Here is a 53,707-nt window from a genome sequence, read left to right as displayed (position 1 = left end):
GTTGTCCAGGAGGAAGATCCTCAGGAAGTTCTTGTAATCTTAGTATTTGAAAGTCGATGAATTTGCTTGCTTCAGGTTTTAGATCAAATTCCCGATGTTTACAATTTGGATTATCACATACAACTGGAACTTTAACATCCATTCCCTTAATCTGAACAACTTTAGTGTGATGTTCATCAGGACAAACAAAGATCAATTCTTTTGCAAGTGGTTTTACTTCAGAAGCTCTAACCACCATACCTGAAACACTAGTAATAGAACCAATAGTTTCAGCATTAATTTGTCTGAGACTACGTTCAGAAGGATAATTGATTAATCTAACACGAACTTCATCTTTAATTTTTTCAGCATAATCAGGAAATCTTGTTTGCAATGCTTCTTTGATTGCTCTAGAAAATGCATCAAATATTCTATCAGGGTTTTCTGAAAAAATCGATATGATTTCGGGTTCAATAATCAAATCATTATAATCAACAATAATGAATTTAGAATTCTTAGGCATCATCTCATCAATTGCCTGTACATATTTGTATTCTCCAGTATTATCTTTGAATCGAGTTAAGAATTCTTTTACTTTATCAGATAATGCAGAGTCAGTAAAGGTACTAGTTTGTGCACTACTCATCTTTTTCACCTTTTATTTGATTTTCAAATTCTATACTATTTTCATAGATAGTTTTGTAGAAAATTACTTCTTCAACAGTTAGTTTGTTGTACAAGTCTGAATTCAGTTTTATAGAATCAGCTAATTTTACTAGTTTTCCTCTCCTCATCCTAAACAATTCCAACATCATACTTTCGACCTTATCAAAATCATCTCGATTCAGTTCTTTCATTGATTCCTTTAGTTTGATGTAAAAGTGAGGTTCAAGTGTCGAGATTTGATATTCTCCAACCATTTTTTCTTTTGATAATGCTTGTTTTAGTTCAGTGATCATATCAGGGGAATCAAGGGTTCCCAAATTATTATCAGCAAGAATTTTGCCTACCCACTGAGGTATGTTATTCACCTCACCCTGTTTTCCCTCAGTCTTTAGGCCTGCAACATTGAATTTGTAGTCTTGACTTATGGTTACCTTAGCATCCTTTAGGCGGTATCCAATCGAGTGTACTTTTTCTATGTTGTCTATTTCCATGTGAGATCACTTTTTGTCTTTTAGATCCTCAAGTATCGGATCGATCAATTCTGTTAACAATTTAGTGAGATCAATTGATCCTAATTAATTACAGGCTGATCGCTCATTTTTTTATGCTTGAATGGATTTTAATTTGTTGTATGTGACAATAACCAATTCGGATTTATTAGTGGGAATTGCTTCCATGTACTCATATGACTGCAACTGGAATGTGGGTAGAAAAATATCGACCAATGAAACTTTCTGAAGTAGTCAATCAAACAGAGATAATTGGCAGTCTTGAAGCTTTAATCAAAGATCCAACAGATATGCCACATCTATTATTTTCAGGATCAGCAGGTGTTGGAAAGACAACTACTGCATTATGTATTTCAAGACAGATTTTGGGAGATTATGCTAAAGACTACACACTAGAATTGAATGCATCTGATGAGAGAGGAATTGGAATGGTCAGAGAAAAAGTAAAAAAGTTTTCAAGATATGCAGGTATGGCAGACGTTCCATTCAAAATTATCATTTTAGACGAAGCAGATGAAATGACCTCTGATGCTCAAACAGCACTTAGAAGAATTATAGAAGACACTGCAAAAATTTGTCGATTCATCTTGATTGCAAACAATATCTCAAAAATTATTGATCCTATTCAAAGTAGATGTGCAACTTTCAAATTTACATCAGTCCCAGAAGAAGATATCATAAAAAGACTAGAAGAGATTGCTAAAAAAGAAAAAGTAAAGTCAGACAAAAAAGGGCTAAAAGCAATTTATGATTATTCTGAAGGAGATCTAAGACATGCAATTAATCTCATGCAAGCTACTGCCAGTTTGGGTTCAATTTCTGAAGAAAACGTAAAGGCATCAGCAGGATTAACAAAAACAACAGATGTCGATGAAGTTCTAAAAATTGCATTATCTGGAAAAATTTTAGAAGCTAGAGAAAAAATGATTGAGTTAATCAAAGTTTATGGAATGTCAGAATCTGACTTTTTGAAATATTTGAATTCTGCAGTATTCAAATCAAAACATGATAAATTATCAGATATTTTAGAGGTAATTGCAAAATATGATTACAGAATTTTAGTTGGATCAAATTCAGAAATTCAATTATCTGCAATGCTAGCAGAACTTGCTAAAATAGAAAAGTAAAAACGCAGAGAGAGGGATTTGAACCCCCGTATGCTTGCGCACACAGGCTCTCAAGGCCCGCGCCCTACCGAGCTAGGCGACCTCTGCAAAAAATTATGGATTGTAGACATTAAAATTTGTTGAGGATAAGTTGAATTTGTAAAAATAAGAAAAAAGAAAAAATTTCTTTAATCGTGTGCGTGTGGATTGTTAGAGGTTGATTCCATTTTTACATAAGAGCCATCAGCTTTTTCGTGATACTCTAGGTAAGATGGTTCAATCAGGATTGCGTGTGTTGGACATGCTTCTTGGCAAGCCATACATTGTGTACAATCATGCTCTCTAATTGGCATTGATTTATCTGTGTAATCTAGACGTTCATCTTGTTCTGTTAAACCAGTTCCATCAAAAGTTGCATTTAGAACATCTTTTGCTGGGATGTCTTTTTCAGTTCTATACCACTGGAAGGTTTGAACAGGACAGACACTCATACAAGAACCTGCGGCAACACAAGAATCCCAATCAACTGCTACAGTTGTACCGTGAATTCCAAGAGGAACTTGTTCTTCGCCTCTTGCTTCATATGCTGCTTTGACATTTTCATCTGAAAATGCTTCACCATCAGTTCTGCCTTTACCCCAGATGAAGTGTTTATTTTCACCATCTGAGTGCAATGTCTTTCCAACGACTTCTAGATTTTCAACAAATTTCTCATCTATTGGCATAAGTTATTTTATTTTAAAATATTATTTAAAGCTAGATAAAATTAGTCGTGACTAAACTAGAATAGATCGGTAAAAAACAATAAAAATAAAAATTCTAAAAATAATTTTGGATTCTAAAGAGTTTTTGCAGCATTCTCATGTTTTTCAACATTTGATTGATCTACTTTGATTGCTTGTGGAGGACAAACAGAAACACATGCCATACACCAAATACAATCATGTTCTCTAATTGGATCTGCCTTGTCAGTCATATCTTTTCGTTCATCTTTGACAGAACTACCAGTTCCTTCAAAAGTTTGACCAATGACATCTTTTGCTGGGATGTCTTTTTCAGTTCTATACCACTGAAAAACTTGCACAGGACATGCTTCAATACATGCACCATCGGCAACACAAGAATCCCAATCAACTGCGACCATTGTTCCACTTACACCAAGAGGAACTTGTTCTTCGCCTCTTGCTTCATATGCTGCTTTAACATCAGCATCTGAAAATGCTTCAGCGTCTGATCTTCCAGGACCCCACATAATATGAAAATGTCCTTCCCCATCTGAAATTTTTCCTAATGGTTTTAGACCTTCGGGGAAATTTTCTGCTATTGGCATGATGTGCTTTTCATTCAGTTATTATTTAAAGCTAGACTAGCTTAATTGCATAATTCTAGTCATGGATTGATCCCTTACGTTCATAACGTTGTACGATCAATTTTTGGGATATGGATATTATCAAATTTGATGTATACCGTGGCCCAAACATCGGAGTTTACATTAGTGTTAATGATAAAATAATTTTACTTCCAATGGGATTTGCAAAAACTAAAGCGGAAAAACTGGCAAAATATCTTGGAGTAGATTATCTTTTCACATCAATTGCAAATACCAGATTAATTGGTGCATTATGCATAATGAACAACAATGGAATTTTGTTACCTAAAACTGCATATCAAAATGAATACGACTTTATCAAAAAAGAATCAGATTTGGAAGTTGGGGTATTAGATTCAAAATTGACTGCATTAGGAAATGTAATTTGTGCTAATGATAAAGGAGCAGTAGTATCACCGTGGTTGTCAAAAGAAGATTGTCAAACTATTTCAGATGTATTGGGTGTTGAAACAATTCAGAAAAAAATTGCTGGATTCAATCAGACAGGAGTTGTAATGGTGGCAAATAATTCAGGGGCTGCAATCCATCCTGAAGCAGATGAGGAAGATATGAAGACATTTTCTAATTTATTAGGCGTAAAAATAGAGCAAAGTTCTATCAATAATGGGATTCCATATGTATCATCAGGAATTCTAGCAAACAATAATTGTATTGTAGTAGGTTCACTGACTACAGGTCCAGAGATTATGATGTTAACTAGAGCTTTTCTAAATTAAGAACAGAATTAGGATCCTCAGTCAATTTTTCTATAGAAATAGTTCCTTCTTTTCCATCCATCATATCATGTAATACAACATTTCCATTTTCAAGTTCTTGCGGTCCAACAATTATAGAATATCTTGCATTTCCAGCATTATCCATTTGTTTTTTTAGATTACGTCCTGCAAGATCAATATCAGCTGGAATATTGTTTAATCTCAATAATGACGTGATAGAATGAGCAACTTTTTGCATCTCTTCATTTATGTAAACAACTGCAACCCTATTTTGTAAAACTTCAGGGATTATTTTTTGTTCTTGCATTGTAAGAATAATTCTTTCTACTCCTCCTGCAACACCAGTAGCACCAATGTCATCTCTTCCAAATGCTTTTGTTAATGTATCATATCTTCCTCCACCTGCTAATGCACCAAGTTTTGAGTTTTTGTCAAAGACTTCAAAAACTATTCCAGAATAGTAATCCAAGCCACGAACTATACCAAAATTAATTCGAACATTTGATACTCCTCTATTTTCTAAGGAATCAAATAGTTGTTCTAGTTCATCCCATGATTCTAGTTGTGTAGTATCAAAAATTTTTTGGACTTCAGAAATTGTTCCCTTTACTTGAGAAAATTCCAGAATTTTTTCAAGTTTTGTAGAATCATATCCTTTTTTTGTAAATTCAGTTAGAATTTCATCTTTTGATTTTTTTGCAATCTTGTCAATTGCTCTTAGAATATCTGCTACTTTATCAGAATCACTAGTTTCAAAGATTTTGTTGATATATGATTCAACAAGATTCCTGTGGTTAATGTCAATTACAATATCTTTGAGTAATAACGAATCAAACAAACGTGATGTTAATTCAATTATTTCAGCCTCAGATTCTAGAGTTTTCTTACCATAAATTTCAACATCCCATTGGTGAAAATACCGATATCTTCCTTTTTGAGGTTCATCATATCGAAATACCCCACCAAATGCAGAAATTTTTGCTGGGAGTTTCATGGATTTTTGAGCAGTAGCATATCTTGTCAAACCCATTGTGAAATCAAAACGTAAAGCAACCTCACGATCTCCTTTGTCTTTAAAATAATAGATTTCATCTCTTATTGCAGGGCCAGATTTTGTTTCTAGTGTTGATAATGACTCTAAAACAGATGGTTCCATAAATGAAAAACCATACAAATTAGATAATTTTTTGAAATGATTTCTTATATGTTCAATGTTTGAGTTTTCAATAGCCTCAAAGTCTTTCATTCCTCTGGGGAGTTCCATAATGATTATTTCATAAGGTGTTATGATTTAGATATTTCTTTATTGAAAAATCAGATAAATATCTCTAAAAATTATTAAAATCATGACAAAAAGCATTAGTTGTTCAGATGCAGGTAAAGACTGCGGATGGTCAGCATCAGCAGATACTGAAGAAGAATTGATGACAAAAGTTACTGAACATGTACTAGCAGAACACAAAGAGATTGAACTTAATGAAGAAAGTATCTCTAGTATCAAGTCACTAATCAAAGAAACTAGTTGATATAACTATGCAAAACTAGGCAGTTTTCAAATTTTTAAAAAAAATGAACAATTGATTAGTAATTTCTTTTATGTAATAATTCTATCCTAATTCATGTTTACACAAGAAGATAGTAAATTTATTGAAAAATTAGCCAAATGGGCAGAATTGATTGGAGTAAATTTAGACAGAGATCTAGAACAAGTCTAGTCCTAAAAATGGGAATTTCCAATTACCTTAAAATCATAAAAGCATATGCGAAGAACAAATGAAACTAGTCTGTATGCATTGTGGTAAGGAGTTTGAAGGAAATAATGAAAAATTCTGCCACAATAGCTGTAGAGATGCACATATTATTTCATTAGAAAACAAAGTAAGAGAATCAGTAAAAAATGATCCTAGTCATACCAGAAAAATAAGCAGGGAATAAAAATCAATTTTTATGATGTTGGATTAGTTGCAAGTCCCATTGCTTCGCCAAAATAATATCCAGAAAGAATAGTACCAGCAGACCAAATACAAGAACCTGCAAATGTGTACAAGACAAATTTTGGAATTTTCATTTTAAGTAAACCTGCAGGAACTGAAATCATTTCACGCATAACAGGAACCATTCTTCCAAGAAAGACTGCCTTGTCACCATATTTTTCAAACCAATCTTCAACACGTTCTAATTTTTTTTCAGAGATTCTGAAATGCTTTAGATAACGTAGTAAAACTACTCTTCCAAGCTTTAGAGCTATAAAGTAAATTGAAGATGTTCCTATAGTAGCACCAATAGCACCAAGAATTATCATAGGAACTACTCCAATCAGAGGGATCCCTTGTTGTGATGCTAGAAATCCAGCTGTAGGAAAAACTGCCAAAGTAGGAATTGGTGGAACTATAGTTTCGAGTAAAGCTGCCAAGAATATGCCTTCATAGAGATGATCTCCCAAAAATTCAGTAATAAAAACAAGAAATGAGTCAAATGGTTCCATTTGATTCTGAAAATAAAGTCGTACTAAATTACTTTACGAGTAAAAGATAGAATTAGAAATTATTTTATGACTAGAAATTAAGAAAAAAGTATGCCACGAGTTTCACATTTTGATATTCCATCTGACAATCCAGAGAGAACTCAAAAATTCTATAAAGAAGTTTTTGATTGGAAATTTGAAAAATGGGATGGGCCAATGGATTACTGGATGATCCATACTGGTTCTGAAGAAGAATCAGGAATTAATGGAGGATTATCAAAGAGAATTCCAGGCCAAATTGGCATAACAAATACAATTACAGTTACATCAATTGATGAATTTTCAAAAAAAATTATTGAAAAAGGTGGACAAATTATCGTTCCAAAAATGGCAATTCCAAAAGTAGGATGGTTTGCACAATGTACAGATACTGAAATGAATGCATTTGGAATCATTGAAATGGATTCTAAAGCAGAGTAATACCAACTAGATTAATAATTAGAAAGAAATCAAAACATACAATTGAGTTACAAGTTTTTAGAACATGCAACAGATGCGATAATTGAAGTTACAGCTAAAGATCTTAAAGAAGCATTTGCAGTTACAGCAGATGCAGTAATTAATTTAACACTTGATCAAGACAAGGTAAAAGAAAAAGAACAAAGAGAATTTTCAGCTAAAGGAAAAGACTTGCAATATTTGTTGTTTAATTGGTTAGAAGAGATTCCTTTTTTGTTAATCACCGAAGGATTTGCAATTAAAAGAATAGAATTCGATATAATTCAAAATAAAGATTATAAAATAAACGCTACAGCATACGGTGAACCATTAGATTTTAAAAAGCATAATTTCAAAGTGGAGATAAAGGCCCCAACATTTTATGATATGGAAATCAAGCAAAATGGAGGAGTTTTTATGAGATTTTTACTTGATTTGTAATTTTTGTAAAAATTTCTTAGCAAAGCATAAGAAGAAATTATACGTGTTTTTTAAAAGTCTCAAAATCAAAAGAATCTTGTGCGTACAAAATTTGGAATATTTGGAGTATTTTCATTATTCATGCTTATGATAACACCAGCTTATGCAGATGTAACTTCAGTTTCATTGGACAAGAGTTTTTTCACTATAGATGAGAATTTTAGTTTTAGCGGCGAACAAGATGGAAAAGATACTGTTTTTGTTATAATTCGTGATCCAAACGGAAATTTCAAAGGAATGCTTTCTGATCCATCACCTGATCAAGGAGAATTTGAAGTAATACCAAGACCAGTATCAAGTTTCTTTGATAATCAAGGAATCTATAATGCTACAGCATTTACTGATGATCAAAAAGAAGAAGAAGGAATTGTTATACAAATCGAATATGATGGAAAGAAAATTTTTGAGATTCCTGATTTTGTTTTGGAATTAAAACCAATTCCAGATAAAGAAGTTGATGAGTTAAAAACAGTTTCATTCACTGTAGAAATAACAGATAGTTCTGTTGAAGATGAAGTATACAGTTTAGAAAATAATCCACCTAGTGGTGCAACAATTAATTCTAGTACAGGTAAATTTGTATGGACTCCATCAGGTTCTCATGGAAATAACCCAGGTGCAAAATACACTTTTGATATTGTTGTAACAAAAGGTAGTCAAACAGATAGAGAAACAATAACTATTACAGTTAACGAACCTACAGCAATTCCACCTGAACCAAAAGTAACAAAACCTGAACCAGAAGAAAAAACAGAAACAAAACAAACAACATCAGAACCTCAAGAATTAGAAATTCCAGCTCCATTTGTGGATGAAACAAAAGATCCTCAAAGTTATGTAGATAGGTACAATGAAGAAGCAAGTTACAAAAAATGGTTTGATGATAATTATCCTCAATATTCTTCAATTTATCAGGCAGTAGGATTAGAGGAACCTCTAGAAATTCCAGCTCCATTTGTGGATGAAACAAAAGATCCTCAAAGTTATGTAGATAGGTACAATGAAGAAGCAAGTTACAAAAAATGGTTTGATGATAATTATCCTCAATATTCTTCAATTTATCAGGCAGTAGGATTAGAAGAGCCAAAGATATTAGCACCATTTGTAGATCCAAATCTAGATCCACAATACTATGTAGACAGATACAATAATGAAATTACATACAAAGACTGGTTTGATAAAACATATCCAGAAATGACAATTTATGAGGCAGTAGGATTAGAAGAGCCAGAAGTTGTGGAGCCAGAATTTGGAGAGTGTGGTGAAGGAACAAAGTTAGTAGATGGAAAATGTACCATTATTCCATCAGAAAGTAAAGGTGGTGGTTGTTTAATTGCAACTGCAGCATATGGTTCTGAGATGGCACCACAGGTTCAATTTCTAAGAGAAATTCGTGATAATCAATTAATGAATACTGATTCAGGAATATCATTTATGACAGGATTCAACCAAGTTTACTATTCATTCTCACCATACATTGCAGACATGCAAAGAGAAAATCCAATGTTCAAAGAAATGATAAAGATCGGAATCACACCATTGTTATCGTCATTATCAATTATGGAATATGCAGAATCTGAATCACAAGTTCTTGGATATGGAATTGGTGTGATATTGATTAACATTGGAATGTATTTTGCAGTACCAGCAATGTTGTTTTTTGGAATAAGAAAAGTAAGACGAGTTAGGTTTTAATCATAATACTTTTTGATAAACAACATGGGAAAGCTAAGTAGAAATCTTCGAATTTGTGGAGATTGTGGAATTGCATACACATCTGTTAGTTTTACAAAATATATCGATCAATGTCCCATTTGCAAATCAAGAAGATTTGAAGCAATTCCCATAAAATCTGCTGATGAATAATTTTTCAATATAGATTTTTTAGTAGAATAGATTTTGATATGATATTGTCTGAAGACCCAGAAATTGAAAAAATCAAACAGAGAAAATTAGAAGAAATGCTAAAACAGCAAAATCAGCCTAAAGTTGAGCCGGGAATTATTGATTTGAATGACTCCAATTTTGAGCAGACAGTTTTGGCTGAAAATCCAACTTTGGTGGATTTTTGGGCAGAGTGGTGCGGACCATGTAAAATGATGCATCCAGTATTTGAGAGTCTATCAAAAAAATACCCCAAAGTAAAATTTGCAAGAGTTAACGTAGATAATAATCAAAATATTGCAATGAAATTTGCAGTACAATCTATTCCAACATTTATCATGTTCAAATCAGGACAAATTGTTGATAAAATGATGGGTGCAGTAGGAGCTCCCGGAATCAACATGATTTGTCAGAAACATTCACAATAAAATTAGTAAGCATAAGCTGCTTCTTTCTTTCTTTGAATTTCTACTATTTCATTTAGTACTTCTTGCTCATCAGAACTTAGTTTATGCATGAATTTGTTTAGTAGTTGTTTTGCTTCATGAGAGGGTGGAAATGTATAAAATACTTCTTCTTCAAAAATTTGTCTTCCAATGGTTACATCTTGAACCGAGCAAGCAACTTCATCACCTGTTTTTGCTGAAGTTACTGTTTTTTTATCATGTTGAAGTTGGTGTATATTTCCAATTTTACGTCCATCAGAATTCATAAATGGAATTTTGTGTTTTAAAGTTCCAACATCTACTCTAATTCCAAAAACTGCAGGATTGTTATTTCTAAACACCATTCCTTTAAGAAAAGTAAATTTAGAGACAGGGGTTAATTCAGAAAATATTGCATCTTCTTCATGCGCAGTATCTTCTTCAACCCAAGCATTGTAATTGTCAATTAAACTATAGATTACTTTGTCTTCAAAGACTTTGATATGACTGATTTCTGATTCTTCTTTTGCATCAGGTAAAATTTTAACATTAAATGCTAAAACAATCCCCAAATGTCTATCTTTTTCTTTTATTGCCTTTGCTTCAATTACATCACGTCTATTTACAGGACCAATATCGGCTTTGGCGACAGGTACTTGGGAGCGTCTAAGCATCTCAACTATAGCTTCAAGTGAACCAATAGTATCACATTTTAGAATAATTCCATTAGTTTCAGTATCTACAAACACGGATTTCATTTCAGATTCTATGAGATTGGTGTATTTTGTAATCTCATCATCATTTCTTGCAACATAGAGTGTACTTCCTGGGAGAACGCCTTCAAGTTCAGGGGAGACAATCTTTAGTCCAGCTGCTGCATCTACTTGAGGAGTTGGTTTGAACTTATCACGAGGATCACGCATCTCATCAAGTGCTTTTGGGAGTAACAATGCTTTTAGTTTTGTAACAATTACACCATCACGTTTTGCAACAACAATACTGTCTTCTTTTCTGATAGAACCATCAATTAAGATAATATTTGCAGTTTGTCCCAATCCGACTTCATCTTTTACTTCTAAAACAATTCCACGAGGATCTTTTTCCTCTTGATTTAGTCTTTTTTGTAGATATTGTTGAGTTAATCCCACTAAAACACTAAGAAGTTCAGGAATTCCAACACCAGAACGAGCAGAAATTGGAACAATTGCAATTTCAGATTTAAAGTCCTTTACACGATAAAATGCCTCAGACTGATATCCTAAAACAGAAAGTGTTCCTACCACATCATAGATTTTTTGATCAAGATCAGCTTGAATGGATGCATCTTGTTCTTTGATTGCTTGTGAAATAAAAGAAGTATCAGACTTTCGCCATCCAGAAATTTGATCACATTTGTTTAAAGCTACAACAAAAGGAACTTTTCTACTCTGTAAAATTTTGAGACTTTCATTTGTTTGTGGTTGAAATCCACGATTAACATCAACAACTAAAATTGCAATATCAGCAGCAGAACCACCACGAGAACGAAGATTTGTGAATACTTCGTGTCCTGGAGTATCAATAACTAAAATTCCAGGAACTTTATTTTCTGATTGTTCAAGTTTCTTGTATAATGATCCACAAGTTTCTTTGATTGTTTCAGTGGGTAGAAAACTTGCACCAATGTGTTGTGTGATTCCTCCAGCTTCTCTGCCTTGAACACCAGTTCCACGAATTCTATCTAAAAGGGATGTTTTTCCAGAGTCTACGTGACCAAGAACTGCCACTATGGGCTGACGAATTTGCAAATCAGATCACTCAAATGCTACCCTCGATTCGTGATCAAAACTTTCTTGTGAATCTGATGCATGAATAATATTTTCACTAAATCCCAATCCAAAGTCACCTCTAATAGAGCCAGGTGCAGCTTCAAAAGATTTTGTTGCACCAATCATTATTCTAGTAGTTGCAATTGCATTATTACCTTCAATAATTGCGGCAACCACTGGCCCTGATGTGATAAATGATGTTAATTCACCAAAAAATGGTTTGTCTTTATGAACACCATAGAAGTTTTCTGCTTGCTCTTGAGTAAATGTAAACATCTTTAATTTCAAAATTTTGAATCCTTTTCTTTCAAATCTAGAAACAATTTCACCAATTAGATTTCTAGCCACTGCATCTGGCTTTACAATGAATAATGATTTTTCAGTCAATTTTACTTCTTTCTAATTCCGCCTTTAACGTATTTTTTTGTCCACTTGAATTTTCTTGGATCACGTTTAAGATCTAGTGCATTCTTTTTGCATTTTGCTGAACAAAACCACAACACCGTTCCATCATTTTTTGCAAGCATTGTACCAGAACCTTTTGCAACTGGTCTGTTACAGAAATTACATGGTTTAACTAAAAGACTCATTCAATTCACCTATTTGATCTTCTTTGCTTCTCTCTCTGTTTCTCTTAGCATCAGAATTTCTCCTAATCTAACAGAACCTTTGACGTTTCTAGTAAGAATTCTACCCTTATCTTTTCCAGTAAGAACTTTAACTCTAACTTGAATTACTTCACCAGCAATACCAGTTCGTCCAACAATTTGAATAATTTCAGAATGAACTACTTCATCAGTTGTAGCGCTCATTGATCAGTCTTTCCACCTTTAATTTTAGCAATTGATGAGACAACTTGGTCTACAATGTGTTGTGCGTCACCAGCATCCAAAATTGCTGCAGCGGCAGAAGTAATGTCAATACCTAATGATTTGCCTAATTCTTGTTTACTTGGAACAAATGCAAATGCTGCTCCTTGTTCTTCACAGAGAATTGGAAGATGTGCAACTACCTCAGGAGGTTCTACATCTTCAGCAATGACAATTAATTTGCTAGTACCACGTTCGATTGCCTTGGTTGCTTCGTTAGTTCCTTTCTTGACTTTGCCACTGGTAGATGCAACTCTAACAGCCTCCAAGATTGGATTTACGAGGTCCTCTGGCGTCTCAAATTTAACATAATATGCTTTTCCCATACTTCGTCACCCTTAGGGTTCATTCTCCATTCTCATCATCGTTACGTTTGGTTTTAAAAGTGTTATCTGGAAATGATTGTCTTAACTTTTTGGAGATATTCAGACATTAAATCGTCTAATTTTTCTTGACTTTGAGCTTCAGCATATACTCTAACAATTGGTTCTGTTCCACTAGGTCGGATCATAACCCAATTTCTGGAATCTATGTTGATTTTGATACCATCAGAAGTATCAGAGTTTGGAAATTCATCTTTTAGAGACGAGATTAGTTTTGGTACATTTTCAGGAGAACAGGATACTTTGTCTTTTGTAGTAAAAGACGGAGGAAGATTAGAGATTTCATCAGATAGTGAATTAGGAGATGCAGCTAGTAGATCAAGCATTAATGCCAAAGTCATACAACCATCTCGAACTGAATTATGTTTTCCAAACATAAATCCACCATTTTCTTCAAAACCAATTAGTGCACCAGTTGGAACCATTTTTCTTGAAACCTCAACGCTTCCAACTTTTGTACGAATTACTTTAGAATCAAATTGTTCTGCTAAAACTTCAATATTAGAACCAGAATTCAAACAAGTAACAACTAATGAGTTTGGATTATTTGTTAAGATGTGTTTAGTTAACAAGAGTGCAGATTTATCACCAGTTAAAATATTTCCTTTGTTATCACAGAAAATACTTCGATCGCCATCACCATCAAATGCTATTCCTAGATCAGCATTGTTTTGAATTACAGTTTTTGACAATTCTGAAAGATTTTGAGGGGTTGGTTCAGAACCACGTCCTGGAAATGTACCATCAATATTTTCATTTACAAGAAAGGTGTCACAATTAATCAATTTACAGAAATTAGGTGCCGATACTGCCTGAGCACCGTTTCCAAGATCTAAAACAACTTTGAAATGTTTTGATTCTATTAGTTTAGAATTAACTTGTGAAACAATTCCATTTAGATAAACATCAATTGCACGTTCTTCTTTTTTTGTGGCTCCCCAGTTTGTAGTATTATTAATCCAATTTTTTTGAAGGTAGATATCTTCAATAATTAATTCATCTTCACGAGAGATTTCTACACCATCAGATGCTGCAGGTTTAATTCCATTGTATTGGGAAGGGTTATGAGAAGCAGTAATCATAATACCACCTGAATATCCTAATGTCTTTACTGCAAATTCAAGACAAGGTGTTGGAACAATTCCTGCAACATTGCAATCAATACCTATGGAGTTAAGAGTAGAAGTTACAACTTTACATATTGCAGGACTAGAATCTCGACCATCATATCCTATCAATATTGGTCCTTTTTGAAAATAAGTTCCAATTGCCAAAGTCATATCATGAATAAATTCTAAAGTAAAATCTTCATCAAAGACACCACGAATTCCATTTGTGCCAAAAAATTTTGCCATGGTATTATTCAATAATAGATAAATTTGTGTTTAATGGCAAGTCCGTTGCGGGAGTCGCCCAGCCTGGTCAAAGGCGTAGGGCTTAGGACCCTATCTCTTAGGAGTTCGTGGGTTCAAATCCCACCTCCCGCACCACATTAATTTCTGTGAATGATTAATAATGAGAAAATCTTCAACAAACAAAGTCATGAAAAAAACTGTAGTTGGAATAACAGTTGTTGGTAAGGACAGAGAGGGAATTGTAGCTTCATTTACAAATTTTGCATTTTCAAAAGGTGGAAACATTGAGAAAGTAAATCAAAATGTAATCAAAGGTCTTTTTGGAATGTATCTAGAAGTTTCTTTTGCAAAAGCAGTAAATGTAAAAAAATTTGATTCAGAGATTCAGACTTTAGCTAAAAAAGAAAAGATGGACGTAAGTACTCATCATGAAACAAATTCTCAAAAAAATATCGCAATTTTTGTAACAAAAGAACCACAATGTCTACAAACAATTCTATCAAAATCAAAATCACTCAAAGGAAAAATTTCAGTAATAGTAGGTACTGAAAAGACACTTGAGCCACTAGCAAAGAAAGCAAAAATTCCATTTGTTACAGTTGACGAAAAAAATCAACAAAAAGCAGAAGAAAAAATCATTCAAATTTGTAAAAAATACAATATTGACTTGATCTCACTTGCAAGATATATGAGAATCCTTAGTCCTAACTTTGTTTGGAGATATCCAAATAGAATTATTAACATTCATCCATCGTTGTTGCCTGCATTCCCGGGTGCACTAGCATATGCACAAGCTTATGAAAGGGGAACAAAGATCGTAGGAGTTACATCACACTATGTAACAGAAAACTTAGATCAAGGACCTATAATTTTTCAAGATTCTTTCAAAGTAGATCCAAATGATACTCTTGAGAAAATAAAATCAAAAGGTCAGAAATTAGAAGCAGATACACTATTCAAAGCAATGAAGATGCATCTAGAAAACAAATTAGATGTTCGTTGGAGAAAGGTTCACATCAAATCAAAGTGAATCAAATGGCAGAAATAAAAGCACAATTTGATCCCAATCTCAGAAATATTATTAAAAGAAAAAAGCAAGTTGCAGTCATTCCAATAGGCTCAATAGAACAACATGGACCACATCTTCCTATATCAACTGATACAGATATTGTAACTGCAATAGCAAAAGAAATTTGTGAAAAAAGAGGATACCTGTTACTTCCGACTTTATCCTACGGAGTATCATTTGAACACGCTCCATTTTTTAATTTGAGTATTAAAAGAACTACCTTACAAACTGTTTTAATTGATATATGTTCTTCACTCTTAGAAAATAATATCAAAACTGTTTTCATAATTAATGGACATCATGGAAATCAAAATTCAATAAAAAATATCAATATCAAATTGAAAAAAATCTCAAAAAACAAACTCAAGGTATTTCCATTTTCTTACTGGCATTTTATGGAAAGAGACTTTGATCATGCAGGATTTGTTGAAACATCATTAATGTTAGCAATTTCAAAAAATGTCAAAATGAAATCAGCAAGAAAAGGTCTCATTACAGAAAAAATGACAAAACAAGAGATTAAGAAACTTGGTAAATTGGCAAACAAATCATTCCCAAAAGCTACAAAAAATGGTGTTTGGGGAGATCCTACAAAAGCCACAAAAAGAGATGGAAAGTTGATTTTAGCTGAAATTGTTAGAAATCTAGGGAAAAAGTGTCAAACTTGCCTTACTGGGCATAGCTCATAGTTTCACCAATGAAATTTTAATATAATCCCTCAATATCAAAGCCAATAAGTGAAATAGATGTCCGTTGATATGGCAGTAAAAGTATTGGATGAGAGTATCAATCAAGTTGTATTGATAAAACTCAAAGGAAACAAAACCATTAGAGGTAATTTACTTGGTTTTGACCAACACATGAACCTGCTACTCGATTCTTCAGAGGAGATTCCTGCTGAAGGCGATTCAAAAGGCCTTGGAACCATTGTAGTTAGAGGAGACAATGTAGTTATGATTTCTCCTCCACCAGCACAGAATTAGGTGATATGGAATGGTAAAAGGTACAACTTCTATGGGTGGTTTTACAAAGAAGAAAGTACACATCAGATGTAGAAGATGTGGAAAGAACTCACTTCACAAACGTCATCACCAATGTGCAAGTTGTGGATTCCCAGAGGCCAAAAGAAGAAAATATTCCTGGATTAAATGGTATACATAGATGCAAGAAATTGCCCTTATTCTTAGTTCGTTAGCCGGTGTAGCTACAGCAGCAGCTGTACGAAAAATGCCAAGAGATAAAAATCAATTACTGAGCCTAGGTGCTAGTTCACACATTAAAAGTCAGATCAATTCATTAAAAATTGAAAAAGATATCCTTACAAAAACAATTTCAAGATTATATCAAGCAGATTCAGAATTTTCAAAAATTCAAAAAGACAAGTTGTTGCTAAAATATCAACATCAACTTGGAATTGTTTTAGCAAAATTAGAAAAACTTGAACAAGCAAGTAAACATCCAGACTTGGGTCCTGTTGGAGATGGTTTGATTACCTTAATGGATCAAAAGTTATCAAAACTAGATGATAGATTGTATGAATTATCATCAAAGATGACAACTGCAAAAGTTGAAACACCAAAGATAAAGGAACCGGAAATTAAGAAAGAAGTAAAACAAGCTGCAAATTCATTTAAGAATACATTCAATTTTGAAAAACCAAGAGAAACAGAACCAGTAGCAATTCCTGCCACAAAATCACGACAATCATTTGAATTAACCACTTTAACAAACATTACAAGTAAAGAACCAAAATTCCCATTATTTGGAAAAGAAGAAAAACAAATCTCAAAACCAATGCCACAACCAAAAATAATTCAAACAGAATTAATCAAGCCAAAAGAAGAGATTGTAAAGGAAATTGTTCAACCAAAACCAAAAGTTGAAGATAAAATTGAGATTATTCAAGAAGTTACAGCAAAGTCTGAGCCTAAATTAGAAACAAAACCAGACATTAACAAAGAAATTGCTAAAATTACAGAACATAAAGCACTTCCAGAACCAGAAACCCAAAAAGTAGAGCCAACATCAACAGATGATGTTGATGATGACATTGATGATTTAGATAAAATCAAAGGTGACATTATGAAAGTTTTATCAAAGCTTGACCAAGCAGAGGTAGAGTAATTGTCTTATGATGATGCCATTACGGCATTATCAAGTAGTGCATTAAAATTTGTAAAAGATGATTATGTTATTGGTTTGGGTAGCGGTAGGGCAGCTACTGCACTAGTAAAATCACTTGGAAAATTAATCAGATTAAAAAAATACAACATCAAAGGAGTTCCAACATCATTGCAAATCAAACTTGCTGCAGAAAAGGTGGGAATTCCATTGGTGGAAGCTGATCAAGTAGACCACATTGATGTAGTATTTGATGGTGCAGATCAAATTGATTCACAAAAATTTGTAATCAAAGGTGGTGGGGGAGCTTTGCTTAGAGAAAACATTTTGTTTAACATTTCAAAAAAAGTTGTAGTAATGGCAGACAAAACAAAATTTGTTAAAAACTTTACAAGGGTTGTTCCGGTAGAAGTACATCCACTTGCTAGAAATTCAGTAGCAAATTCAATTAAAAAATTGGGAGGAAAAGCACAATTACGTTCACTTGATAGAGGTTACCCATTTTTTACAGAAAATGGAAATATTATACTAGATTGTGATTTTGGTACAATAAAAAATCCAAAATCATTAACACAAAAAATCAAAGGAACCACAGGTGTTTTAGAATCAGGAATTTTCCTTAGGAAACCAGATGTAATCTATAGAGCAAAGACTGGTGGAAAATTCGATATTTTATAGATGAAATTCTTAAATCTAAAAATCACGTGTATGATGCATGGCAACAAGTGAGGATCTCAGAAATGACATTCTAAAGGCTACAGAAGAACAACAACGGCTAATGGAATTGAGAAAACCATTCCTAGGCTCAAAAAATAATGAAGACCAAATGAATGCGTTTCGTATAACTACTCAAATAATGAAGTATGAAGATTTTATCAGAGATACGGAAAGACAGCTTAGGAATATGAAATAAGGTCATTATTTACCAAATTTTCCAAGTAATGGAACAAAGACATAGTTAGATTCATTTTTAATTTCAATAATTCCTTGAGATGTTTTTTTCAAGAGTATAAGAGACTGAGATGAATCACCCACAGGTGCAAGTAGCAATCCATTTTCATTTAGCTGGCCAAACAATTGTGATGGAATTTTTGAACATGCCGCGGTGATAATTATTCTATCATATGGTGCGGCATCAAAATAACCTAAACTACCATCATTCAAAATTACATTAACATTGTTTATATTCAATTTTTTTAAATTGTTTTGTGCAAACTCTACCAATTCTGGATGTATTTCTACGGAAAAAACAGTCCCATCACCAACTAGATACGAAAGAATTGCAGATTGCCAACCAGAACCAGTACCGACTTCAAGAATTTTTTGTCCTTTTTTGACATCCAACCATTCAGTCATTCTAGAAACAACTGCAGGTTGTGATATCGTTTGGTTTTTCATAATTGCAAGGGGTTCATTGAAATATGCTTTATCCACATCAGACATAAGAACAAAGTTATGTCTTGGGATGTGTCTAATAGCAGACTCTATATTTTCGGCAGTAAGAAATTTTCTAGTTTTTAGAAGAGACACCAAACTATCTAATTGTATCTGATATTTTTTTTCAATTTGTTTTTTCAATAAATATAATGTATTTTTTACAGTTAAAACAATTAGTTTATTTTTCTTGGAACAAGTTTACCATGTCCAAGTTTTCCAATCACTTCAAAGTCTTCAGATACTAATTCTCCCCTTACAATGGTTTTAACAGGCCATCCTTTTAGATTTCTTCCCTCATAAACTATGTAATCAGAAAAGCCACCAAACAGTTCAGATGTAACCTTTTTTTCTTTTTTCAGATCTATCATAGTAACATCAGCATCAGAATTTTTTTCAAGAGTTCCCTTTTGAGGAAACATTCCAAAGATTTGGGCTGCATTTTGGCTTGTAAATCGAACAAATTGCTCCAAAGTGATTCTATTTTGATTTACTCCGTCATTAAGTAATATAGGAAGTACGGTTCCAATTCCTGGAAATCCAGCTAACGCAGACCAAACATCATCACCATCCAATTTGAGTTTGAGTTGATTTGCAACATGGTCTGTGCCTATAGTATCAATTTGATTAGTAGAAAGTGCGCTCCATACAGCTTTTTGATCATTTTCAGTTCTTATTGGAGGCATTACTTTAGCAAGATATCCATTTTGTTTTTCATAAGATAGTGTTAAGTAATGAGGACATGTTTCTACAAAAATTTTTGTTCCAAGTTTTCTTTCTTCTTGAATTTGTTTGAGAGCTTGTTCAGAACCAATATGAACAAAGTAAATAACACAATCATAATCACGTCCAAACTTTGATACTGTTTTAATTGCTTTTGCCTCAAATTCAGGAGAACGACTTTCAGACCATGCAGACAATCCATCTTGTTTTTTCTCTCTTGCAGTTTGTATTCCACATCCACATGATTCATAATCTTCTGCATGAACCAAAACAGGGCATCCAAGAGAAGCTGCAGTTTTTACTGTCTGTTCAACAATTTCATTAGTTACATCAACATTAGATGCAACAAGTTCAGAAGAATTAGGAGGCATATCCATGTAAACATGACCAATTTCACCTCCAAGATTCATGTAAATTTTGAATGATGTTATTCCTTTATTTACACAAAAACTCATTTCGTTAATTTGTTGAGGAGTAAAGATGGATGCATGTATTGCATAATCAACATAATGATTTTGAGATGCAGCATCTAACTGAGCTTGTAGTGAACTAGAAAAAGGATCTCCTAATCGAAGCATTCTCATCATAGTTGTAACACCACCAATTGCAGCTGCATGAGATTCAGTTTTTGCTGCCTCATTAATTGGAGAATAAACACCATAGTGAACATGAGTATCAATAGGACCAGGAACAGAAATCAATCCATTTCCATTGATTTTGGTATCGCATGCAGGAAGATCATGTGTAAGACCAACTACTTTTCCATCATCAATTATGATATTTTTATCAACCATCCCTTGTGGTAGTATAACGTGTGAATCAACAATCACAGTATCATACGTCATCTAGAAATTTTATTGCCTGCAGTCTATTATGCGTTGAGATAGTCAATCTTTTCAAATATATTGATACAAAAACCACATACGACAATAATAGATATGACCGAAGATGTATGTGACTTTTGCAAAGGGGTTGGTTCTAGTGGTTCAAATGTATGTGTATATTGTAATGGCACAGGAGAATGGAATCAAGCTGCACAAGCATATGTAAAAAATCACATATGTCAATGTATAGTAATGGACAGGAAGTTTTGTCCAGTTTGTAACAAACCATGTCATCATGACACCTCACTTAATCCAAAACAAAAAATTGATCCAGGTTATGGTGGAATGTCAGAAAAAGAAGTTACTGTTATGACATAATCATCAAGAATTAATTTTCTCAACAAAGTGTTTACCATCAGTAGTTCTACATTGCCGTGGATGAGACTCCATTATAGGATTTCCTGCAGAAACACATTCTTCAAAATTATCAATTATAGAATATTGTTTTTGAAATGATTCAAAAATAGTAATTTTTGGCATTTCACAAGGTGCAGTAATACAATTGAATGTTTCAAATTCATCTACTAACGGAATAAAGAATATTACGATGGCAGATACTGAAGTAACACTAGCTATAGTTGCCACTATATTTTTGATCACAGATTGCATCGAATAGCAGGACAAATATTGTTTATGATTAATTTTTAAAAGACAAAGTAGAATATTAAGAAATTACCAAAAAAGATTTAGTAAAAAGTGATTCTTTTTGACTCTGATTTTTTAACAAAGACATGATAGTATGATATTCATTGAGTCAGAGACATCTCGCGGTGTTAGCTGGGGCCCAAAAGCTCACATAAACTAGTTAATACATTACAGAGTCTCCATAGTAAAGGAGACTGTTTTTTTCTCTGAGAGAGTTATTCTAGCCAAGTTTAGATCCTAAAGTAATTAATATTCCAAAAATCGAAGCAGAGTATGTCATTTGGTGAAGTTGATACACTAAACATGCTCTTTGATAAACTGCAAAGTTTGTTTGATGAGTCTCAAGGATACTATGAATCATTCCTTGATACTAACAACATGTACAAAAAAGGTCAACTTAGTGATAAAGAGTTCTTTCAAAAATTAGGAGATTACACAGTAGCATATTCTGCATTAGAGTTTCTAGCAATCAAAGTGATTTTTGAGTTAAAAAAATCAATAGGTTCAGGTTCTGGAAGTACACAATCACCTGGGTTGATGCCAGGTATGGGACAACCAGGGATGATGGCAGGAGGTATGCCACCAAGAGCAGGAACTGCACAAAATCCAGTAGGTGGGGGCCCACCAGGAATTGTATCTGCACAACAGGCATTCAATGATGTCGGTACATTACCATCACCAGACCCTACATTAATGCCAAGACAAACTGCACCACAAAATAATGGAAATGGATGTTCATCATGTGGTGCAGAGTTAAGACCAAATGCAAAATTCTGCACAAAGTGTGGAGCTAAAGCATAAAAATAGAAATTAAAAATTAGTTTATTCTTGAGTTGTTCCACATTCTGGACAAAACTTTGCTGTTGCTGAAAGACTAGTACCACATTCTGAACAAAACTTTCCATCAGTTTTTTGTTCAGTGTAAGCATTACCCATCAATCCAGAGCTCCTAACTGCTCCAGAAGGTTCGTATTTGTCATCATCAATTAAAACAGGTTCAAAGTCTTGTTCTGTTAGAAAAGTCATCATTCTTGGAATACCTTTTCCATCATTGTTTGGATCAGGTACAGAATCTCCTAACCAAAATGCAAACCTCATCAGAGTTAATTCAGGTGTAGAAAAGGCCAAAGTGTGTTTTGACATGTATTCTTGTGCTGCTTTTTTGCCATCAAATACTTCCATGAAGATAATATTCAGTGTTTATGTATAATAGTTTCTGGAAAAGTGGACCGGGAGGGAATCGAACCCTCGACATCCTCGTTGCGAACGAGGCATTATACCCCTAAACTACCGGCCCCTAAACTACTCTTTGGGTTGTGTTTTTATTCATTTATCAAATTTTTTGCGAATAAACAAAAGATATAGAATTTAGATTACAAAATTAGATGAAAAAATAAGAAAAACGTATTTTTTGAGAATTTATGCTAGGGCTCTGTCAATCATATTTTTGTATGATTCCTTAGAAGCAGCACCTACTTGCTGACTAACTATCTCACCTTTGTTAAGAAGGATCAAGGTTGGAATACTAAAGACATTGTATTTTGATGCCAATTCATTAGCCTCATCAACATTAACCTTGACAAATTTTACTTTGCCATCATAGTCACTTGCCAGTTCTTCAACTACTGGACCCACCATTCTACATGGACCACACCATTCGGCCCAAAAGTCTACAAATACAGGAATGTCAGAGTTTATCACATCGACTTCCCAAGACTTTGCATCAGAAATTTGTGTTATTCCCATTGTATTGATAATTTATTATTCATACCTAAAAACGTTCACCAGAATTCCACCATATTTTTTGGGTGGAAAATTAATTCTGATATATACTTAAATGACGTTTTGATAAATCCCAGTTATGAGTTCGGAACTTAGAATAAAAAAATTAAGAGGTTCTGGTGGCTATGTAATGGCCCGTGTAACAGATGAACAACAGATGAAAGGAAACCTTGGAGGCCCAGATCTGTTTTTAGCACCAATTGGTAGATTAGATACTGATAAAATTTCTAAACATTTTTGCAATACTTGTGAAAAAGAATTTGAAGGAGCTCCAAAAATTGAATTTGAGAATCCAAATGAGGAGGTTGCAGAAAATTTAATTCTTGCAGAACGAGGGCAATACATCTGCAACACATGTGAATCATCAATTGCAGAATATAGAGAATTTAAGAAACAAGATGAAGCAGGTGATGTTGGAAATGCAAAACCAATAGAACCACAACCAGAGACAGTACCTCAAGTTGAGCAACCACAACAAGTAGCAGAGAATATTCCACAACCAGTGGAACAATCATCACAAGAAACAGCTACTCAACCAGGTCCTGCAACATCAGTAAGTTCAATTGAAGGTAGAGCAGTATATGACGAAAATGCCAATAAAATTGGAATTGCAAAGCAAGTTGGAATTGATTCAACACAATCAATGGTTCTAGTAATTACTCAAAATGATGGAACAGAGGGCAGCATCCCATGGAATAATATCAAAAAAGTGGGAGAAGTCATCTTATTAGGAAAGCCAGAAGAAAGTGCTCCTCCAGGAAAGTGCTCAAACTGTGGATTTTCAAATAAAGAAGGTTCAAAATTCTGTGAAGAATGTGGAACACCACTTCAATAGCTAGTAAATTTAATCAAGGGTACTATAGGCGATTATGTAATTGGGAAAAAAGTCTGTTTCAAAAGGAGTTATCAAAGATATTGTTATTGTTGCAGTTGGAGTATTGGTAATTTGGATTGGCCTACAAATTGCATTTGGAACACAAAACCCATTTTATGTAGTTGCAAGTGGAAGCATGATTCCAGTTTTAGAAGTTTATGATGTTTTGATTGTTTCAGGACATGAACCATTTGAAGAGCTTGTGGTAGGAGACATTATTGTGTTCGATCGTCCATCTGATCATAATAGAGTGATTGTGCACAGAGTTGCATCCATCATAGATGAAGATCCTAGAACGATTAGGACAAAAGGAGATGCAAATCCAGCTTCAATTCCTGGAACAGACTTTCCAATTACTGAAGAAGAATATATTGGAAAAGTTGCATATACACTCCCACAAGTAGGTTATATCACGCAGTTACTAAAACCGCCCATTAACTATGTCATAATTGCAATTGTGATTGGAATAATGATTGTAAAACAGTTAACAAAAAGAAAAAAGGAAAAAGAATTACCATTTACAGATACGTTAGATTCAGAAAATCCAAATACTATTGAAGAATTATCAGACATTGATAAAATTGAAGAAGATAAGGAATACTCTGAGCCTACAGAATTAGATAATATTGAAAATACGGAGAAATCATCTGAAGCTAAATTGGATGAACCTGCAGAATCTAGTGAAAAATCTAAAGAAAAGAAGAAAGAATAATTCGTTAATTTCAGGCAAACAGGTTCACATTATGCCAAAAACAGCATTAGATCGTCCTGTTTGCTTGGTAGTATAACTACGTGAAAATTACTAAAAAAGGATCCTGAGAAATTATAAGTTTCAAGAAGAGTAGAATTACTTAATTAGTGATCTTTGATTTTAAGAAAAAAAGAAAAAAGAATTATGCATTCTTTGGTAGATCTCCACACAATCCAGGGGTTGAGCCATCAGGATTACATTCAGGAGCAAATGCTTCTAATTCAGTAATTTTTCGGTTTCCATTACCTTGATCAGATAATTCAAATTTGATCCAAGATGTGTCATTGCTATCATCGGCATCAACAAAGCTCGATGCAGGATTCCATGTGTGTGTCAAGAAATATGTTCCATTTGGAAGATCTGTGATATCAATTTCATTACCTTCAACTGATTGGTGATATTGATCAACCCAACCTGATTGAATTCCTTGGAATCCAACTTCACACTCCCAATACCATTTAAGAGATGTAGCTGGACTTTCTCCATCGATTTGATATACATCAGAAATACAGAATCCAACTTTTACTGAAGTTGCTTGATTTCCATTTGGTAGTGATGCAATATCACCAGGAACATCATTTCCATTTTCGTCAGTTGCAACATGTCTTACAGAAAATTCTCCAACATCTGAAATATGCCAGTGATTATGAATATCATGAAACTCAAATTCACTTACAATTTCACGCCATACTGTTTGTGTAGGTTGTCTAAATATGCCATCTTCATTATACAGACTTTGGAATGCTTTAGTAGTTTCACCTTCAATTGGATCACTACCTAAAAAGTCTGGCTCAAATTCAAGAGCACCTGCACCTACATTACCAAAAACATTTGTGAATCTCAAAAATTCATTTTGTTGTTGATTATGAATTGCTAGATGTTTAGGAATACCAGGAGAAATATCTGGTAGAAGTGCATCAGAGGGTATAGATGTATTTCCATTTCCATTTCCATTTCCACCAGGAGCTGCTGTAACATCCAAAAGCATTGGTGTTGTAAACATGAATCCTATTGCTAATAGAACTGGAAAGATTGTCGCCTTACGAAAAATCTTTGTAGTGTATGTCATTGTTCATACCTTAAGAATTTACAGTTAATATACATGATCACAAAAAATGTTCAAACAAAAATTGTGTCACAACAAAATATTACAGTTAATTTTTAAAGAACAGAGTCTTTTGTTTTGAAAACTCGTTTAAAGTATTCTGAAGATTCTTTAGGTTCTTCTATATCATTTGTAATTCCAGCTAGATTCTTTGCTAGATTTTTTTTGTATCCTACTTGCATCTGTCTTTGAATTTGAATTCTCTGAGCCTGGGGGGAACCTGCTCCATGCATTGATTCAGTAAGATATCCAACAGCATTTCTACCCAAAGTCATATTTTCAATTAATCTTAAAATTCTCATTCTGTTTTCAACATCAACACCTTTTCTACCGGCAAGGTATTTTTTGAGTAATGGACCTGCTTCTGGATGTCTAAAGTCTTTTTCAGATGGAAGTGTAACTACTAAACCACCTGCAATATCTTGAGCTAATCTACTAATCTCATATGGGAATCTAGTAACATTATGTTTACAAACTTGTGCAAGCATATCATCATTAAGATAAACACCTGATTTCATCTTATGACCTTGATGAGAAGACGCAATACCTGCTGCAAATATTGTTTCATTAAGATGAGTCATCTCAATAATCTTATCTTTAATGTGTGAAACTTTAGGGACACCGTTATAGTCTGCAATTGTTGCTGCTGCTCCAATTAGAACATCACCTAGTCCTGTTTTACAAACATAACTTCGTCTGTGATAACATGTGAAACGTTCTACAAGCATTGATGCAAACTCGTATTCTCCATGCATGAAGACTTTATCCCATGGAATGAATACTCTATCTAAAATGATCAGTGCTTCTTGTCCACCAAATTTTGCATTACCATCATCAATATCACCTTCTTCCATACTTCGTGTATCACAAGATTGTCTACCGTAAATGTAAGTAACTCCTTTTGCATCGGCAGGAATTGCACCAACAATTGCCCAGTCCTTATCATTTTCTGTTAGTCTAATAGTTGGCATCAAGATTATCCAGTGAGAGTTTATACAACCAGTTTGATGTGCTTTAGCACCAGAAACGTAAACTCCTTTTTCATCAGTATCAACTATTCGTGTAAATAGATCAGGATCATCTTGTTCTGAAGGTCCTTTACTTCTATCTCCTTTAGGATCAGTCATAGCACCACCAATTACAAGATTCTCTTTTTGAACCATCTTTACAAATTCTAAGAATCTTTTATGGTAATCAGTTCCGTGTTTTTCGTCAATTTCAAAAGTTGTAGAATGTAAAGAGTTCAGTGCATCCATTCCAACACATCTTTGGAAACAAGTTCCAGTATTTTGTCCTAGTTTTCTTTGCATTTTATTTTGTAAAACCAAATCTTCTGCACTTTCAGCAATATGCAAGAATCGATTAACTTTCAATCCAGAAAGAGATGAGTCAGCTGATGCTAGTGCTTCTTCACGAACCGCTAAATCATAAGTTTCTGCAACTGCATTAATTGAAGGTCTAATAATTGGATGATCAACATAATTTTCTATTAATTCTCCAAAGAGGTAAATTTTGAGATCACGTCCTCTAAGGCTTTCAATATAATCTTCGCCACTCCTAATTGTCTTTAGGACATTAGCCATGTAACATAATCATTTTCATGGTGTATAAATATTCTAAATTTGTGCGTGTGAAAATTTACGAATAAACTGCGATCAGAGGCCTATTCTAACATCTAGAATTCTACAACCTTTGCCTTTTTCCATAACCAAGACAGGATTCATGTCTAATTCTTTAATCTCTTTAAAATCAGAGACTAGTTGAGATAGTCTTTGAATACATTCAGAGAGTTTTGCAATATCTGATGGTTTTTCACCTCTAACACCTTGAAGGAGTTTTTGAGTTTTAATTGATGCAATCATATCATCAGCTTCTTTGTCAGTAACTGGAGCAAGTTTGAATGTTACGTCTTTGAGAACTTCAACATAGATTCCACCCATGCCAAGCATAATCACTGGACCAAATCCAGGTTCTAGTTTAGAACCAATGATCAATTCTTTACCGCCTTTAACCATCTCTACAATCAAAACACCTTTAATCTCAGCTTTCTTGTTGTATTTTTTTGCATTCTTTACAATAGTTTTGAAAGCATCTTTAATCTCAGCATCATTTGTTAAATTGACTTTAACACCACCTGCATCAGATTTATGAATAATTTGAGGAGATGCAATTTTCATTACAACAGGATAGCCAATCTTTTTTGCAATCTTTATTGCTTCTGCTTCATTTTTAGCAAGTGCACTTTTAGGAAGTGGCAAACCATACGCTTTGAGAACTTCTTGGCCTTCCTCTTCTAAGAGATTTGGTCTTTTTTCTTTTTTAACTTTATCAAATATTTTTTTGGCTTTAGTTTTGTTTACTTTGAATTTTGTTATTTTACCAGGAGAGGATTTTACCCAATTAGAAAATCTAATCATGGCAGCAAGAGTTCTGATTGCACCTTCTGCATATGTATAATATGGAACATTTCCAGCAGCTAAAATTTCTCTATTAGTTATTCCTTCATCTAACCCCATCAAACTTGCAAGCATGGTTTTCTTGTATTTTTTGGACATGGCAACAATAACTTCTGCAAGTTTATCATAATCTAATGTTCCTGAAGGAGTACACATTGAGATAACAGAACCAACTTTTGGATGCTTTAAGACACGATCCAAAACATTATGGAATCTATTGAAATCAGCATCACCAACAATATCTACAGGGTTTCTTGAACTTCCCCAAGGTGGAATTACTTGATCAATGTTTTTTCTTACACTTGTAATATCTGCCATCTTGATTTTGGCTTTTGAGCATGCATCTGTAGAAATAATTGCAGGACCACCAGCATTAGAAACAATTACTAAATCACCTTTAGATGGCAAAGGTTGTTTTGAAAATGCTGTTGCATAATCAAAGAGTTCTTCCATAGTATCAACTCTGATTGCACCAGATTGTTTTAGTAATGCATCATAGATTTCATCAGAACCCATCAAGGCTCCAGTATGAGACATGGCAGCTTTTGCACCTTCAGGACTACGTCCAGATTTGAGAACAAGAACAGGTTTTTTGAGTTTTTTAGTAATATTTTTACAAACTTTAAGAAACTCCTGACCATTACCCATATCTTCAAGATACATGACGATAACTTCTGTTTGTTTGTGATTTGCAAGAATTTTTAGAACATCAACTTCGCTCATTGCAGCTTTATTTCCAAGACTCACAACTGCAGAAAATCCAATTCCTTGTGCACTAGCATCTTCAACTAATGCAGCACAAATGGCACCACTTTGTGATACAAGTGCAATTTTTCCTGATTTTGGTGTAATTTTTAGAAAAGTAGAATTCATCATTGTCTTTGGATCAAGATTCATGACGCCAAGACAATTAGGTCCAATAACCTGAATGTTGTATTTTTTAGCAATGTCTTTGATTTGTTGTTCACGTTTTGCTCCTTCTTCATCAACTTCTTTGAATCCAGCTGTGATGATAATTACGCCTTTGATTTTTTTCTTACCACATTCTTCTAACACCGGTGCAACCAATGTATTTTTGATAACAATTACTGCAAGATCAATTGATTTTGGAACATCTAAAACACTCTTGTATGCTTTTTTGTAAAATACTGTTTCTCTTGAAGGGCTAATTGGATAGACTGTTCCTTTAAAACCATTCATGATATTTGATGTAATAGTAGCACCAACACTTCCTCGTTTGTCAGATGCACCAATTACTGCAATTGATTTTGGAGATAAAACGACAGATTCTGTCATGTAACGATGATCAAAAGATTTTGTATAATAAAGTTATTCATAGAAATTTCTGATCTCTAGAATTTAGCTTCCCAGCATCTTTCCTGCCAAGTTCTCTTTTCGAGGGACCCAGATAATTGACAAATTAGAAAATTTTCCAATCATTTCCCAAGCTTCTCTTGCCAGATTACGTAGTTGTTCGTTATTTATTGCAAATTCATGATTAAGTTGGTTTACAGTATTTTTTGAATCACTGTAAATTGTAACTTCTTCATCGCTATCAACAAACTTGTTTAATGCAGAAATTATTGCCAAATATTCAGCCTGATTATTTGTGATTTCAGGTTTTTTTTCGTAAAATGATTCTCCGGTTTCTTTTACAAAAAAACCATATCCACCACTAGAACCTCCTGAACCATCAACATAAACACTAATGCTCATCTTTGTACAACCTCGTTATCTTGACACTTAGATTTACTACTATCATGTAAACGATTGTAGACAATCCTTGTGATACAATTGATGCTAAATATGGATCATAGTTTAGAACAAGGAAATAATATTGCAATAACCATCTAACTATAGTATAAACAATTTCTCCAATTCCAAGTGAAGTAACTAATTTTTTTAGATCATGTTTTAGTTTCTTTGTATCGGTTTTTCCGGATTTTAAGCGATATTTTTTACGATTATCAAGATAGAACAGTCCACTAAAAACAGAAAAGTAAATGACATAATCAGCAATAGTAGTATAAGTTGTGTTTAGATAGTCAGCTTGATCAGCTAAAATTTGTGCTATAATTGCGGAAATTATTATTGATGCAGCAAATGCAATTAGAATATTTTTGTTAAGTTTCAAATATTCTTGCAACATATATTTTAGCAGATTTTGTTACAATTAAACTAAGATTAATCCAAAGTGATTTTTAAGAAGATTATTAATCCCACTAACTCTGCAACTCCAACTCCTAACATGTAAGGAAATATTTCATTAGAGAAAATATGTTCCATTGAGAAATAAGCCATTGAGCCAACTACATTATGTAAAAACAACATAGCTGCAACAACAATCATTCCTAGTGGTAGTTGAGCTCTTGTTTTTCCATACATGTTTCCAAATATCGCAATCAAAATTCCCAATATTCCCATATTGATAATTGAGACAATTGACAAAATCAGAGAGGTGGGCTCCATTTAGAGAAAAACACCTCTTGAGCTTTTATTTACTTTTGTCCAATTTTTCTTCAATTTCTTCAAATGTCTCCATATTTACTTCAAGAAAGGTAGAAATGAAAAATATGATACCATATTTTTCACCTGTTTTTGTTATCAAGTTATTTTTTTCAAGAACTTTAATGTGATGTTGAATTGCTTTGTAGTCAAGACCCAATTCTTTTGCTAATTGATTAGTGTTTAACGGATTTTCTTTTAATTTTGAAATAATTTTTAATCTATTCAGTCCTCCTCGAGAACCAGCAAAAATGAACCAGAGTAATCTTTTTGCATCAGGATCATTTGCCATACGAATGCAAATCTTCTCGCCTACTACTAAAAGGTATTTTGTGTCAATATAATGAAAGTATAAAAAACATGATTTACCAAAAATAGCTGAAATAAAAAATGATGTTAAATTATGATGCGCCTCTATACAGACCACCTTCAGAAGCAAGATCATTAATTTTTCAAGTTACGTTAGGTTGTTCATTTAACGAATGTTCTTTTTGTGATATGTATAGATCAAAAGAATATTCAGAAAGACCATGGGATGAAGTAAAATCAGAAATTGACATGATGGCAAAATATTTGCCTGATACTAGAAGAGTTTTTCTTGCAGATGGAGATGCATTAAATCTTGATTCTGAATATATGATTAAAATTGTAAAATACATTAGAGAAAAATTTTCAAAGATTGAAAGAATTTCTTGTTATGCAATGCCTATGAACATTCTCAAGAAAACTTCTGAAGAATTGAAAAAAATGAATGAAGCGGGTCTGGACATGTTTTATTTAGGAATTGAAAGTGGTTCAGATATAGTTTTAAAAAAAGTGACAAAAGGAGCAATTGGAAAAACTATCATTAAATCAGTTAACAAAGCAAAAGATGCAGGTTATGTAATGTCATGTATGGTGATTTTGGGTTTGGGTGGTAGAAAATATTCGAAAGAACATATCAAAGGTACTGCTGAAGTGATTAGTGCTTGTTCTCCAAATTATGTAGGTGCATTAACTCTTTATTTAGAAAACGGAATTAAACAAGAATTTCTTGACAAATATGAAGGAGAATTTGTGAGAATCGATGATGATGAATCATTAGAAGAATTACAAAGTTTAATTCAACAAATTGAAACAAAAGATGAGATTGTATTTAGAGCAAATCATGGCTCAAATGCATATACCATCAAAGGTACTTTCCCTCAAGACAAACAAGAAATGTTAGACAAGATAGAATGGATGAAGCAACATCCAGAGATTATACGTCCTCAAGGATTAAGAGGATTCTAGACAAAATTTTCTTGATTCAGATATACTACTTTGAATATATTTACTGAATAATCCCCATCAAAGATTTTCTTGGTATTTCCATTTTCAGAGTGTAAAACTCTGAATTTGTATTCATATTTTCCATCTTCACTCACATCAGTCTGAGCAAAATGAACAGCATCATTATTTTGAAAAATCTGAATTATTACTGGATATCCTTCAACATGGTTTGCAATTTTTCCTTCTACAAATCCCCAAGGCAAAGTATTATCTTCAGATGCATGAAAAAGAATAGTTGACTTTTCAAGACCTATCATTCCATATAATGGAAGGATTTCCGTTTGAGCTTCGTGTGTATGACCATTAATCATTATTTGGCCTGAATGAGGATGTGCAAAAGCAGAATCAATAGAAAATGACAGAAATATTGCCATAGCAAAAATGCTTGAAAATAGAATAATATTGTTCATATCAAAAACTCACTAGAGGTCAATTTAAGATTTTAACTTTACAAATTATCAATTACAGGTTTAAGATTATCAGGTAATTCAGGCAATTCTGTATGACTCTCATTATTTTGGAGAATTTCAGGACCTATACGCCTGACTCTTTGAGTTCCAATTAGAGTATCAATATTTCGTTGAATGTCTTTTTCAGAAAGGATAGTTTTTAGTTTTTCAAATAAAGTTGCCTCATCCTCATATTTTTTGATCCCATATTGAATCAAGATTATTTTTTCTTCAGAAGAAAATTCTGACATAATAGTTCCAAGGCGTTTAAGGCTAAAAATCTTTGATTATGAAAATATAGTTAAAATACGATGAATCTCAAAATACCTTGTTTGGTAAGCAAATTACAATTAATTCAAAATGTTTTAGGCATGAAAAGATATGCTTCAATTGCCATAATTAGTGGTACAGGACTAGGGATAATCTATTATTTTTTAACAATGTCAATGCTTCCATCCCATTTTAGTGTAGAAGTAGAAATATCTCCAACATACATTATAACATCAATTGCATTAACAGTTGTAATATCAGCATTAGCTGGAATCAATTTTGCTATGATGGCATTTAAGATGAAAAGAATGAAGATGATGAATTCAGTGAAAGCAAATTCATCAGCAGTTTTAGGTGGAGCATTTGCAGCATTTACACCAGGATGTCCTGCATGTACTGCACCACTTGCAGTAATTTTAGGTGCAATTGGAGGATTATCTTTATTTCCAATGCAAGGATTGGAATTAAAATTTGTATCAGTAGTAGTATTGATTTTTTCTATTTATTGGATTGCAAGAGGATTACAAAGTAAGAACTGTTGTAAAATAGGATAAATTATTTTTCATCTTGATTTTCATAGTATAGTCGAATAACTTCATCAACTACAGTATTAGTATCATCATCTTTTTCAGAACTCACAAGAAGCAGATGATCATCACCAAGATAAAATGAGAATCGTTTAACCTTGTCATATTCACCAAGAGTATAGATGGTTTTTCCAAGCCATTTTGACATATCTTTGCGTGCTTTCCAATCTAATATTGATAGATTCACCAATTCTTTTTCTGCATGATCTGAAAGCAAGTTTTTTACGCCTTCGCGCATACCTCCACCAACACGGACTGCCCATTCATCATACACTGTAGCAAATCTAATTTTGGGATCAGCATCTAAAATCTGAGAACAAAATTTTTCATAATCCATTACTGATCTATAAAATAGGAATTATTAAAGTAAAAGAATCAAATCAGGCATATTTTTCAAAAAAAATGTAAAAATAAATATTTTAAAGTTTAGAAAATCTTTATCATCTAGAAAGTTTTCTAACAATTATGGAAATTCAAGACGCTGTTGAAAAAATTTTGAAAGTCAGTCCTTCTGTAAGAGTAGTGAGTGTCTGTGATCTTAATGGCAAATTGCTATTCTCAGCACGTTCTAAGAAGGTGAATCTTTTGGTGTCAAAGAAACAAAGTATGGCATCATTAAAGGCTGCAGCAAAAGATTGGAAGCAACGAAAGAAACTGATGAGAACTCTAGGGCCATGCAAATATGTTGTTGCAGAATATGATAAAGTCAAGAGACTGGTTGTTCCTGCAGGAAAAAACCATATTCTGTATATTACCACAACTGCTTCTCTAGATCATAACAAAGTTGTTAGAAAAGTACGTTCTTTCAAATAGCTTACAATCAAAAAATTTTTTTCATTAATTTATTATTGAAAACGGTTGATAAAACCATCTAGGGAATGTACATTCACTAATTGTTGGTATTGGTTATCAGAGTTTTCTTTTTCCAGTTCCCCGTCCAGAACTTACCCACATACCTTTAGTGGATTTGACGGGTGTGCTTTCAATATCACCGAACTTAATTTTGCCAGTTCCACGACCTACAGTGATATATTTGTCTGAAGATGCTTTTTTTCTTGCATCTTGAAGTTTTTTGAAATCATTTCCTGCCCAAGCTGAATCCTTGTCATCGACTTCAATAACTCTTGTACCTCTACCAGTTCGAATTCTTCTTTTTACCAAATGAATCACATATTGATATCAATTATCATTAATAAGATTTTGAAAAACATGGGCCCACGGGGATTTGAACCCCGGATCTTCGCCGTGTAAGGGCGACGTCATAACCGACCTGGACTATGAGCCCAGAAACCAACGTAGTTAAAAACCATTTAAACTTTGAGAAAGGTCAGAATCTAAAAATTTGATAAAAAAATAGCAATTTCATGGTTCTTGTAAATTTTTTTTCCAGTCCAATTGGATTAGGTCACGTAACAAGAGATATTGCAATTAAGAACAACTTACATAATATTACAACAAATTTTGTTACAGGTAGTGGAGCTACAAAAATTCTAAAAAAATTAGAGATTCAAGTGAATGATGTATACAATCCACCTTCATTTATTGTTGAAAATGGCACACTGAAAAATCCTGCGAAATGGCTTTGGAAGTACTATCAATATTACAAAGATTGTAAAAATATTTCACAGCAAATTTTACGAAAGGATAATCCAAGAGTAGTGATTAGTGATGAAGATTTTGCATCACTATCAGTATCTCAAGAGATGAAAATTCCAACTGTTTTAATTACTGATATTTTAGAGACACATTTTACAAAAGGTCTGGCTTCATTTATTGAAAAAAAGATGAATAAATCAATGTTTGAAATTATAAAGAAATGTGAAGTTGTGATATTACCAGAAATTGGAGATTCAGAAAACAATATTCAAAGAGTAGGACCAATAGTACGACAAACAAATCATACTAGAGAGCAATTACGAGAAAAATTTTTGTTTGATAAAAAAACTATCGTTATTTCAATTGGAGGAACTGATGCAGGTTATTTTCTAATTGAAAAAGCATTAGATGCAATTAAGAAAGTAAATCAAGATATTCAAATTGTACTAGTATCAGGACCATCAGTTCATAAAAAATACGATAACGTAAAAAATTTGGGATTCGTAGAAAATTTACATGAGATAATTTATGCAGCTGATGTTTTAATTTCGCTTGCAGGAAAATCGACAATAGATGAGGCTAATGCGTATGGAACACCTGCAATATTCATTCCAATTAAAGGTCATTTTGAACAAGAAGACAATGCTAAAGAGCAGGGGTTTGTTTTTGAAGATATAGAAAGGCTTGACAAATTAATCATATCCAAATTGGAAGAAAAAAGAAACCAAATCAATACTGAAGGTGCAAAGAAGGCTGCCAAAATTATTCAAAGCTTAATAGATAACTATTGATTTTTGTTAGAGTACCATGACAAAATTAGTAGTAGCAAAGTTTGGAGGAAGTGCAATAGGTCCAGATGGAGCATCTATTCCAGAAATAATTCAAAGAATTACTAATTTAAAGAAATACTCCAAAGTAATTGCAGTTTTTTCGGCTCCCTTAACAATGGATAATGGGAAAAAACGTTCACTTACAGATGTAATGTTAGAGCAAGGTAGAAATGCTGAAAATGGGATTTCACCATCATTAGATATTATCAAATCAACATATGAAAAAATTTTGGAATTAGTTGATGCGGAAAACAAAGGAAAATGCAAAGAGGTGATTGAACAAAATCTTGAAAAGGCTAAAAAAGCATTAGATGAGGCATTTGAGAATAAAGAATTCGTTGATGAAGTACGTTCACGTGCGTTGGCATTCTCAGGAGAGATATTAATGTCACATGTAATGAACTACATTTTACGAAGTAACAACATCAAAACCGAGACGGTTGACTTTGAGGATTGGCCGATAATCACAGATAACAACATAGAATCAACAAATTTTCTCACATCAGAATCTCGCTCAAAAATGGATAAAGCCGCAGAATTACTTGAACAAAACGAAGTAGTCACCATAGGAGGATTCATTGGAAAAACAGTTGACAATATCACAACTACGTATGAGCGTGGAGGTTCTGATCGTACTGCTGCAGATCTAGGAATTTTATTTCATAAAAAATATGAAACCAGTGTTGATTTTGAGAAAGATAGTGCAGTAGTTTCAGCTGATCCAAAAATAATAGAATCAGGATTAAGAGAAGTTCATCAATTATCATATAATGAAGCAAGACTTGCAGGAATGTTCGGAATGAAGATTTTAGATCCAATTGCCATTAAAGAAATTGTTGAAAACGGGGTAGATATGCCAATTACAATCACAAATATGAAAAATCCAGACAAAGTCACCACAATAAAGAGGGTATTACATGAACAAAAAGGACATCCTATCAAAATTGTTACAGGAAAGGAAAATTGTGCAATTTTTAGAATAGAAACAACATCAATACAGAAATTATTGACATCATTGGAGAAAGACAAACGTTACAGTGAATTTGTTATTCTATCTCCATTTACTAAAGATGGAATAGAATTTTCAAGAATATTGTTTTTGGACGGAGATTATGTAAAGAGAAATGAAAAATACTTGCTAGGGTTTGATTCTCTTGCAACAATAACATACAACAGAGGAGTTATCACGTTAATTGGAGATGAAATGTGGAGAGTTCAACAAGTTGCATCTAGAACAAGTGCAAAGATTGGTGAAGCAGGATTAAACATTTTGAATATGGATGCACAAGAAGAAACTTCAAGAATAATTATTGTTGTAGAAGATACAAAAGACAACATTAGAAAAGCAATCATTGCAATACACCAAGAAATTTCAGAAATTAATTTTATTTAGTGAAAGTGTGGCGCACGGGTTTTTACACCAGTAGCGCCATCAAGGGTTTGTTCTTGGACCATTATCTAGATTCAGTCCGGCGTTACCCTAAACACGCGATACTATACTTTACATTTGCTACTATTTAGAGCTGATCTATATAGATCAGATTACATACGCTCAGCAAAATACCATAAAATTATTCCAATTCCAAGAATTCCATACCACTTGAAATTTTTCTTATTTGTAAAAATTGTCGGCGAGCCTAACTGTTCATCACGGTAAGTAGTTTGGCGAATTTTTCTCATTTCAAAAGCCTGGCCAACTAACCCAATAACCAGGAGTGCAATTGCAATATACCCCAAAGTCCACTCCATAATACAATTTCATTCTAGTCAGATATGTAGTTTCATGTTAAGAATAGTATCAAAAAATAATTCTTTAAATTAGCATAGTTTTTTTCCTCTCCTATGAAAGAAGTTGGAAAAATATGGATGAACGGGAAATTAGTGCCATTCAAAGATGCCAAAGTGCATGTTCTAACTCACGCATTACATTATTCTACATCAATCTTTGAAGGAATCAGATGTTACAATACACCAAATGGTTCTGCCATTTTTAGACTTCCAGAACACGTAGACAGATTCTTCAAATCAGCAAAATTGTATTCTATGAAAATGCAGTTTTCCAAAAAAGAAATTTCTGACGGAATTATCAAGACAGTAAAAGCAAGTGGACTAAAAGAGTGTTACATTAGACCATTAGCCTATTATGGATATGGAACAATGGGTTTAACCCCAACACAAAACAAAGTAGACGCTTCTATTTCATGTTGGGAATGGAAAATGGGAGAATCAAAAGCAGGAAAGTTCTCAGGAGCAAAATGCAAAGTGTCTAGTTGGATAAAAATTGATTCTAGATCTCAACCAACACAAGCAAAAGCAGCATCAAACTATGCAAATGCAGCTTTAGCAAGAATGGAGGCATTAGAAAATGGATATGATGAAGCCATCATGTTAAATTGGCACGGAAAAGTTGCCGAAGGCAGTGCTGAAAATATCTTTGTCGTAAAAGACGATATTATCCAAACACCTCCATTATCAGCAGGAGGACTAGAAGGAATTACAAGAGATAGTGTCATCCAGATCATTGAAGAGAATGGCGGATTTGTTATTGAACGAGACCTAGAAAGAGATGATCTTTATGCTGCAGACGAAATATTCATGACAGGTACTGCTGCTGAAGTAAAATCTGTAACACAAATTGACAAAGTAAAAATCGGTAATGGAAAAATGGGCAACATTACTAAAGCACTACAAAAATCATTTACGGATGTAGTAATGGGCAAAGATGAAAGATTCTTGCCTTGGTTAACATACATCTAAGATTCCACGAAGTTTTTTACCCACAAAAATTCATAGAAATTATGGATTCATGTGCAACTGGAGATACACAAGAAATCTGTTGGTTTTGTAGAAAGGGCAGACATGAAGATTGTATGAAAGAGATTCCAACTCAAGGAAAATCAGATGGTCCACATGACTGTACATTTGATACAAAACTTATTCCATGCAAATGTAACCACTAACATTAGTATCAAATACAGCTATACCTCAAAAAAATTCATGAATTATAATGAAGAATTTTGGAAAAAATACGCAGATGAAAATGAGTCAAGATATAATGAAGAATTTGCAAAATTTACAAAAGATCTTGCAATATCATTACGATGTTCAAGTGTTTTAGAAATTGGGTGTGGGACAGGAATTGATTTAAGGTTATTTCCAGACACCTTTCAAATTCATGGGGTTGATCTTAATGAATATGCACTAGGTATTGCAAAAGAAAAATTTTCAATAGCTAATTTCAAAAAAGGAAGTATTACAGATTTACCATTTGAGGATTCATCAATAGATTTTGTTTTTACTCATGGGTTATTGAATTACTTAGATGACGATACGTTAGAAAAAGGTATTTCAGAAATGCACAGAGTGTCAGGAAAGTATGTTATGAATTGTGAGACATATAATAACATAGAAGAAAAAATTGATGAAAATCAGACATCTCGAAATATGGTTAAACGTTGGATGGATTACAAGGTAAGAATTGTAAGTGATGTAGACATGCACGAAGATATCGAACCTGAGAAAAAACGATTTGTTTTATTAAAAAAGCTCTAGTTAGGAAGTTTCAATTTTTGCTTCTTGAGGGAGGAGTTTTGGCATCTCTATAGTAAATGTAGTTGGATTATTCTTAACAGAGATAATTCCTTTATGTTGTTCAACAATGTTTTTACAACTTGCTAAACCTAAACCAGTACCTTTTTGTTTAGTGGTAAAAAGAGGTTCAAAGATTTTGTTTATAACAGATTCGGGAATTCCATCACCAGAGTCAGAGAATTCCAATATGACATTGTCTTTCTTTTCGCTTACATTTATGGTAATTTTTCCACCACTATCAGGCATTGCTTGAATTGAATTTATTATGAGATTAATAAAAACTGCATCAATTTTTACAGGATCACAGTTGATGATTGCATCTTTATCAGATATGTTAATTTCAACATTGGATGGTACATTAATTTTTTCTATAGAGGTTTTTAGAAGTTCATGAACTGAAATATTTGATAATTTTAGAGGAGAGTTCCTAACATATCCCAGGACATCGTCTACTTGGTGAGAAATTCTAGTGATACTTTTATCAATTAAATCAATTCGTTTTAGGATATCAGGATCAGAGATTTTTTTATCTAGGGGTTGTTGATTTAACAAATCAACAGACATTTTCATTACAGATAATGGGTTTCTAAGATCATGTGCAAGACGTCCAGACAGTTCACCAATTGCAGATAGACGTTCTTGTTTTAGTAATTCATGTGTTTTTTCCTCAACAAGATTTTCTAGATTGGTTTTTTGTTCCTGAAGTTCCTCAGTACGCATCTGAACAAGTTTTGTAAGATTTTTGTTCAAAGTTAACACAATTGCTGCAAAAACAGCCAACATAGCAACAACACCAAGCATAATATTTTGAAAAGTAATTTGTTCATCAGTTTCTATGAAAATAGAATGAACAATAGAAATTCCAACTACCATAGTAATTATAGATAATGTTAATGGAATTCCAAATTTACTAATTGTTTCAAATTGTACTTTTTCTGAAAAGAACATAGCTTGTTGTTCAGAGGTTGGCATCTGTGAAATCTTATAGCGAATATAAAATGCAAAAATTAGTAGAACGTAAGTATACAACCAAAACAGATCAACAGGATGTCCATCAAAATATGTTCCATCAAGTTCTGCAAATAGGAAAAATGTATCTGCTATTCCATATATTATAAATCCAAATAAAATTAACATCCAAGAAAAGTTTGCACCTTTCTTTGCGAGATACATAATTCCAACAATTGCAGGAATAACTTGGATTGAACCCAGTATAGGATATGCAAGAGCAATCAATGTAGGGAATGCATCTTCTCCCAACATGTCATCATATGCTGCGGTTACAGACGGAAACAAAAATGAAATAGATAACCCAATTGCAAATAACCAAACATTTCTACTGACATTTTTAAGAACAGGCTTTAAGGAAATAAACAGAAATGCCGTCATTAATGGATATGCTGCAATGTAAAAAATGTCAGCTTCAGATGGGAACGGACTACCATCCCAAAAATGGTCATACATTATCCAAATTAATTCAGCAATAAACCAAGACACTGAACCTATAGAAAATAGAAAAAATGCATTTGATTGATAATGTTTTTGTTTGTATAATTTTATTGTAAGCATTAAAGCAAAACCAGTTAAAACTGCAACTGAACCAAGATATGCAGGAGCAGAAATCCAAGCAAACTGATCATCATCAGCAAACGGTCTTATTTGATATATCAAAGTAATAGAAACTAACACCAGAATTAATACTGTCAAAATAGACTTTGTGTCTATAAAATCTTTTTTTGAGAGAGAGCTATTTGTACTCAAATCACATCAGTATGATATTATATTATATTCAAACATATATGAACATATCAACATACTAAGTGATGAAAAAATTTGAAATTGATAAATACTTTATAAGAAGCTATGAACATAATAACAATTATGAGGAAGGTTGTTTTAGTTGTTGAAGACGACAATGATCTTCTAATGATTTACAAAGAGATTTTGGAGTTGAATAAATTTGAGGTACACACTGCAGAAAATGGGCAAGAAGGGGTAGAAAAATTCAAAGAGATACAACCATCTCTTGTGATAATGGATGGAGACATGCCAGTATTGGATGGATATGAGGCTTTTAATCAAATTAAAAAATTAGACAATAATGCAAATGTTGTAATAGTTACTGGAATGGCAGAATATGAAAAAAAGAATCAAGATGCAATTAAAAAAGGACTAATCAAAGTTATTACAAAACCATTGGGAATAGACCAGCTTGTTGATTTGGCACAAAAATATTCTGAAATCAAATTAGAAAAATAATTTTAATTTAGAATTGAAAAGCGGGTCTAGAGGGATTCGAACCCACGACAGCAGGATTAAGAGTCCTGCGCGCTACCTGGCTGCGCCATAGACCCACCAGAAATACTAAGCCTAGAGTTGTTATTAATCTTAAGATTGTAAAATAAAGGAAAATTATGTTTTATGCTTTAGCTTCAATTTCATTGTATTTTTCAATGATTGCAGTTAGTGCAGTTGAAACTGGAACATCATTCATCTTTTTCTTTTCGGCAAGAAGTTTTTGGTATGCTTCTAGTGTGATGTATACTGGAATTGAACCATTTCCTTCTAACAAACCTCTAACGTTGTAAAGGGCAGTTTCCATTCCTCTCTCAGCAGATTTTGCAAATTTTGCTTTATCCATAATGGCTCCTAATGGACCAAATGGCATGTCATAATCTACTGACATTGTAACTCTTGTGAGGTTATTTCCTAATGATTTGAATTCATTAGTGATTTGCCATTTTTTGAATGGACCTTCAATTTGTTTTGCAGTGATTTTCTCATTTCTAACAAATTCGGTTGTCTCACAATCCCACTCTAAACGTTTACCGCTAAAGTCACCGATAATTCTAAAGGTTGTACCTACACCCATGCCTTCCTTGATATCCATAGGAACGACGGTCATACCTACTGCATCAGTTTTGATTTGATCAGAAACATGTTCTGGTCTTGCAAAGTAAGTAAAGACATTCTCAACAGGTGTTTTAATATCGATTGATTTTGTTACGAGGGTCAACGATTCAATGTCTTGCCAATAAGGATTTAAAGGTTTTGAAGATTTCCGAAGAGAATCTGGTTACAATATATTCATCCAATTCCAATATTTTTCCATATGACAAAAAAGCGATCAGTTTTGATTTTATCTTTTTTGATCCTTTTCTCAATTCCAGGACTTGGTGATGCGTTTGCCCATTCCATGTTCAATTCTGCTGAGCAGCATAATGGAGGATACAGAGTCCAAGTTGCAACAGCTCCTGAATTTCCACAAATGGACGAGCCATCTCAATTTTTGATTAAAGTTACTGAAGGATTTGACTATGAAGATGTTGATGGGTTTACAATGGGGATGAAGATATTTTATAACGACAAGCAAGTAGATACTATTCCACCTACTGTAATAGAAGGATCTCACTGGGATTTTGATTATGTTTGGAGAAATTCAGGAAATCATATTGTAGAAATATACTTGTATGATGCTCCAGAAAATCCCGAACCACTCTCCTTCAAGTTTAACATGGGTACTCAGAGCCCATTTGGACAAATTTTCATCATAGCAATTACTATAGGGGCATTATCAATGACAGGGGTGTTTTTGTATATCTATATACCAAAAATTTTCAAAAAATCTAGGCCTTAGTCTCTAAAGATTTTCTTGAAATTCTAAATGCAAATAAGGTAGTTAGTAACACCATGGAGAATAACAATATTCCAATTCCCAAGTGAATTGCAACTAAAACCGCATGAAGTTTTGTATCAATTACTAAAGCACCAAGTGTAATTTGTGTAATAACAAATATCGTTGCAAGGGTACTTGTAATTTTGATTTTGGTGTCAGCTCGTTTGTTAAGAAAGCTTGCAACCATAGTTGCAATAACCAAAGTACCAGTAGTAGCAGCTGCTAATCTATGAATCCATTCAATAAGATATTCTTCAGATGGCATTATACCATTTGGACATAATGGCCATTCAGGACATGTTAATCCCAACCCGGCTGCTGAAATATACCCACCTAAGAACATAAGTGAATACAACACAATCATTGTTGCTAATGCAAGATACTGTATTGCCAAAATTATTCTACTATGAAATTGCCTACCATGCCTTGTAATGCATGTCCAGGAACAGTACAGATGTAATAGTAACTACCAGGTGCACCAGCAGTAAATGTAGTACTTCCACTTTCACCAGGTTTTAGAGGATTAGATGCTGCTGCAATTTCAGAGTCCCAAAGAATATTGTTAAAGTCTTCAGGATTTGCAACTACACCAAATGCATGGAAGGATTTACCATTATTTGCAGAAGTAATAGTAATTTCATCACCAGAGTTTACACGAATTTCAGGGTTATTACCATCTTCTCCAGGTAATGCATTAAATGCTAATGTTCTAAAATCATCAGATTCTACAAAGTCCAAAGTAAAGTCATGAGATACTCCTGTTGGGGCTGCTGCAACACCAGAACTACCACCTTGTGCTGGACCTACAATGATTTCACCAACCATTCCTTGTTCTCTGTGACCAGGAACTGTACAAATGTAATAGTAAGTTCCTTCTTCACCTGCGACAAATTCTGAAGTTCCACCTTCACCTGCTTTTAGAGGATTAGATGCAGATGCAACTTCACTACCAGGAATAATTCCACCAAATCCTTCAGCGTCTTTAGTAACACCAAAAGAGTGGAATGATTTTCCATCATTGACTACGTTAAAGATTACTTTATCACCAACACTCATTTCGATTGTTGGGTTGACTCCAGGTTCATCAATTAATGCATTAAACGTCAAAGACCTAAAGTCAGCTGATTCAAGAAATGAAAGATCTTGTGTGATTGTCTTTCCAGTTTGAGTTGCTGGTGCGGCATGATCATCACCGCCTGCCATCATTGCAACAACTGGGGCGGGTTCTGAAATCCAATAATCCCAAAGCGAAAAGAAGATTGCTCCACCTACAATACAAATTCCTAACATAATTGCCATCATTTTTCCAGTTCTTGCTGGAGTGGTTCTGTAAACTGTTTGTGTATCGTGACTCATTTCATAATCTCCTAATGTGATGGATTCTTTGCCTCAAATGGATAATAGTATTTGCCTCCAACACCAAATGGATCCTCTGTGTTTGCAGGCTCTCCTTTTCCAGCGCTGTAAATCATGTTAACTAAGAAGATTACCATACTGACACCGATAATCATTGCACCAACTGATGCAATTTGGTTCATTGCAATCCATTCGGGGATTGGTGGATAGTCAAAGATTCTTCTTGGCATTCCGTACAATCCAAGTACGTGTTGAGTGAAGAATACCAGAATGGTTCCTATGAATGATAAAATAAAGTGAATCTTACCCATTGTTTCATTGTACATTCTTCCTGTAACGTATGGATACATGTAGTAAAGATAACCAATTGAACCAAATGCAATGGTTCCCATCACAAAGAGATGGAAGTGTCCAACGACCCAGTAAGTATCATGAGTTGTAAAGTCTAACGGCATAGCTGCATTTGCAACACCACCTGCTCCTGCTGAGAAGAATAATGCAATTCCACCAACAGCCCACATCATTGGGGTTGCAAACTTGATTCTACCATTCCACATTGTTGCAATAAAGTTATAGACATGCATTGCAGATGCTGGAACTGCTGCAAGAGTTCCTACCATGAATACCGTCTTTTCTGTAAAGGACATTCCAGTTGCATACATGTGGTGAGCCCATGATGAGAAACCGACAATAGATAATAGTACAAATGCAAAGATACCAGAATTGAAACTGTAAATTGGTTTTCTTGAGAATCTTGGAATAATTTCATACATCATACCAATAGCTGGAATGACAAGAACATACACTTCAGGATGGAATGTAAACCAGAACAAGTGTGCATATGCAATTGGATCTCCTCCCATTGCAGGATTAAAAAATCCAGTTACACCAAGTCTGTCAGTTAAGAGCATCAATAATGCTGCTGCAAATGTTGGAATTGCAACAAGGATGATTAATGATGATGACAAGAATGACCAAGCCAATAATGGGACTTGGCCAATTGACATGTCAGGATGTTTACATTTGAGAATTGTTACAACAAAGTTGATTGCACCAAGAACAGAAGATACACCTAAAATCTTTAGACCAAATATCCACATGTCAGCAGCTGGACCTGGGGCGCTGATAATAGAATATGGAGGTGTTGCATACCAAGTAAAATCTGCAAAGCCTAACCAGATAAGAGCTCCAGAAGGAGGAATCATCCAGAATGCAATTGCATTAAGTTTTGGATAAGCCATGTCTTTGTATCTGACCATAATTGGAACAAAGTAGTTACCAACAGCAGATGCAAATGGTATGATGAATAAGAAGATCAAAGTAGTTCCGTGAACTGTAAAGATTCTGTTAAAGGTCATTGCATCACCAATAATTTGTGCTCCTGGCAAGAACAATTCAGCTCTAATTGCAAGTGCTAATGCACCACCTAAGAATAAGAATCCTAGAGACATGATAAGATAAAGTAAACCAACATCAGTGTGATGTGTTGAGAACATTATTTGCCAAATTGGACGTGGTTTTTGTAATTCCAGAACCATTAGTTAATTCCCTCCAGTGATTCTGATAAAAGCGTTATCAAGAGTGAGGTTCCTCCACAATTAATGTTCCACGCATGTTATAGTGAATTAATCCACAGTATTCTCTACATTGAATATCATGTTCTCCAACATCAGTAGGTGCAAACCAAACAGTATTGACTCTACCCGGAATTGCATCCATCAAAACAACATAATCATGAATGTTAAAAGAGTGATTTACATCAGTTGAATGGATTTCAAATTTGTAGGCTTTGCCTTTTTCAACATGTAATTCACCAATTTCTTTAGTACCATCTTCATGTTCAAAAGTCCAGAACCATTGCTGTCCGGTTACTTTGATAATTTCAGCTCCTTCTGGAACATGTTCAACTAATCTTTCTGCTTCCCATGCTTCAGCACCTACCCAACACATGATAGCAACTACTACACCAACGTAAATCCATTCAGGCCAATTAGAGTGTCCGCCCATTTTTACCAGTCAGTCCCCTCATATTGTGTTGGTTTTGCTTTTGGATGAGATTCTCTGAATCTCCAAACTTGCCAAATCATAGTACCAGATACAACTGCACCTACAACAAATGCAATAGTCATCATTCTAAAGAATAAATTCCAAATAACCACTCTACGATCAAGATATTCACCAGGTTCATCACCTGCAGCAAATGCGTACTCTACAGCAGGAACTATTACCATAACTGCCAATACTAAGAATACCCCGACTATTCCCTTCATAGTGAATGACTGTCGTGACCTTTGATTTCTATTTAAGGGTTTTCAAGATTATTAGCTACCAACCTTGATCGAAACGAGTTGGATGCATTACATTAAGTCCAGAAAGAGAGAACTTTCGTTTGTTTTCTCTAAAGAGATTCAATGAAGCATTTGCTATAATTAATTCAAAGAGGTTAGTAGGAGACAAGTCTACTATTGTGGATAACATCGCCTTGATAGGGTCCATGTGAGTTACAAGGACTACATTTTCATCAGGATGATTTTCAATGACGTGATCAACAATTCCTAAAACTCTTTTTTTGACTTCATCAAAAGTTTCAACACCATTGTGAGCAATTTCAAGATCACCTTGATAAAATTTCATAAAGACATTTCCATGATCATTGAAAATTTCATCGTATGCCATTCCAGTGAATTTTCCCATATCAAGTTCAATTAATCTATCATCAATTGTAACATCAAGAGAGTTGTGTTTTCCTACAATTTCTGCAGTATGTTTTGCTCTTTGGACAGGGCTAGAGTAAATTGCAGATATGTTCATGTGTTCAAGTAGTTCAGCAGTATGTTGTGCTTGCTGTTTGCCAACATCAGTTAAAGGTACACCTTCAGTTCTACCAGCTAGTATTCGTTCAGTGTTATTTTTTGCCTGACCATGTCTTAGGAAAATTATTTGGCCCAATCTAATCGAAATTCAAATAGAGATAATAATAACATTGTCTGTAGTTAATTCATGAAAGTAGGAATTATTGGCGGAACTGGCGGAATGGGTAAAGGTTTTGCATTAAGATGGTCTCAAAATCATGATGTAATTATTGGTTCTAGGGATGCTGGAAGAGCATCAGAATCAGCTACAGAGTACACAAACATGGCAAAAGAAGCATTTGGAGAAATCAAAGGGAGTATTTCTGGGAATGATAATGTTTCAGTTGCAAAAGAAAGTGACGTGTTGATTTTATCAATTCCATATGAGAACATTGATTCAGTTTGTTCAGGAATATTATCAGAAGTTAGTGACAACTGTGTTGTAGTATCACCAATTGTTCCAATGATTAAGACAGATGTAGGATTTGAGTGTGTTTCAATTAAAGATAACAAACCATTCTCATACAAACTTGTATCAAACCATATGAAGAATAAATCAAAATTAGTATCGGCTTTTCATGTAATCTCTGAAAAGAAACTTGTCAATCCAACTCTAGAATTAGATTATGACATTTTTGTTTGTGGAGATGATAAAGAAGCAGTAGGTGTTGTTAATACACTAATTGATGAGATAAAGGGATTAAGATCAATTTACCTAGGACCAATAGAATTATCATATTTGGCAGAAATGTCAACTCCATTGCTACTTAATGCGATGATTCAAAACAAGATAAAAAATCCTGGAATCAAAATTATCTAAGTCTGTTATTTTATCATGAGCCACGAGTATTATAGGCGAGGTAGAAATTGGTATACTGCCATAGGGGTTTTGTTTTCTGTCATGGCAGGAATTGTCTTAATCAGACAATTGCTAATATGGGGAATAGAATTTGTTGAAGAGTTTTTGTTCAATGGAGAAATCACTAATGAAAAAGTCTCTATGGCAATGTTGGCATTTGGTGTTTTTATGATAGCATTAGGATTTAGAAAACATGAGCAAAAAAGATGAATTTCTAAAAACACAAAAGATTTTGCGTTTAGCAACTATTGGGAGTAATAAAACTCCACATATTGTTCCTGTTTGGTATATGTATAGTGGAAAAAAATTCTATATCGGTACAAACACCAAAACTCAAAAGGCAAAAAATGTAAAGAAAAACAATAGAGTTTCTTTTTGTGTAGATACAGGCGTCAATGCACCAAATATCTATGGTGTTATGGGACAAGGAGAATCAAATCTAATCCTAGAAGAAAAGAAAGTGAAAACTGTTGCAAAAAAGATTCTTTTACGATATTTTAAAACATTAGATAACAAATCAGCAAAAGAATTACTTGATGATACTGATTGTATTATAGAAATTATTCCTGAAAAAATTTCTGTGTGGAGTTATTGAGTAACAAATTCTTCAATCTTGTTCATTGCAGAATCTAAAATTTCAAGACTGGGAAGATATACTAGTCTGAAATGACCACTACCATATTGTTCTCCAAAACCAGAACCATGTACAGTTAACACACCTTTTGATTCCAAGAGTTTTGTAACAAATTCCTTGTCTGTTCCAAATTTATTAGATTCAATTTTCGGAAATGCATAGAATGCACCTTTTGGATTTGGGCAAGAAAGTCCCGGTATTTCATTTAATCGTTTTACAACCAAGTCTCTGCGTTTTTTAATTTCAGAGACAAAATTAGAGATGTAGTCCTGAGAACCACGTAAAGATTCCAAGGCAGCATATTGAACTGGTAGACTAGTTGCAATTCTCACTCGGGCTAATTTAGGGAGATTTTCTCTTAGTGCATCAAGTTTTGGAGAGTTGTTAAATGCAATATATCCAATTCTCCAACCAGACATCAGGTGGACCTTGGAAAAACCATTAAGAACAATAACTGGTGAATCGCCTGCAACTTTACCGATTCCAACAAATTTTTCATCAAAAATAATTTGATCATAAATTTCATCACAAATTATGTAGAGATTGTGTTGATTTGCAATATCAACTAGTTCTCGAAGTGATTTTTCATTAAATACAACACCAGTAGGATTGTTTGGACTGATCAAACAGATAGCAATAGTTTTTGAAGTGATTTTTGATTTTATATCATCAATATCAGGAGTAGAATTATCCAAATCAACTGCAAACTCTACAGGGACCCCACCATGTAATCGGACATATGATGCATAAGGAGGGTAATATGGGCCTGGGAGTAATACTTCATCTCCTTCTTCTACAATTGATGAGATTACCATATCTAGTCCTTCAGAGACACCGTTTGTAACTAGAATCTCATCAGCAGAAATTGACAATCCTTTAGCATTTTCTTTTTTTGCAATCTCTTGTCTTAACTCCAATAGTCCTTCAGAAGTAGAATAGTAATTCTCACCATTGTTAATTGCATTAATCAAAGCTTGTTTAACATTATCAGGTGGTTGAAAACCAAATTGAACAGGATCACCAATATTGAGATAATCTACATTCATTCCTTTTTGTTGTACTTTTCTTGCAGCAAGAACAATATCTCTAATTGCATACTCTACACCTGCTACTTTTTTTGATACCTTCAAAGTATCTAGACAGATATTTAGGCCCGTTAAATTCTTACTTGTTTGGACTCGTTGCACAGCCTGGATAGTGCGGGCGGCTTCGAACCGCCAGGTCGAGGGATCGAAGCCCTCCGAGCCCTTTAGATTATCTTATTAACCAAATAATTTTCCACAGAAACGAAGTGAAAATATCACTATTTAAAATTGGATTGGTGTTGGTGATTGTGGGAGTAATTTGGATATCAATAATTTTTGTAGATACTGAAAAAATTCAAGAACAAACAATTCTAAAACAATCAAGTTCATTTGAAATAAAACTGCAATTTACAGGTACAGATATTGGATTTTACAAAGTATACATGCCAGAATTTTCAGGACAAGAGATATTTGTTCAGATTCTAGATGTAAAGGGTAATGTAATTCAAGAACAAATCATTCAAACAAAAATGTCAGTAGGTTACTTTGATTTTAGTGAGGATGGCACATACACTGTCAAAGTAACAAACTTGGCAAAAAATCAAGTGAATTTAGAAGTAGAATTTGGAAACACCAATTCAAAAGAAATGATTCCGTCAGGAATAATGATTCTAGTTGGTTCTATTGCTATGATAGTGATGGCATATCTTAAAATTAAAAATTACAAAATGGCACAACCTGATGAGAAGATCTCATAGACCGGAATACATTGTATTGTGTGTCCAAAAATTAGAACTAGATTAAATCCTAACCATATTGTAAAGAACAAAAATGTAACAATTGAGAAAGGCAATAATAATTTGAGTTTAGTGTGTTCTCTATTTTTTAAAATTAATAATCCACCTAGGGAGCCTATAACTAATCCTAACTCTAGAGGTTGATGAGACCAAGAAATTAATCCATCAATTCCAAATATTTCATGAGATAAAGAATCTCCAAAACCTGAAATTATTTGAATAACAGAGCCAATCATAACTAGTTTAATTCCTATTTTTAGAGAATGATGAATTGATTTTCTAATTATCAAAATGCCGCCAAGTATTGCAGCTACTGCAGTCATTGAAACTCCAGAGTATACAATCATGTGAGATGGACTCCAGAAAAATTCAGGTTCTTTTTGAAGATGAGATATTGCATCCCAAAAACCTGCTGAAACTGTAATGACAGGACCAATTACAGATAGAACACATATGAGATGTATGAGATTATCAGATTTTACAAAAGTGGAATTTGAAATTCGTTGAATTAATCGCATTTATTCGCACTTGAGAAAAGGAGTATTTGAAATCTTGTAAAAATATCAAGTTGGAAAAATTAACTTTGTGGCTAATTTTTAGAATTAACTATATTAGATAAAACAATCTAAGAATTTTATGACTCCTGGAATTGGATTAATGAAAAGAAGACTAGAAAAAGAGAAAGATGCTATAGCACTTGCAGTATCAGGTATTGCAAAAAAGTACAATATTGTACCAGATACAATTGAAACTCTAGAAACAAAATATCATGATGATGCTGGAGATTGGTATGTGGCATTAGGTTGGGATGAAAAAAAGGCAATAATCCAGATGGATTCAGTTCAAGGAACAATAACTGAGATTAAAGAAATTTAATTATCAAAGAATATTTCAAAATATTATGACTAGTGCAATTGTTTTAGGTGGTTCCAGAGGAATAGGAAAAGCAATATCTGAATCACTAAAATCATTAGAAATTGATGTTTTTGCGGCATCAAGAAATGACATTGATACTTCAAATTTAGACAGTGTTAAAGGATTTATCAAAAATCACAATCAAACAGATATTTTGATTCTAAATACAGGTGGGCCTGCTCCAAAACCATTTGCAACAGTCACAGAGGAGGATTGGAAATTATATCACAATCAATTATTCTTGGGATTTGTTACAATTTTACAAAATATCAAAATTAATGATGGAGGATATATTTTCCTTATTAGTTCAAATGTCATCAAAGAACCAAATTCAAAATTAATAATCTCATCAGCTTATCGTGCAGCGTTTGCAGAAGTATTCAAAGTATTAAGCAAGGAATATGCTGAAAATCAAATCAGTTGCATCAATATTGCTCCAGGACCAATCAACACAGATAGAACTCGAGAATTAATAGAAAATGTAGAAGAATACAAAAAATCTCTGCCTATGAAGAGACTGGGAGAGCCTGAAGAGATTGGAAATTTTGTAAAGTCAATTATTCAAAATAAAATAAAATATCTTTCAGGCGTTACAATAAACTTTGATGGTGCAAATTCAAACTATATTTTCTAAAATTATTTTTTAAACTCAACATTTGGTGCGTCAGGTTGACCTGCAATTGCAATTAATCCACCATCACGTAATTGTTGTAATAACTGCATGACTTCTTTTTCAACTTGATTTCTTTGTAATCCTGTTTGTTGAGCAAAAACTTCAACCAAATCTGTAACTTTACGTTGTCCATTACAGGATTTCCAAAAATCAACTATTGCTTGATTTACCATAAATCCTTGATCATGTTCATTTGCCAATACCATAGAACCATCTTCTTGTTGAACTAATTTTCCAACTCCTTGAGGCAATGCTGTTTCATAGTTAATTGGGGCAGGAGTATTCATTCCAGCACCCATGTTTTTGATTTTGATTTTTGCCTCTTCAGACATTTTATCCATTGACCATGGAGGATCCCATACAATGTCAATATTGACATTATTTACTCCAGGTACTTTTTTGACAAATCTTGTTGCATCAGAAACTAGAGTTTCATGAAGAGGACAACCTTGAGTAGTCATTGTCATTTTGATATTAACATCATTATTTTCTGCCACATCAATTCCATAGATTAAGCCCATCTCAACAATGTTTAGAGGGACTTCAGGATCCATGCATTGTTTTAATGAATCTTCAATTGCTTGTGGAGAAATTGTACTCATATTGTTAAGAGCAATTTGAAAAACAATAAAAACTTTCTATTAATTAGCTGCAAATAATTTTGGAATAGATTCTTCATATGGTGCTGTAGCCACGCCTTTTTCAGTAATTATTCCAGAAATTAGTTCTGGAGGAGTCATATCAAAAGCAGGGTTAATCACTCCAATATCATCAGGGGCAGTTTTTTTATCACCAATTCCAGTAACTTCACTACCTTTACGCATCTCAATGATTACATCTTCAGCCTTTGTTTCCAAATCAATTGTGGATAATGGTGCTGCAACATAAAATGGAATTCCATGTTGTTTTGCCATGGTAGCAACTTGATAAGTTCCAATTTTGTTAAAAACATGGCCTGTTTTTACAATTCTATCTGCACCAACTACAACTTTGTTTACCAAACCATTTGCCATAGAATATCCGACAGCAGTATCAGGAACTAAACTAACATCAAAACCATCATGTTTTAATTCAAATGCAGTTAATCTTGAACCTTGTTGAATTGGTCTAGTTTCAGTCGCTATTACTTTGACATTTTTTCCACTTTCTCTTGTGGCTCGAATAACACCAAGTGCTGTTCCATATGCAACTGTAGCTAATGCTCCAGCATTACAATGAGTCATTATAGTATCATTATCATCAAAAAGCGTAGAACCATTCTTTCCCATTGCTTTGTTTATTTCAATATCTTCATCTGCCATTTTTTTGGCAGTAGAAATTACTAATTCCTTTATTTGTTCAATTGAATTACCTGTTTTTGCAACATTCATTATTTTTTCTAATCCCCAACCTAGATTTACTGCAG

77 protein-coding genes and 6 tRNA genes (2 of these 83 only partly in view) are annotated in these 53,707 nt (G+C 33.6%); 38 read left to right on the top strand and 45 right to left on the bottom strand.

Translation table 11 applies throughout. The annotated features are described in order from the left end of the window. Together ACX12B_RS01000 and ACX12B_RS00995 are read right to left on the bottom strand one after the other, a co-directional pair. Nucleotides 1–625, bottom strand: the 5' end (the start) of a protein-coding gene (locus ACX12B_RS01000) for a minichromosome maintenance protein MCM (RefSeq protein ID WP_459352213.1). The gene continues 1,463 nt to the left of window position 1, outside the view; the window shows 625 of its 2,088 coding nt (coding positions 1–625); the start codon lies at nt 623–625; its stop codon lies off the left edge, out of view. After that, nucleotides 618–1,136 (bottom strand): hypothetical protein, encoded by a 519-nt coding sequence (locus tag ACX12B_RS00995; protein WP_459352212.1) that lies wholly within the window; start codon nt 1,134–1,136, stop codon nt 618–620. Before ACX12B_RS00995 ends, ACX12B_RS01000 begins: the two co-directional genes overlap by 8 nt. 194 nt (nt 1,137–1,330) lie before the next feature. On the opposite strand from ACX12B_RS00995, the gene ACX12B_RS00990 reads away from it, so the two are divergent. Next, on the top strand, nt 1,331–2,281 hold the full coding sequence (locus ACX12B_RS00990; RefSeq protein ID WP_459352211.1) for a replication factor C small subunit: 951 nt from the start codon (nt 1,331–1,333) through the stop codon (nt 2,279–2,281). 3 nt (nt 2,282–2,284) lie between these two features. On the opposite strand, the gene ACX12B_RS00985 is transcribed toward ACX12B_RS00990, so the two are convergent. The 3 genes from ACX12B_RS00985 to ACX12B_RS00975 all read right to left on the bottom strand — a co-directional run bounded on the left by ACX12B_RS00985 (nt 2,285) and on the right by ACX12B_RS00975 (nt 3,590). Continuing rightward, nucleotides 2,285–2,368: transfer RNA gene (locus ACX12B_RS00985), tRNA-Ser, on the bottom strand. A gap of 80 nt (nt 2,369–2,448) precedes the next feature. Next, the gene (locus tag ACX12B_RS00980) at nt 2,449–2,985 is read right to left on the bottom strand and encodes a 4Fe-4S dicluster domain-containing protein (protein ID WP_459352210.1); all 537 of its coding nucleotides are present in this window, start codon (nt 2,983–2,985) and stop codon (nt 2,449–2,451) included. A gap of 113 nt (nt 2,986–3,098) precedes the next feature. Then, entirely contained in the window at nt 3,099–3,590 is a 492-nt protein-coding gene (locus ACX12B_RS00975; protein WP_459352209.1) for a 4Fe-4S dicluster domain-containing protein, read from the bottom strand. Between the two features lie 110 nt (nt 3,591–3,700). Between ACX12B_RS00975 and ACX12B_RS00970 the strand changes: the two genes are divergently transcribed. After that, entirely contained in the window at nt 3,701–4,366 is a 666-nt protein-coding gene (locus ACX12B_RS00970) for a translation initiation factor IF-6 (RefSeq protein WP_459352208.1), read from the top strand. Here ACX12B_RS00970 and hisS read toward each other — a convergent pair. Next, nucleotides 4,347–5,630 carry a histidine--tRNA ligase gene (gene hisS / locus ACX12B_RS00965; protein ID WP_459352207.1) on the bottom strand — a complete coding sequence of 428 codons (1,284 nt, stop codon included), beginning with the start codon at nt 5,628–5,630 and terminating at the stop codon, nt 4,347–4,349. The genes ACX12B_RS00970 and hisS overlap by 20 nt on opposite strands. A gap of 82 nt (nt 5,631–5,712) precedes the next feature. On the opposite strand from hisS, the gene ACX12B_RS00960 reads away from it, so the two are divergent. Further along, nucleotides 5,713–5,892 carry a DUF1059 domain-containing protein gene (locus ACX12B_RS00960; protein WP_459352206.1) on the top strand — a complete coding sequence of 60 codons (180 nt, stop codon included), beginning with the start codon at nt 5,713–5,715 and terminating at the stop codon, nt 5,890–5,892. A 247-nt stretch (nt 5,893–6,139) separates the two neighbouring features. Beyond that, on the top strand, nt 6,140–6,301 hold the full coding sequence (locus ACX12B_RS00955; protein WP_459352205.1) for a hypothetical protein: 162 nt from the start codon (nt 6,140–6,142) through the stop codon (nt 6,299–6,301). 10 nt (nt 6,302–6,311) lie between these two features. On the opposite strand, the gene ACX12B_RS00950 is transcribed toward ACX12B_RS00955, so the two are convergent. Continuing rightward, the gene (locus ACX12B_RS00950) at nt 6,312–6,851 is read right to left on the bottom strand and encodes a DedA family protein (RefSeq protein ID WP_459352204.1); all 540 of its coding nucleotides are present in this window, start codon (nt 6,849–6,851) and stop codon (nt 6,312–6,314) included. Nucleotides 6,852–6,941: 90 nt separating this feature from the next. Between ACX12B_RS00950 and ACX12B_RS00945 the strand changes: the two genes are divergently transcribed. The 5 genes from ACX12B_RS00945 (at nt 6,942) to trxA (ACX12B_RS00925) (ending at nt 10,120) form a co-directional block, all read left to right on the top strand. Then, the gene (locus tag ACX12B_RS00945) at nt 6,942–7,310 is read left to right on the top strand and encodes a VOC family protein (RefSeq protein ID WP_459352203.1); all 369 of its coding nucleotides are present in this window, start codon (nt 6,942–6,944) and stop codon (nt 7,308–7,310) included. Between the two features lie 42 nt (nt 7,311–7,352). Then, nucleotides 7,353–7,769 (top strand): archease, encoded by a 417-nt coding sequence (locus ACX12B_RS00940; RefSeq protein WP_459352202.1) that lies wholly within the window; start codon nt 7,353–7,355, stop codon nt 7,767–7,769. Nucleotides 7,770–7,889: 120 nt separating this feature from the next. Beyond that, nucleotides 7,890–9,503, top strand: coding sequence for an Ig domain-containing protein (locus ACX12B_RS00935; protein WP_459352261.1), 1,614 nt, complete (start codon nt 7,890–7,892; stop codon nt 9,501–9,503). Nucleotides 9,504–9,527: 24 nt separating this feature from the next. Next, nucleotides 9,528–9,674, top strand: a complete 147-nt coding sequence (locus ACX12B_RS00930; protein WP_459352201.1) for a hypothetical protein — start codon at nt 9,528–9,530, stop codon at nt 9,672–9,674. A gap of 44 nt (nt 9,675–9,718) precedes the next feature. After that, a complete protein-coding gene (gene trxA, locus ACX12B_RS00925; protein ID WP_459352200.1) occupies nt 9,719–10,120 on the top strand; it encodes a thioredoxin in 402 nt (133 codons plus the stop codon). 2 nt (nt 10,121–10,122) lie between these two features. Here trxA (ACX12B_RS00925) and infB read toward each other — a convergent pair whose 3' ends face one another. The 6 genes from infB to glmM all read right to left on the bottom strand — a co-directional run bounded on the left by infB (nt 10,123) and on the right by glmM (nt 14,532). Then, nucleotides 10,123–11,904 (bottom strand): translation initiation factor IF-2, encoded by a 1,782-nt coding sequence (gene infB / locus ACX12B_RS00920; RefSeq protein ID WP_459352199.1) that lies wholly within the window; start codon nt 11,902–11,904, stop codon nt 10,123–10,125. Between the two features lie 6 nt (nt 11,905–11,910). Beyond that, on the bottom strand, nt 11,911–12,312 hold the full coding sequence (ndk, locus tag ACX12B_RS00915) for a nucleoside-diphosphate kinase (RefSeq protein WP_459352198.1): 402 nt from the start codon (nt 12,310–12,312) through the stop codon (nt 11,911–11,913). A gap of 2 nt (nt 12,313–12,314) precedes the next feature. Further along, nucleotides 12,315–12,515: a 50S ribosomal protein L24e gene (locus ACX12B_RS00910; protein ID WP_141976663.1), complete on the bottom strand. Its 201-nt coding sequence runs from the start codon at nt 12,513–12,515 to the stop codon at nt 12,315–12,317. 9 nt (nt 12,516–12,524) lie between these two features. Further along, a complete protein-coding gene (locus ACX12B_RS00905; RefSeq protein WP_012214609.1) occupies nt 12,525–12,737 on the bottom strand; it encodes a 30S ribosomal protein S28e in 213 nt (70 codons plus the stop codon). Beyond that, nucleotides 12,734–13,120: a 50S ribosomal protein L7Ae gene (gene rpl7ae, locus ACX12B_RS00900; protein WP_012214608.1), complete on the bottom strand. Its 387-nt coding sequence runs from the start codon at nt 13,118–13,120 to the stop codon at nt 12,734–12,736. The genes ACX12B_RS00905 and rpl7ae overlap by 4 nt, the downstream gene beginning before the upstream one ends. 62 nt (nt 13,121–13,182) lie before the next feature. Then, nucleotides 13,183–14,532, bottom strand: a complete 1,350-nt coding sequence (glmM, locus tag ACX12B_RS00895) for a phosphoglucosamine mutase (protein ID WP_459352197.1) — start codon at nt 14,530–14,532, stop codon at nt 13,183–13,185. A 47-nt stretch (nt 14,533–14,579) separates the two neighbouring features. Between glmM and ACX12B_RS00890 the strand changes: the two genes are divergently transcribed. The 8 genes from ACX12B_RS00890 (at nt 14,580) to ACX12B_RS00855 (ending at nt 18,635) form a co-directional block, all read left to right on the top strand. After that, nucleotides 14,580–14,667: transfer RNA gene (locus ACX12B_RS00890), tRNA-Leu, on the top strand. Nucleotides 14,668–14,719: 52 nt separating this feature from the next. Next, nucleotides 14,720–15,562 carry a formyltetrahydrofolate deformylase gene (locus ACX12B_RS00885; protein WP_459352260.1) on the top strand — a complete coding sequence of 281 codons (843 nt, stop codon included), beginning with the start codon at nt 14,720–14,722 and terminating at the stop codon, nt 15,560–15,562. Nucleotides 15,563–15,567: 5 nt separating this feature from the next. Next, a complete protein-coding gene (locus ACX12B_RS00880; RefSeq protein ID WP_459352196.1) occupies nt 15,568–16,290 on the top strand; it encodes a creatininase family protein in 723 nt (240 codons plus the stop codon). 57 nt (nt 16,291–16,347) lie between these two features. Beyond that, nucleotides 16,348–16,584 carry an LSm family protein gene (locus tag ACX12B_RS00875; RefSeq protein ID WP_014962496.1) on the top strand — a complete coding sequence of 79 codons (237 nt, stop codon included), beginning with the start codon at nt 16,348–16,350 and terminating at the stop codon, nt 16,582–16,584. Nucleotides 16,585–16,594: 10 nt separating this feature from the next. After that, nucleotides 16,595–16,762, top strand: a complete 168-nt coding sequence (locus ACX12B_RS00870; protein WP_012214603.1) for a 50S ribosomal protein L37e — start codon at nt 16,595–16,597, stop codon at nt 16,760–16,762. Then, complete coding sequence (locus ACX12B_RS00865; RefSeq protein ID WP_459352195.1) at nt 16,763–17,725, top strand: hypothetical protein; 963 nt, start codon at nt 16,763–16,765, stop codon at nt 17,723–17,725. It abuts the gene before it with no gap. After that, entirely contained in the window at nt 17,726–18,400 is a 675-nt protein-coding gene (rpiA, locus tag ACX12B_RS00860; RefSeq protein WP_459352194.1) for a ribose-5-phosphate isomerase RpiA, read from the top strand. Nucleotides 18,401–18,437: 37 nt separating this feature from the next. Next, a complete protein-coding gene (locus ACX12B_RS00855; protein ID WP_459352193.1) occupies nt 18,438–18,635 on the top strand; it encodes a hypothetical protein in 198 nt (65 codons plus the stop codon). A 5-nt stretch (nt 18,636–18,640) separates the two neighbouring features. Here ACX12B_RS00855 and ACX12B_RS00850 read toward each other — a convergent pair whose 3' ends face one another. Together ACX12B_RS00850 and ACX12B_RS00845 are read right to left on the bottom strand one after the other, a co-directional pair. Beyond that, entirely contained in the window at nt 18,641–19,300 is a 660-nt protein-coding gene (locus ACX12B_RS00850) for a protein-L-isoaspartate(D-aspartate) O-methyltransferase (protein ID WP_459352192.1), read from the bottom strand. A gap of 32 nt (nt 19,301–19,332) precedes the next feature. Next, a complete protein-coding gene (locus ACX12B_RS00845) occupies nt 19,333–20,724 on the bottom strand; it encodes a dihydroorotase (protein WP_459352191.1) in 1,392 nt (463 codons plus the stop codon). Between the two features lie 93 nt (nt 20,725–20,817). On the opposite strand from ACX12B_RS00845, the gene ACX12B_RS00840 reads away from it, so the two are divergent. After that, nucleotides 20,818–21,081, top strand: coding sequence for a hypothetical protein (locus ACX12B_RS00840; RefSeq protein ID WP_014962486.1), 264 nt, complete (start codon nt 20,818–20,820; stop codon nt 21,079–21,081). A gap of 3 nt (nt 21,082–21,084) precedes the next feature. On the opposite strand, the gene ACX12B_RS00835 is transcribed toward ACX12B_RS00840, so the two are convergent. Continuing rightward, nucleotides 21,085–21,348, bottom strand: a complete 264-nt coding sequence (locus ACX12B_RS00835) for a hypothetical protein (protein WP_459352190.1) — start codon at nt 21,346–21,348, stop codon at nt 21,085–21,087. 333 nt (nt 21,349–21,681) lie between these two features. On the opposite strand from ACX12B_RS00835, the gene ACX12B_RS00830 reads away from it, so the two are divergent. Next, entirely contained in the window at nt 21,682–22,209 is a 528-nt protein-coding gene (locus ACX12B_RS00830; RefSeq protein ID WP_459352189.1) for a zinc ribbon domain-containing protein, read from the top strand. Nucleotides 22,210–22,230: 21 nt separating this feature from the next. Here ACX12B_RS00830 and ACX12B_RS00825 read toward each other — a convergent pair whose 3' ends face one another. The 3 genes from ACX12B_RS00825 to trxA (ACX12B_RS00815) form a co-directional block, all read right to left on the bottom strand. Beyond that, nucleotides 22,231–22,590: a zinc ribbon domain-containing protein gene (locus ACX12B_RS00825; RefSeq protein ID WP_459352188.1), complete on the bottom strand. Its 360-nt coding sequence runs from the start codon at nt 22,588–22,590 to the stop codon at nt 22,231–22,233. Between the two features lie 43 nt (nt 22,591–22,633). Next, a tRNA-Ala gene (locus ACX12B_RS00820) sits at nt 22,634–22,705 on the bottom strand. A 122-nt stretch (nt 22,706–22,827) separates the two neighbouring features. Further along, the gene (gene trxA / locus ACX12B_RS00815) at nt 22,828–23,154 is read right to left on the bottom strand and encodes a thioredoxin (protein ID WP_048069783.1); all 327 of its coding nucleotides are present in this window, start codon (nt 23,152–23,154) and stop codon (nt 22,828–22,830) included. Between the two features lie 115 nt (nt 23,155–23,269). Between trxA (ACX12B_RS00815) and ACX12B_RS00810 the strand changes: the two genes are divergently transcribed. Further along, nucleotides 23,270–24,025, top strand: a complete 756-nt coding sequence (locus ACX12B_RS00810) for a zinc-ribbon domain-containing protein (RefSeq protein WP_459352187.1) — start codon at nt 23,270–23,272, stop codon at nt 24,023–24,025. Between the two features lie 40 nt (nt 24,026–24,065). Then, nucleotides 24,066–24,776, top strand: coding sequence for a signal peptidase I (locus ACX12B_RS00805; protein WP_459352186.1), 711 nt, complete (start codon nt 24,066–24,068; stop codon nt 24,774–24,776). 181 nt (nt 24,777–24,957) lie between these two features. On the opposite strand, the gene ACX12B_RS00800 is transcribed toward ACX12B_RS00805, so the two are convergent. The 7 genes from ACX12B_RS00800 to ACX12B_RS00770 all read right to left on the bottom strand — a co-directional run bounded on the left by ACX12B_RS00800 (nt 24,958) and on the right by ACX12B_RS00770 (nt 31,173). Continuing rightward, nucleotides 24,958–25,884: a lysyl oxidase family protein gene (locus ACX12B_RS00800; protein ID WP_459352185.1), complete on the bottom strand. Its 927-nt coding sequence runs from the start codon at nt 25,882–25,884 to the stop codon at nt 24,958–24,960. A 92-nt stretch (nt 25,885–25,976) separates the two neighbouring features. Then, nucleotides 25,977–27,503: a 4-hydroxyphenylacetate 3-hydroxylase family protein gene (locus tag ACX12B_RS00795; RefSeq protein ID WP_459352184.1), complete on the bottom strand. Its 1,527-nt coding sequence runs from the start codon at nt 27,501–27,503 to the stop codon at nt 25,977–25,979. 72 nt (nt 27,504–27,575) lie between these two features. Further along, complete coding sequence (locus ACX12B_RS00790; RefSeq protein WP_459352183.1) at nt 27,576–29,672, bottom strand: 4-hydroxybutyrate--CoA ligase; 2,097 nt, start codon at nt 29,670–29,672, stop codon at nt 27,576–27,578. A gap of 63 nt (nt 29,673–29,735) precedes the next feature. Next, nucleotides 29,736–30,092 carry a reverse transcriptase-like protein gene (locus tag ACX12B_RS00785; RefSeq protein WP_459352182.1) on the bottom strand — a complete coding sequence of 119 codons (357 nt, stop codon included), beginning with the start codon at nt 30,090–30,092 and terminating at the stop codon, nt 29,736–29,738. Then, the gene (locus ACX12B_RS00780; protein ID WP_459352181.1) at nt 30,082–30,525 is read right to left on the bottom strand and encodes a hypothetical protein; all 444 of its coding nucleotides are present in this window, start codon (nt 30,523–30,525) and stop codon (nt 30,082–30,084) included. The genes ACX12B_RS00785 and ACX12B_RS00780 overlap by 11 nt, the downstream gene beginning before the upstream one ends. Nucleotides 30,526–30,560: 35 nt before the next feature. Beyond that, nucleotides 30,561–30,845, bottom strand: a complete 285-nt coding sequence (locus ACX12B_RS00775) for a hypothetical protein (RefSeq protein ID WP_459352180.1) — start codon at nt 30,843–30,845, stop codon at nt 30,561–30,563. Between the two features lie 25 nt (nt 30,846–30,870). Next, complete coding sequence (locus ACX12B_RS00770) at nt 30,871–31,173, bottom strand: ArsR/SmtB family transcription factor (RefSeq protein ID WP_459352179.1); 303 nt, start codon at nt 31,171–31,173, stop codon at nt 30,871–30,873. Nucleotides 31,174–31,271: 98 nt separating this feature from the next. On the opposite strand from ACX12B_RS00770, the gene ACX12B_RS00765 reads away from it, so the two are divergent. Further along, nucleotides 31,272–32,153, top strand: coding sequence for a radical SAM protein (locus ACX12B_RS00765; RefSeq protein ID WP_459352178.1), 882 nt, complete (start codon nt 31,272–31,274; stop codon nt 32,151–32,153). On the opposite strand, the gene ACX12B_RS00760 is transcribed toward ACX12B_RS00765, so the two are convergent. Beyond that, entirely contained in the window at nt 32,150–32,602 is a 453-nt protein-coding gene (locus ACX12B_RS00760; RefSeq protein ID WP_459352177.1) for a hypothetical protein, read from the bottom strand. The two genes, ACX12B_RS00765 and ACX12B_RS00760, sit on opposite strands and share 4 nt — an antisense overlap. A gap of 38 nt (nt 32,603–32,640) precedes the next feature. After that, complete coding sequence (locus tag ACX12B_RS00755) at nt 32,641–32,892, bottom strand: hypothetical protein (protein WP_459352176.1); 252 nt, start codon at nt 32,890–32,892, stop codon at nt 32,641–32,643. 60 nt (nt 32,893–32,952) lie between these two features. Here ACX12B_RS00755 and ACX12B_RS00750 point away from each other — a divergent pair, with 60 nt between their 5' ends. Beyond that, the gene (locus ACX12B_RS00750) at nt 32,953–33,465 is read left to right on the top strand and encodes a hypothetical protein (RefSeq protein ID WP_459352175.1); all 513 of its coding nucleotides are present in this window, start codon (nt 32,953–32,955) and stop codon (nt 33,463–33,465) included. Nucleotide 33,466: 1 nt separating this feature from the next. Here ACX12B_RS00750 and ACX12B_RS00745 read toward each other — a convergent pair whose 3' ends face one another. Further along, nucleotides 33,467–33,835: a hypothetical protein gene (locus ACX12B_RS00745; RefSeq protein ID WP_459352174.1), complete on the bottom strand. Its 369-nt coding sequence runs from the start codon at nt 33,833–33,835 to the stop codon at nt 33,467–33,469. A 128-nt stretch (nt 33,836–33,963) separates the two neighbouring features. Here ACX12B_RS00745 and ACX12B_RS00740 point away from each other — a divergent pair, with 128 nt between their 5' ends. Continuing rightward, nucleotides 33,964–34,311 (top strand): hypothetical protein, encoded by a 348-nt coding sequence (locus ACX12B_RS00740; RefSeq protein WP_459352173.1) that lies wholly within the window; start codon nt 33,964–33,966, stop codon nt 34,309–34,311. Between the two features lie 96 nt (nt 34,312–34,407). On the opposite strand, the gene ACX12B_RS00735 is transcribed toward ACX12B_RS00740, so the two are convergent. Continuing rightward, entirely contained in the window at nt 34,408–34,659 is a 252-nt protein-coding gene (locus ACX12B_RS00735) for a hypothetical protein (RefSeq protein WP_459352172.1), read from the bottom strand. 49 nt (nt 34,660–34,708) lie between these two features. Further along, nucleotides 34,709–34,783 (bottom strand) — tRNA-Val (locus ACX12B_RS00730). 79 nt (nt 34,784–34,862) lie between these two features. Here ACX12B_RS00730 and ACX12B_RS00725 point away from each other — a divergent pair. Both ACX12B_RS00725 and ACX12B_RS00720 read left to right on the top strand, forming a co-directional pair. Next, complete coding sequence (locus ACX12B_RS00725) at nt 34,863–35,885, top strand: glycosyltransferase (protein WP_459352171.1); 1,023 nt, start codon at nt 34,863–34,865, stop codon at nt 35,883–35,885. A 16-nt stretch (nt 35,886–35,901) separates the two neighbouring features. Continuing rightward, the gene (locus ACX12B_RS00720; protein ID WP_459352170.1) at nt 35,902–37,317 is read left to right on the top strand and encodes an amino acid kinase family protein; all 1,416 of its coding nucleotides are present in this window, start codon (nt 35,902–35,904) and stop codon (nt 37,315–37,317) included. A gap of 149 nt (nt 37,318–37,466) precedes the next feature. On the opposite strand, the gene ACX12B_RS00715 is transcribed toward ACX12B_RS00720, so the two are convergent. Beyond that, nucleotides 37,467–37,673 (bottom strand): hypothetical protein, encoded by a 207-nt coding sequence (locus ACX12B_RS00715; RefSeq protein ID WP_459352169.1) that lies wholly within the window; start codon nt 37,671–37,673, stop codon nt 37,467–37,469. Between the two features lie 93 nt (nt 37,674–37,766). On the opposite strand from ACX12B_RS00715, the gene ACX12B_RS00710 reads away from it, so the two are divergent. The 3 genes from ACX12B_RS00710 to ACX12B_RS00700 are packed head-to-tail and all read left to right on the top strand — an operon-like array spanning nt 37,767 to nt 39,476. Then, entirely contained in the window at nt 37,767–38,681 is a 915-nt protein-coding gene (locus tag ACX12B_RS00710) for a branched-chain amino acid transaminase (protein ID WP_459352168.1), read from the top strand. Between the two features lie 41 nt (nt 38,682–38,722). Continuing rightward, nucleotides 38,723–38,884 (top strand): hypothetical protein, encoded by a 162-nt coding sequence (locus tag ACX12B_RS00705; protein WP_459352167.1) that lies wholly within the window; start codon nt 38,723–38,725, stop codon nt 38,882–38,884. A gap of 37 nt (nt 38,885–38,921) precedes the next feature. After that, the gene (locus ACX12B_RS00700) at nt 38,922–39,476 is read left to right on the top strand and encodes a class I SAM-dependent methyltransferase (RefSeq protein WP_459352166.1); all 555 of its coding nucleotides are present in this window, start codon (nt 38,922–38,924) and stop codon (nt 39,474–39,476) included. Here ACX12B_RS00700 and ACX12B_RS00695 read toward each other — a convergent pair whose 3' ends face one another. After that, nucleotides 39,477–41,276, bottom strand: coding sequence for a sensor histidine kinase (locus ACX12B_RS00695; RefSeq protein ID WP_459352165.1), 1,800 nt, complete (start codon nt 41,274–41,276; stop codon nt 39,477–39,479). 102 nt (nt 41,277–41,378) lie between these two features. Here ACX12B_RS00695 and ACX12B_RS00690 point away from each other — a divergent pair, with 102 nt between their 5' ends. Then, complete coding sequence (locus tag ACX12B_RS00690) at nt 41,379–41,774, top strand: response regulator (protein ID WP_459352164.1); 396 nt, start codon at nt 41,379–41,381, stop codon at nt 41,772–41,774. A 21-nt stretch (nt 41,775–41,795) separates the two neighbouring features. On the opposite strand, the gene ACX12B_RS00685 is transcribed toward ACX12B_RS00690, so the two are convergent. Both ACX12B_RS00685 and ACX12B_RS00680 read right to left on the bottom strand, forming a co-directional pair. Continuing rightward, nucleotides 41,796–41,869: transfer RNA gene (locus ACX12B_RS00685), tRNA-Lys, on the bottom strand. A gap of 65 nt (nt 41,870–41,934) precedes the next feature. Continuing rightward, complete coding sequence (locus tag ACX12B_RS00680; protein ID WP_459352163.1) at nt 41,935–42,531, bottom strand: SRPBCC family protein; 597 nt, start codon at nt 42,529–42,531, stop codon at nt 41,935–41,937. A 96-nt stretch (nt 42,532–42,627) separates the two neighbouring features. Between ACX12B_RS00680 and ACX12B_RS00675 the strand changes: the two genes are divergently transcribed. Beyond that, nucleotides 42,628–43,152 carry a hypothetical protein gene (locus ACX12B_RS00675; RefSeq protein WP_459352162.1) on the top strand — a complete coding sequence of 175 codons (525 nt, stop codon included), beginning with the start codon at nt 42,628–42,630 and terminating at the stop codon, nt 43,150–43,152. Here ACX12B_RS00675 and ACX12B_RS00670 read toward each other — a convergent pair. Genes ACX12B_RS00670 through ACX12B_RS00645 form a run of 6 tightly spaced genes read right to left on the bottom strand, consistent with a single transcriptional unit; the run spans nt 43,142 to nt 47,496 of the window. Next, a complete protein-coding gene (locus ACX12B_RS00670; RefSeq protein ID WP_459352161.1) occupies nt 43,142–43,585 on the bottom strand; it encodes a COX15/CtaA family protein in 444 nt (147 codons plus the stop codon). The two genes, ACX12B_RS00675 and ACX12B_RS00670, sit on opposite strands and share 11 nt — an antisense overlap. Nucleotides 43,586–43,587: 2 nt before the next feature. Beyond that, complete coding sequence (locus tag ACX12B_RS00665; protein ID WP_459352160.1) at nt 43,588–44,547, bottom strand: plastocyanin/azurin family copper-binding protein; 960 nt, start codon at nt 44,545–44,547, stop codon at nt 43,588–43,590. A gap of 11 nt (nt 44,548–44,558) precedes the next feature. After that, nucleotides 44,559–46,085, bottom strand: a complete 1,527-nt coding sequence (locus ACX12B_RS00660) for a cytochrome c oxidase subunit I (RefSeq protein ID WP_459352159.1) — start codon at nt 46,083–46,085, stop codon at nt 44,559–44,561. Between the two features lie 37 nt (nt 46,086–46,122). Beyond that, nucleotides 46,123–46,554 carry a cupredoxin domain-containing protein gene (locus ACX12B_RS00655; RefSeq protein WP_428324927.1) on the bottom strand — a complete coding sequence of 144 codons (432 nt, stop codon included), beginning with the start codon at nt 46,552–46,554 and terminating at the stop codon, nt 46,123–46,125. 2 nt (nt 46,555–46,556) lie between these two features. Continuing rightward, nucleotides 46,557–46,817, bottom strand: coding sequence for a heme transporter CcmC (locus tag ACX12B_RS00650; RefSeq protein WP_459352158.1), 261 nt, complete (start codon nt 46,815–46,817; stop codon nt 46,557–46,559). 55 nt (nt 46,818–46,872) lie between these two features. Continuing rightward, entirely contained in the window at nt 46,873–47,496 is a 624-nt protein-coding gene (locus ACX12B_RS00645; RefSeq protein ID WP_459352157.1) for a histidine phosphatase family protein, read from the bottom strand. Between the two features lie 51 nt (nt 47,497–47,547). Here ACX12B_RS00645 and npdG point away from each other — a divergent pair, with 51 nt between their 5' ends. Genes npdG through ACX12B_RS00630 form a run of 3 tightly spaced genes read left to right on the top strand, consistent with a single transcriptional unit; the run spans nt 47,548 to nt 48,853 of the window. Beyond that, a complete protein-coding gene (gene npdG / locus ACX12B_RS00640; RefSeq protein ID WP_459352156.1) occupies nt 47,548–48,219 on the top strand; it encodes an NADPH-dependent F420 reductase in 672 nt (223 codons plus the stop codon). 15 nt (nt 48,220–48,234) lie between these two features. Further along, a complete protein-coding gene (locus ACX12B_RS00635; protein WP_459352155.1) occupies nt 48,235–48,468 on the top strand; it encodes a hypothetical protein in 234 nt (77 codons plus the stop codon). Further along, on the top strand, nt 48,452–48,853 hold the full coding sequence (locus ACX12B_RS00630) for a pyridoxamine 5'-phosphate oxidase family protein (RefSeq protein WP_459352154.1): 402 nt from the start codon (nt 48,452–48,454) through the stop codon (nt 48,851–48,853). Before ACX12B_RS00635 ends, ACX12B_RS00630 begins: the two co-directional genes overlap by 17 nt. On the opposite strand, the gene ACX12B_RS00625 is transcribed toward ACX12B_RS00630, so the two are convergent. After that, entirely contained in the window at nt 48,847–50,022 is a 1,176-nt protein-coding gene (locus ACX12B_RS00625; RefSeq protein WP_459352153.1) for an aminotransferase class I/II-fold pyridoxal phosphate-dependent enzyme, read from the bottom strand. The two genes, ACX12B_RS00630 and ACX12B_RS00625, sit on opposite strands and share 7 nt — an antisense overlap. Nucleotides 50,023–50,066: 44 nt before the next feature. On the opposite strand from ACX12B_RS00625, the gene ACX12B_RS00620 reads away from it, so the two are divergent. After that, nucleotides 50,067–50,141, top strand: a tRNA-Arg gene (locus ACX12B_RS00620). A gap of 84 nt (nt 50,142–50,225) precedes the next feature. Then, entirely contained in the window at nt 50,226–50,675 is a 450-nt protein-coding gene (locus ACX12B_RS00615) for a hypothetical protein (protein ID WP_459352152.1), read from the top strand. Here ACX12B_RS00615 and ACX12B_RS00610 read toward each other — a convergent pair. After that, on the bottom strand, nt 50,639–51,232 hold the full coding sequence (locus tag ACX12B_RS00610; protein ID WP_459352151.1) for a hypothetical protein: 594 nt from the start codon (nt 51,230–51,232) through the stop codon (nt 50,639–50,641). The genes ACX12B_RS00615 and ACX12B_RS00610 overlap by 37 nt on opposite strands. 118 nt (nt 51,233–51,350) lie before the next feature. Between ACX12B_RS00610 and ACX12B_RS00605 the strand changes: the two genes are divergently transcribed. Together ACX12B_RS00605 and ACX12B_RS00600 are read left to right on the top strand one after the other, a co-directional pair. Next, complete coding sequence (locus ACX12B_RS00605; RefSeq protein WP_459352150.1) at nt 51,351–51,590, top strand: hypothetical protein; 240 nt, start codon at nt 51,351–51,353, stop codon at nt 51,588–51,590. Between the two features lie 25 nt (nt 51,591–51,615). Then, nucleotides 51,616–52,263, top strand: coding sequence for an SDR family NAD(P)-dependent oxidoreductase (locus ACX12B_RS00600; protein WP_459352149.1), 648 nt, complete (start codon nt 51,616–51,618; stop codon nt 52,261–52,263). Between the two features lie 2 nt (nt 52,264–52,265). Here ACX12B_RS00600 and ACX12B_RS00595 read toward each other — a convergent pair whose 3' ends face one another. Together ACX12B_RS00595 and mtnA are read right to left on the bottom strand one after the other, a co-directional pair. Further along, a complete protein-coding gene (locus tag ACX12B_RS00595; RefSeq protein ID WP_459352148.1) occupies nt 52,266–52,904 on the bottom strand; it encodes a PqqD family peptide modification chaperone in 639 nt (212 codons plus the stop codon). A gap of 39 nt (nt 52,905–52,943) precedes the next feature. Continuing rightward, nucleotides 52,944–53,707: the 3' portion of an S-methyl-5-thioribose-1-phosphate isomerase gene (gene mtnA, locus ACX12B_RS00590; protein WP_459352147.1), read on the bottom strand. 271 nt of this gene lie beyond the right edge of the window; 764 of the gene's 1,035 nt are visible here — the last part of the coding sequence; its start codon lies beyond the right edge, outside the window — the gene reads right to left on this strand; it ends in the stop codon at nt 52,944–52,946.

This window comes from Nitrosopumilus sp. S6, assembly GCF_054515815.1.
Note: the sequence above shows the minus strand (reverse complement) of the source record. Positions and strands in the feature narration are given on the sequence as shown.

Coding starts and splice junctions, on each gene's coding strand:
- ACX12B_RS00880 (WP_459352196.1), top strand. CDS start 15,568: ATGGCAGAAATAAAAGCACAATTTGATCCCAATCTCAGAAATATTATT.
- ACX12B_RS00830 (WP_459352189.1), top strand. CDS start 21,682: ATGTCATTTGGTGAAGTTGATACACTAAACATGCTCTTTGATAAACTG.
- ACX12B_RS00935 (WP_459352261.1), top strand. CDS start 7,890: ATGCTTATGATAACACCAGCTTATGCAGATGTAACTTCAGTTTCATTG.
- ACX12B_RS00760 (WP_459352177.1), bottom strand. CDS start 32,602: ATGAACAATATTATTCTATTTTCAAGCATTTTTGCTATGGCAATATTT.
- ACX12B_RS00810 (WP_459352187.1), top strand. CDS start 23,270: ATGAGTTCGGAACTTAGAATAAAAAAATTAAGAGGTTCTGGTGGCTAT.
- ACX12B_RS00665 (WP_459352160.1), bottom strand. CDS start 44,547: ATGAGTCACGATACACAAACAGTTTACAGAACCACTCCAGCAAGAACT.
- ACX12B_RS00595 (WP_459352148.1), bottom strand. CDS start 52,904: ATGAGTACAATTTCTCCACAAGCAATTGAAGATTCATTAAAACAATGC.
- npdG (WP_459352156.1), top strand. CDS start 47,548: ATGAAAGTAGGAATTATTGGCGGAACTGGCGGAATGGGTAAAGGTTTT.
- ACX12B_RS00715 (WP_459352169.1), bottom strand. CDS start 37,673: ATGGAGTGGACTTTGGGGTATATTGCAATTGCACTCCTGGTTATTGGG.
- ACX12B_RS00690 (WP_459352164.1), top strand. CDS start 41,379: ATGAACATAATAACAATTATGAGGAAGGTTGTTTTAGTTGTTGAAGAC.
- ACX12B_RS00855 (WP_459352193.1), top strand. CDS start 18,438: ATGGCAACAAGTGAGGATCTCAGAAATGACATTCTAAAGGCTACAGAA.
- ACX12B_RS00785 (WP_459352182.1), bottom strand. CDS start 30,092: ATGAGCATTAGTGTTTATGTTGATGGTTCAGGAGGTTCTAGTGGTGGA.
- ACX12B_RS00610 (WP_459352151.1), bottom strand. CDS start 51,232: ATGCGATTAATTCAACGAATTTCAAATTCCACTTTTGTAAAATCTGAT.
- ACX12B_RS00905 (WP_012214609.1), bottom strand. CDS start 12,737: ATGAGCGCTACAACTGATGAAGTAGTTCATTCTGAAATTATTCAAATT.
- rpl7ae (WP_012214608.1), bottom strand. CDS start 13,120: ATGGGAAAAGCATATTATGTTAAATTTGAGACGCCAGAGGACCTCGTA.
- trxA (WP_048069783.1), bottom strand. CDS start 23,154: ATGGGAATAACACAAATTTCTGATGCAAAGTCTTGGGAAGTCGATGTG.
- ACX12B_RS00825 (WP_459352188.1), bottom strand. CDS start 22,590: ATGGAAGTATTTGATGGCAAAAAAGCAGCACAAGAATACATGTCAAAA.
- ACX12B_RS00950 (WP_459352204.1), bottom strand. CDS start 6,851: ATGGAACCATTTGACTCATTTCTTGTTTTTATTACTGAATTTTTGGGA.
- ACX12B_RS00605 (WP_459352150.1), top strand. CDS start 51,351: ATGACTCCTGGAATTGGATTAATGAAAAGAAGACTAGAAAAAGAGAAA.
- ACX12B_RS00885 (WP_459352260.1), top strand. CDS start 14,720: ATGAAAAAAACTGTAGTTGGAATAACAGTTGTTGGTAAGGACAGAGAG.
- ACX12B_RS00790 (WP_459352183.1), bottom strand. CDS start 29,672: ATGACAGAATCTGTCGTTTTATCTCCAAAATCAATTGCAGTAATTGGT.
- ACX12B_RS00720 (WP_459352170.1), top strand. CDS start 35,902: ATGACAAAATTAGTAGTAGCAAAGTTTGGAGGAAGTGCAATAGGTCCA.
- ACX12B_RS00990 (WP_459352211.1), top strand. CDS start 1,331: ATGACTGCAACTGGAATGTGGGTAGAAAAATATCGACCAATGAAACTT.
- ACX12B_RS00725 (WP_459352171.1), top strand. CDS start 34,863: ATGGTTCTTGTAAATTTTTTTTCCAGTCCAATTGGATTAGGTCACGTA.
- ACX12B_RS00960 (WP_459352206.1), top strand. CDS start 5,713: ATGACAAAAAGCATTAGTTGTTCAGATGCAGGTAAAGACTGCGGATGG.
- ACX12B_RS00980 (WP_459352210.1), bottom strand. CDS start 2,985: ATGCCAATAGATGAGAAATTTGTTGAAAATCTAGAAGTCGTTGGAAAG.
- ACX12B_RS00765 (WP_459352178.1), top strand. CDS start 31,272: ATGATGTTAAATTATGATGCGCCTCTATACAGACCACCTTCAGAAGCA.
- ACX12B_RS00800 (WP_459352185.1), bottom strand. CDS start 25,884: ATGACATACACTACAAAGATTTTTCGTAAGGCGACAATCTTTCCAGTT.
- ACX12B_RS00840 (WP_014962486.1), top strand. CDS start 20,818: ATGACCGAAGATGTATGTGACTTTTGCAAAGGGGTTGGTTCTAGTGGT.
- ACX12B_RS00755 (WP_459352176.1), bottom strand. CDS start 32,892: ATGTCAGAATTTTCTTCTGAAGAAAAAATAATCTTGATTCAATATGGG.
- glmM (WP_459352197.1), bottom strand. CDS start 14,532: ATGGCAAAATTTTTTGGCACAAATGGAATTCGTGGTGTCTTTGATGAA.
- ACX12B_RS00745 (WP_459352174.1), bottom strand. CDS start 33,835: ATGGATTATGAAAAATTTTGTTCTCAGATTTTAGATGCTGATCCCAAA.
- ACX12B_RS00780 (WP_459352181.1), bottom strand. CDS start 30,525: ATGTTGCAAGAATATTTGAAACTTAACAAAAATATTCTAATTGCATTT.
- ACX12B_RS00865 (WP_459352195.1), top strand. CDS start 16,763: ATGCAAGAAATTGCCCTTATTCTTAGTTCGTTAGCCGGTGTAGCTACA.
- ACX12B_RS00995 (WP_459352212.1), bottom strand. CDS start 1,136: ATGGAAATAGACAACATAGAAAAAGTACACTCGATTGGATACCGCCTA.
- ACX12B_RS00910 (WP_141976663.1), bottom strand. CDS start 12,515: ATGAGTCTTTTAGTTAAACCATGTAATTTCTGTAACAGACCAGTTGCA.
- ACX12B_RS00655 (WP_428324927.1), bottom strand. CDS start 46,554: ATGGGCGGACACTCTAATTGGCCTGAATGGATTTACGTTGGTGTAGTA.
- ACX12B_RS00660 (WP_459352159.1), bottom strand. CDS start 46,085: ATGGTTCTGGAATTACAAAAACCACGTCCAATTTGGCAAATAATGTTC.
- ACX12B_RS00770 (WP_459352179.1), bottom strand. CDS start 31,173: ATGGCAAATGATCCTGATGCAAAAAGATTACTCTGGTTCATTTTTGCT.
- ACX12B_RS00700 (WP_459352166.1), top strand. CDS start 38,922: ATGAATTATAATGAAGAATTTTGGAAAAAATACGCAGATGAAAATGAG.
- ACX12B_RS00705 (WP_459352167.1), top strand. CDS start 38,723: ATGGATTCATGTGCAACTGGAGATACACAAGAAATCTGTTGGTTTTGT.
- ACX12B_RS00635 (WP_459352155.1), top strand. CDS start 48,235: ATGAGCCACGAGTATTATAGGCGAGGTAGAAATTGGTATACTGCCATA.
- ACX12B_RS00945 (WP_459352203.1), top strand. CDS start 6,942: ATGCCACGAGTTTCACATTTTGATATTCCATCTGACAATCCAGAGAGA.
- ACX12B_RS00795 (WP_459352184.1), bottom strand. CDS start 27,503: ATGGCTAATGTCCTAAAGACAATTAGGAGTGGCGAAGATTATATTGAA.
- ACX12B_RS00870 (WP_012214603.1), top strand. CDS start 16,595: ATGGTAAAAGGTACAACTTCTATGGGTGGTTTTACAAAGAAGAAAGTA.
- ACX12B_RS00740 (WP_459352173.1), top strand. CDS start 33,964: ATGGAAATTCAAGACGCTGTTGAAAAAATTTTGAAAGTCAGTCCTTCT.
- ACX12B_RS00975 (WP_459352209.1), bottom strand. CDS start 3,590: ATGCCAATAGCAGAAAATTTCCCCGAAGGTCTAAAACCATTAGGAAAA.
- ACX12B_RS00970 (WP_459352208.1), top strand. CDS start 3,701: ATGGATATTATCAAATTTGATGTATACCGTGGCCCAAACATCGGAGTT.
- ACX12B_RS00630 (WP_459352154.1), top strand. CDS start 48,452: ATGAGCAAAAAAGATGAATTTCTAAAAACACAAAAGATTTTGCGTTTA.
- ACX12B_RS00875 (WP_014962496.1), top strand. CDS start 16,348: ATGTCCGTTGATATGGCAGTAAAAGTATTGGATGAGAGTATCAATCAA.
- ACX12B_RS00675 (WP_459352162.1), top strand. CDS start 42,628: ATGACAAAAAAGCGATCAGTTTTGATTTTATCTTTTTTGATCCTTTTC.
- ACX12B_RS00750 (WP_459352175.1), top strand. CDS start 32,953: ATGAATCTCAAAATACCTTGTTTGGTAAGCAAATTACAATTAATTCAA.
- ACX12B_RS00650 (WP_459352158.1), bottom strand. CDS start 46,817: ATGAAGGGAATAGTCGGGGTATTCTTAGTATTGGCAGTTATGGTAATA.
- ACX12B_RS00710 (WP_459352168.1), top strand. CDS start 37,767: ATGAAAGAAGTTGGAAAAATATGGATGAACGGGAAATTAGTGCCATTC.
- ACX12B_RS00775 (WP_459352180.1), bottom strand. CDS start 30,845: ATGGAGCCCACCTCTCTGATTTTGTCAATTGTCTCAATTATCAATATG.
- ACX12B_RS00955 (WP_459352205.1), top strand. CDS start 6,140: ATGAAACTAGTCTGTATGCATTGTGGTAAGGAGTTTGAAGGAAATAAT.
- ACX12B_RS00600 (WP_459352149.1), top strand. CDS start 51,616: ATGACTAGTGCAATTGTTTTAGGTGGTTCCAGAGGAATAGGAAAAGCA.
- hisS (WP_459352207.1), bottom strand. CDS start 5,630: ATGGAACTCCCCAGAGGAATGAAAGACTTTGAGGCTATTGAAAACTCA.
- ACX12B_RS00845 (WP_459352191.1), bottom strand. CDS start 20,724: ATGACGTATGATACTGTGATTGTTGATTCACACGTTATACTACCACAA.
- ACX12B_RS00930 (WP_459352201.1), top strand. CDS start 9,528: ATGGGAAAGCTAAGTAGAAATCTTCGAATTTGTGGAGATTGTGGAATT.